Source organism: Nocardiopsis sp. L17-MgMaSL7 (genome assembly GCF_003182025.1).
GTDB classification, from domain to species: Bacteria; Actinomycetota; Actinomycetes; order Streptosporangiales; family Streptosporangiaceae; genus Nocardiopsis; species Nocardiopsis prasina.
In genome coordinates this window covers 1-53,454 of sequence record NZ_QGTF01000024.1, presented here as the reverse complement: position 1 = coordinate 53,454, position 53,454 = coordinate 1, and the positions used below count along the sequence as shown (strand labels likewise).

The 53,454-nt window shown below is 71.5% G+C and carries 43 protein-coding genes and 1 pseudogene; 21 read left to right on the top strand and 23 right to left on the bottom strand.

Annotated features, from left to right (window positions below; translation table 11 throughout):
* Window positions 1-229: 229 nt before the first annotated feature.
* Entirely contained in the window at window positions 230-961 is a 732-nt protein-coding gene (locus tag BDW27_RS26225) for a class I SAM-dependent methyltransferase (RefSeq protein ID WP_199560774.1), read from the bottom strand.
* Window positions 962-1,163: 202 nt separating this feature from the next.
* Here BDW27_RS26225 and BDW27_RS26220 point away from each other — a divergent pair, with 202 nt between their 5' ends.
* The 3 genes from BDW27_RS26220 (at window position 1,164) to BDW27_RS26210 (ending at window position 3,977) form a co-directional block, all read left to right on the top strand.
* Window positions 1,164-1,751 carry a histidine phosphatase family protein gene (locus BDW27_RS26220; protein ID WP_110052354.1) on the top strand — a complete coding sequence of 196 codons (588 nt, stop codon included), beginning with the start codon at window positions 1,164-1,166 and terminating at the stop codon, window positions 1,749-1,751.
* A 572-nt stretch (window positions 1,752-2,323) separates the two neighbouring features.
* On the top strand, window positions 2,324-2,734 hold the full coding sequence (locus BDW27_RS26215; RefSeq protein ID WP_110052352.1) for a YchJ family protein: 411 nt from the start codon (window positions 2,324-2,326) through the stop codon (window positions 2,732-2,734).
* 187 nt (window positions 2,735-2,921) lie between these two features.
* Entirely contained in the window at window positions 2,922-3,977 is a 1,056-nt protein-coding gene (locus tag BDW27_RS26210; protein ID WP_199560773.1) for a hypothetical protein, read from the top strand.
* A 16-nt stretch (window positions 3,978-3,993) separates the two neighbouring features.
* Here BDW27_RS26210 and BDW27_RS26205 read toward each other — a convergent pair whose 3' ends face one another.
* A complete protein-coding gene (locus BDW27_RS26205) occupies window positions 3,994-5,328 on the bottom strand; it encodes a hypothetical protein (protein WP_017544878.1) in 1,335 nt (444 codons plus the stop codon).
* Window positions 5,329-5,587: 259 nt separating this feature from the next.
* On the opposite strand from BDW27_RS26205, the gene BDW27_RS26200 reads away from it, so the two are divergent.
* Together BDW27_RS26200 and BDW27_RS26195 are read left to right on the top strand one after the other, a co-directional pair.
* Complete coding sequence (locus tag BDW27_RS26200; RefSeq protein ID WP_233515942.1) at window positions 5,588-7,681, top strand: hypothetical protein; 2,094 nt, start codon at window positions 5,588-5,590, stop codon at window positions 7,679-7,681.
* 402 nt (window positions 7,682-8,083) lie between these two features.
* Window positions 8,084-9,568 (top strand): sodium/glutamate symporter, encoded by a 1,485-nt coding sequence (locus tag BDW27_RS26195; RefSeq protein ID WP_110052348.1) that lies wholly within the window; start codon window positions 8,084-8,086, stop codon window positions 9,566-9,568.
* Window positions 9,569-9,574: 6 nt separating this feature from the next.
* Here the strand turns inward: BDW27_RS26195 and BDW27_RS28100 are convergent, their stop codons facing one another.
* The 4 genes from BDW27_RS28100 to BDW27_RS26175 form a co-directional block, all read right to left on the bottom strand.
* Window positions 9,575-10,909 carry a hypothetical protein gene (locus tag BDW27_RS28100; protein ID WP_304592624.1) on the bottom strand — a complete coding sequence of 445 codons (1,335 nt, stop codon included), beginning with the start codon at window positions 10,907-10,909 and terminating at the stop codon, window positions 9,575-9,577.
* 282 nt (window positions 10,910-11,191) lie between these two features.
* Entirely contained in the window at window positions 11,192-11,929 is a 738-nt protein-coding gene (locus BDW27_RS26185; RefSeq protein WP_110052346.1) for an SDR family NAD(P)-dependent oxidoreductase, read from the bottom strand.
* A 179-nt stretch (window positions 11,930-12,108) separates the two neighbouring features.
* Window positions 12,109-13,704 (bottom strand): hypothetical protein, encoded by a 1,596-nt coding sequence (locus tag BDW27_RS26180; RefSeq protein ID WP_110052344.1) that lies wholly within the window; start codon window positions 13,702-13,704, stop codon window positions 12,109-12,111.
* A gap of 592 nt (window positions 13,705-14,296) precedes the next feature.
* Window positions 14,297-15,595 (bottom strand): hypothetical protein, encoded by a 1,299-nt coding sequence (locus BDW27_RS26175; protein WP_017544884.1) that lies wholly within the window; start codon window positions 15,593-15,595, stop codon window positions 14,297-14,299.
* A gap of 555 nt (window positions 15,596-16,150) precedes the next feature.
* Here BDW27_RS26175 and BDW27_RS26170 point away from each other — a divergent pair.
* Together BDW27_RS26170 and BDW27_RS26165 are read left to right on the top strand one after the other, a co-directional pair.
* Window positions 16,151-17,320 (top strand): FxsB family cyclophane-forming radical SAM/SPASM peptide maturase, encoded by a 1,170-nt coding sequence (locus BDW27_RS26170; protein WP_110052343.1) that lies wholly within the window; start codon window positions 16,151-16,153, stop codon window positions 17,318-17,320.
* On the top strand, window positions 17,321-18,643 hold the full coding sequence (locus tag BDW27_RS26165; RefSeq protein ID WP_110052341.1) for an HEXXH motif domain-containing protein: 1,323 nt from the start codon (window positions 17,321-17,323) through the stop codon (window positions 18,641-18,643).
* Window positions 18,644-18,678: 35 nt separating this feature from the next.
* Here BDW27_RS26165 and fxsT read toward each other — a convergent pair whose 3' ends face one another.
* Window positions 18,679-21,273: an FxSxx-COOH system tetratricopeptide repeat protein gene (gene fxsT, locus BDW27_RS26160; protein WP_110052339.1), complete on the bottom strand. Its 2,595-nt coding sequence runs from the start codon at window positions 21,271-21,273 to the stop codon at window positions 18,679-18,681.
* 266 nt (window positions 21,274-21,539) lie between these two features.
* Between fxsT and fxsA the strand changes: the two genes are divergently transcribed.
* Window positions 21,540-21,713 (top strand): FxSxx-COOH cyclophane-containing RiPP peptide, encoded by a 174-nt coding sequence (gene fxsA / locus BDW27_RS26155; RefSeq protein ID WP_017544888.1) that lies wholly within the window; start codon window positions 21,540-21,542, stop codon window positions 21,711-21,713.
* Window positions 21,714-21,859: 146 nt separating this feature from the next.
* On the top strand, window positions 21,860-23,545 hold the full coding sequence (locus BDW27_RS26150) for an AAA family ATPase (protein ID WP_110052337.1): 1,686 nt from the start codon (window positions 21,860-21,862) through the stop codon (window positions 23,543-23,545).
* Window positions 23,546-23,971: 426 nt separating this feature from the next.
* Here BDW27_RS26150 and BDW27_RS26140 read toward each other — a convergent pair whose 3' ends face one another.
* The gene (locus tag BDW27_RS26140; RefSeq protein ID WP_233515941.1) at window positions 23,972-25,321 is read right to left on the bottom strand and encodes an MFS transporter; all 1,350 of its coding nucleotides are present in this window, start codon (window positions 25,319-25,321) and stop codon (window positions 23,972-23,974) included.
* A 395-nt stretch (window positions 25,322-25,716) separates the two neighbouring features.
* Between BDW27_RS26140 and BDW27_RS26135 the strand changes: the two genes are divergently transcribed.
* Complete coding sequence (locus BDW27_RS26135; protein WP_110052335.1) at window positions 25,717-26,178, top strand: pyridoxamine 5'-phosphate oxidase family protein; 462 nt, start codon at window positions 25,717-25,719, stop codon at window positions 26,176-26,178.
* A gap of 177 nt (window positions 26,179-26,355) precedes the next feature.
* Here the strand turns inward: BDW27_RS26135 and BDW27_RS26130 are convergent, their stop codons facing one another.
* From BDW27_RS26130 to BDW27_RS26115, 4 genes are all read right to left on the bottom strand, one after another.
* Window positions 26,356-27,513 (bottom strand): AAA family ATPase, encoded by a 1,158-nt coding sequence (locus tag BDW27_RS26130; protein WP_110052334.1) that lies wholly within the window; start codon window positions 27,511-27,513, stop codon window positions 26,356-26,358.
* Window positions 27,497-28,285: an RNA ligase family protein gene (locus BDW27_RS26125; RefSeq protein ID WP_110052359.1), complete on the bottom strand. Its 789-nt coding sequence runs from the start codon at window positions 28,283-28,285 to the stop codon at window positions 27,497-27,499. Before BDW27_RS26125 ends, BDW27_RS26130 begins: the two co-directional genes overlap by 17 nt.
* A 57-nt stretch (window positions 28,286-28,342) precedes the next feature.
* The gene (locus BDW27_RS26120) at window positions 28,343-29,620 is read right to left on the bottom strand and encodes a DUF2786 domain-containing protein (protein WP_110052332.1); all 1,278 of its coding nucleotides are present in this window, start codon (window positions 29,618-29,620) and stop codon (window positions 28,343-28,345) included.
* A 396-nt stretch (window positions 29,621-30,016) separates the two neighbouring features.
* Window positions 30,017-30,814, bottom strand: a complete 798-nt coding sequence (locus BDW27_RS26115; protein WP_017544896.1) for an SAM-dependent methyltransferase — start codon at window positions 30,812-30,814, stop codon at window positions 30,017-30,019.
* 274 nt (window positions 30,815-31,088) lie between these two features.
* Between BDW27_RS26115 and BDW27_RS26110 the strand changes: the two genes are divergently transcribed.
* On the top strand, window positions 31,089-32,519 hold the full coding sequence (locus BDW27_RS26110) for a cytochrome P450 (RefSeq protein WP_110052330.1): 1,431 nt from the start codon (window positions 31,089-31,091) through the stop codon (window positions 32,517-32,519).
* Window positions 32,520-32,546: 27 nt separating this feature from the next.
* On the opposite strand, the gene BDW27_RS26105 is transcribed toward BDW27_RS26110, so the two are convergent.
* Genes BDW27_RS26105 through BDW27_RS26090 form a run of 4 tightly spaced genes read right to left on the bottom strand, consistent with a single transcriptional unit; the run spans window position 32,547 to window position 35,593 of the window.
* Entirely contained in the window at window positions 32,547-32,735 is a 189-nt protein-coding gene (locus BDW27_RS26105; protein ID WP_193374238.1) for a hypothetical protein, read from the bottom strand.
* A 16-nt stretch (window positions 32,736-32,751) separates the two neighbouring features.
* On the bottom strand, window positions 32,752-33,432 hold the full coding sequence (locus BDW27_RS26100; RefSeq protein WP_233515940.1) for a lactate utilization protein C: 681 nt from the start codon (window positions 33,430-33,432) through the stop codon (window positions 32,752-32,754).
* On the bottom strand, window positions 33,429-34,856 hold the full coding sequence (locus BDW27_RS26095) for a lactate utilization protein B (protein ID WP_110052329.1): 1,428 nt from the start codon (window positions 34,854-34,856) through the stop codon (window positions 33,429-33,431). Before BDW27_RS26095 ends, BDW27_RS26100 begins: the two co-directional genes overlap by 4 nt.
* Window positions 34,853-35,593 carry a (Fe-S)-binding protein gene (locus BDW27_RS26090; protein WP_110052327.1) on the bottom strand — a complete coding sequence of 247 codons (741 nt, stop codon included), beginning with the start codon at window positions 35,591-35,593 and terminating at the stop codon, window positions 34,853-34,855. Before BDW27_RS26090 ends, BDW27_RS26095 begins: the two co-directional genes overlap by 4 nt.
* 389 nt (window positions 35,594-35,982) lie before the next feature.
* On the opposite strand from BDW27_RS26090, the gene BDW27_RS26085 reads away from it, so the two are divergent.
* Window positions 35,983-36,627, top strand: a complete 645-nt coding sequence (locus tag BDW27_RS26085) for an FCD domain-containing protein (protein WP_233515944.1) — start codon at window positions 35,983-35,985, stop codon at window positions 36,625-36,627.
* Here the strand turns inward: BDW27_RS26085 and BDW27_RS26080 are convergent.
* Entirely contained in the window at window positions 36,605-36,916 is a 312-nt protein-coding gene (locus tag BDW27_RS26080) for a hypothetical protein (RefSeq protein WP_017544902.1), read from the bottom strand. The two genes, BDW27_RS26085 and BDW27_RS26080, sit on opposite strands and share 23 nt — an antisense overlap.
* A 166-nt stretch (window positions 36,917-37,082) precedes the next feature.
* Between BDW27_RS26080 and BDW27_RS26075 the strand changes: the two genes are divergently transcribed.
* Window positions 37,083-37,982 carry an ion transporter gene (locus BDW27_RS26075; RefSeq protein WP_017544903.1) on the top strand — a complete coding sequence of 300 codons (900 nt, stop codon included), beginning with the start codon at window positions 37,083-37,085 and terminating at the stop codon, window positions 37,980-37,982.
* Window positions 37,983-38,198: 216 nt separating this feature from the next.
* Here BDW27_RS26075 and BDW27_RS26070 read toward each other — a convergent pair whose 3' ends face one another.
* Complete coding sequence (locus tag BDW27_RS26070; RefSeq protein WP_110052324.1) at window positions 38,199-39,071, bottom strand: ketopantoate reductase family protein; 873 nt, start codon at window positions 39,069-39,071, stop codon at window positions 38,199-38,201.
* A 70-nt stretch (window positions 39,072-39,141) separates the two neighbouring features.
* Between BDW27_RS26070 and BDW27_RS26065 the strand changes: the two genes are divergently transcribed.
* Entirely contained in the window at window positions 39,142-39,768 is a 627-nt protein-coding gene (locus BDW27_RS26065; protein ID WP_110052323.1) for a TetR/AcrR family transcriptional regulator, read from the top strand.
* Window positions 39,769-40,217: 449 nt separating this feature from the next.
* The gene (gene pgi / locus BDW27_RS26060; RefSeq protein ID WP_110052321.1) at window positions 40,218-41,912 is read left to right on the top strand and encodes a glucose-6-phosphate isomerase; all 1,695 of its coding nucleotides are present in this window, start codon (window positions 40,218-40,220) and stop codon (window positions 41,910-41,912) included.
* A 38-nt stretch (window positions 41,913-41,950) separates the two neighbouring features.
* On the opposite strand, the gene BDW27_RS26055 is transcribed toward pgi, so the two are convergent.
* Window positions 41,951-42,613 carry a GntR family transcriptional regulator gene (locus tag BDW27_RS26055; RefSeq protein WP_017544907.1) on the bottom strand — a complete coding sequence of 221 codons (663 nt, stop codon included), beginning with the start codon at window positions 42,611-42,613 and terminating at the stop codon, window positions 41,951-41,953.
* A 29-nt stretch (window positions 42,614-42,642) separates the two neighbouring features.
* Window positions 42,643-44,133, bottom strand: coding sequence for a chlorohydrolase family protein (locus BDW27_RS26050; RefSeq protein WP_110052319.1), 1,491 nt, complete (start codon window positions 44,131-44,133; stop codon window positions 42,643-42,645).
* 145 nt (window positions 44,134-44,278) lie between these two features.
* Between BDW27_RS26050 and BDW27_RS26045 the strand changes: the two genes are divergently transcribed.
* From BDW27_RS26045 to BDW27_RS26030, 4 genes are all read left to right on the top strand, one after another.
* On the top strand, window positions 44,279-45,679 hold the full coding sequence (locus BDW27_RS26045; protein WP_233515939.1) for a DUF3100 domain-containing protein: 1,401 nt from the start codon (window positions 44,279-44,281) through the stop codon (window positions 45,677-45,679).
* A 38-nt stretch (window positions 45,680-45,717) separates the two neighbouring features.
* Window positions 45,718-46,926, top strand: coding sequence for an amidohydrolase (locus tag BDW27_RS26040; protein WP_110052316.1), 1,209 nt, complete (start codon window positions 45,718-45,720; stop codon window positions 46,924-46,926).
* Window positions 46,927-47,006: 80 nt separating this feature from the next.
* Window positions 47,007-48,032 (top strand): ABC transporter permease, encoded by a 1,026-nt coding sequence (locus tag BDW27_RS26035; RefSeq protein WP_110052314.1) that lies wholly within the window; start codon window positions 47,007-47,009, stop codon window positions 48,030-48,032.
* Window positions 48,033-48,134: 102 nt separating this feature from the next.
* Window positions 48,135-49,943 (top strand): ABC transporter substrate-binding protein, encoded by a 1,809-nt coding sequence (locus BDW27_RS26030; RefSeq protein WP_110052312.1) that lies wholly within the window; start codon window positions 48,135-48,137, stop codon window positions 49,941-49,943.
* A gap of 69 nt (window positions 49,944-50,012) precedes the next feature.
* Here the strand turns inward: BDW27_RS26030 and BDW27_RS27940 are convergent, their stop codons facing one another.
* The 3 genes and pseudogenes from BDW27_RS27940 to BDW27_RS26020 all read right to left on the bottom strand — a co-directional run bounded on the left by BDW27_RS27940 (window position 50,013) and on the right by BDW27_RS26020 (window position 50,874).
* Window positions 50,013-50,249, bottom strand: coding sequence for a LuxR family transcriptional regulator (locus BDW27_RS27940; RefSeq protein WP_370446553.1), 237 nt, complete (start codon window positions 50,247-50,249; stop codon window positions 50,013-50,015).
* Window positions 50,250-50,255: 6 nt separating this feature from the next.
* A pseudogene (locus tag BDW27_RS28050) lies at window positions 50,256-50,477 on the bottom strand (helix-turn-helix transcriptional regulator); the annotation flags it as partial.
* 25 nt (window positions 50,478-50,502) lie between these two features.
* The gene (locus tag BDW27_RS26020) at window positions 50,503-50,874 is read right to left on the bottom strand and encodes a hypothetical protein (protein ID WP_110052309.1); all 372 of its coding nucleotides are present in this window, start codon (window positions 50,872-50,874) and stop codon (window positions 50,503-50,505) included.
* A 324-nt stretch (window positions 50,875-51,198) separates the two neighbouring features.
* Between BDW27_RS26020 and BDW27_RS26015 the strand changes: the two genes are divergently transcribed.
* Window positions 51,199-52,212, top strand: coding sequence for an ABC transporter permease (locus BDW27_RS26015; protein ID WP_017544913.1), 1,014 nt, complete (start codon window positions 51,199-51,201; stop codon window positions 52,210-52,212).
* Between the two features lie 13 nt (window positions 52,213-52,225).
* A partial coding sequence (locus tag BDW27_RS26010; protein WP_110052307.1) for an ABC transporter ATP-binding protein occupies window positions 52,226-53,454 on the top strand: 1,229 nt, incomplete at its 3' end.

Here is a 53,454-nt window from a genome sequence, read left to right as displayed (position 1 = left end):
GAGATGGGTGACAGCGACTCGGTCTACGAGAACCCGCAGAGCGACTACACCAGGCAGCTGCTCACCGCCGCCCCGGTCCTGGACCCGGACGAGGCCCGTGACCTGCGCGCTGAGCGCGTCGCCAAGCGCGCCGCCGACGCCGCCTAGTCCCTGGGACGACTGTGACGGGGCCCCGGCCACTGGAGGACAGTGGCCGGGGCCCCGTGTTCGTTCCCCGGGGCGGGTGCGCCTACACGGGCTTGCGGAGTTCGGTGACGCAGTCGCGGTACTTGTCGACGGTGTACTGGCCCTCGGGGCCCCAGGAGGTTCGCTGCCCGGTGACCTCCAGTCCCGCCTCCCGGACCCAGCCCGCGAAGGCCTCGGGGGAGACGTCGGAGCGGTTGCCGTCATCGCGCCACCGGCGCTGGCTCAGCCACCGCTGGGCGATCCTCCCGGGGCGGCCCGCGCGCCGGTTCACCGGTGCCAGGCGCAGCGACCAGTCGGGCTTGCCCGCGTGGTGGATCACCGCGGTCGCCCCCGGTTCCAGCACGCGCGCGACCTCGCCGAGGTATCCGGAGATCACGTCCGGGTCCAGGTGGACGAAGACGTCGAAGGACCAGACGAACGAGATCGACGCGTCGGGGACCGGGTCCATCGAGTACCCGGGGGTGTGGTGGACGTCGAGGCCGTGGCGGCCCTCGAACCGCTCACGGCAGCGGTCCAGACAGCTCTCGTTGACGTCCACGATCCAGACCCGGGGGGAGAGCTCCAGAAGGTGCTCGGTCCAACGGCCGTGTCCCGGACCGATCTCCAGGGAGGTGCCCCGGGCAGCTCCTGGGGCGAGCAGCTCCTCGACCAGCCCGGCCTTCCACTCCTCGTAGGGCTGACCGCAGTAGGCGGCCATATGGGCCCATTCGTCACCGCTCCGCTCCCAGGTGTGCGTACCTCCCCAGGTCCGGCGATTCCAATCAACGGTGGGCATTTCTCTTCTTCCTCCCGGGGGTGGGTTCCGCGTTCGTGCTGGTGAATCGCCTCGAATCCTATCTCCGTGCCGGGTGGAGGTCCTTTTCGGAGAGGGCAGTCGTTTTTTGTGCGGATTCGCATTGCTTTTTCGGAGATGATCCTTTCGGAGGCTTTTCGAACGCGGGAGAATGGGCTGACCGTGTCCCGGGAAGGAAGCCGGGATGGGCGAACTGGTGTTGGTCAGGCACGGGCAGACCGAGTGGAGCAGGGTGGGTCGGCACACCGGCCGCACCGATCTTCCCCTGACCGAGGAGGGCGAGCGACAGGCGGGGGCGGTGCGCCCGATGCTGGAGGACCGGGAGTTCGCGCTCGTGCTCACCAGCCCGCTGGACCGGGCGGTGCGCACCGCCGAATTCGCCGGTCTCGAAGGCGCCGACACCCATCCCGATCTCGTGGAGTGGGACTACGGCGCCTACGAGGGGATCACCACCGCCGAGATCCACCGGAGCACGCCCGACTGGAACCTGTGGACGGACGGGGTGCCGCCGGGCGCGAAGGGGTTCCCCGGTGAGGGCCCGGAACAGGTGGGCGCGAGAGCCGACCGGGTGCTCGACCACCTCGCCCCGGCGCTGGAAACGGGCGACGTCGTCCTGGTGGCCCACAGCCACCTCCTGCGCGTCCTGACCGCCAGAAGGCTCGGGCTGCCGCCTTCGGGAGGGGCTCTGTTCCGTCTCGACACGGGTTCGGTCAGTACTCTCGGAACGGAACACGGGCGTCCCGTCCTGACCTCCTGGAACCGTTCCTGGTAGTCCTGGGGAATGAGTCATCGAAAAAGGCGTGGTCGCGAGGAAAAGGCGATTTCGTGTTTTATGCCCGCCGGTGTTCTGGGTACGGTCCCCGTGGATGGACATCGAAGCGCGAACAGGAAACGTACTCCCGATCCCTCGTCCACGCCCCGCTCCCGATGACGGGCCACCTCCCCGCTCGCTCCCGCCCCCTGACCCACGCCACCCCAACCGCCCCGGCCAGTAGACCGGTCGGCCGTCCGTGTCGGGCCCCTCTCCCGGCACGGACGTCCACTCCACCCGCAGACGCCCGGCCTCCACGGCCATACGCGCCCTGTCCTCCGGGAACGAGCCCTCCCAGGGACAGCCCAGTGGGAACCAGGCCGCAGGCTGACCGGTCTCCTCGCCCAGGGGCAGGGCCCGGTCCAGGACCGTCGCCTCTTCGGGCACGACCGGTGTCGCGTAGGACCGCGTCCAGGGACCGCTGTTCAAGGGGATCTCGTCGCATCCCCGTGACCGTGGTGTCGCGGTACGGCACAACGGGTCCACGCACCGGACGGGACCCACCGGTGGTGGGCGGCCGTCACAATGGAGGGATGTCGAAGCGCCCACGCCTCCAGCCGCCCCAGTCCGCAGACCAGCCCTGTCCCTGCGGCAGGACCCGGGCGTACGGCCAGTGCTGTGGGAGGCTGCACGACGGCTCCGCGAAGGCCGCCACCGCGGAGGACCTCATGCGCTCGCGGTACAGCGCCTTCGCCGTCGGCGACGAGGCCTACCTCCTCCGCTCATGGCACCCGGACACACGCCCGGCCGGGGTCGGGCTGGACCCGGCCACCGAATGGGTCGAACTGGAGATCCTCGGTACCGGTCAGGGGACCCCCTTCCACAACGAGGGCACCGTCGAGTTTCGTGCCCACTACCGGGAGGACGGCCAGGCGGGGCGGGTGCACGAGCACAGCCGATTCCTGCGCCACGACGGCGCCTGGGTCTACCTCGACGCCCTGTAGGGCCAGACACCGGACCGTCACGAACAGCGGGGACACGCTCCCGCAGTGGTGGGCCGGTCAGCTGGAGCGCACCCGGCCGGAGGAGCTCGACCGGCTGTACGCGGACTTCGGCGCGGACCTGGTCGCCGCCTGCCGGAAGGCCGGCCTGAGCGCGGAGTACGCACCTCCCACCAGTACGAGCCTGAACGTGCCCGGGATCGGCGCCCTCCGGGACAGCGACCTGCGGGAGACCTTCGAACGAGCGGCCGTCAGCTCAGCCGGGGCCAGGTCCGAGATCGCCGCGAGCGTGGCGAACCACCTGGTGGACAGCGCGCGCGAACAGGGCATCCTGTCCGCCCTGACCTCCGACGGCGCCGTGGTGGTGTCCGCGCTCCGCGACGCCTTCCACGAGGTCGGCGCGCAGGCCTCCTTCCAGGGAGTCAACACCCTGGTCGTCCAGCTCCCCGACGGCCCGAGCATCAGCACGGACATCGGCTCCTTCCGCTCCGGGGTGGAGGGCGCCACCCCCGAGCAGGTCAACCAGCACGCCTCCGCGTTCGCCCACGCGGCCCTCGAACAGTTCGCCCAGGCCACCAGGAACAACCAGGCGGTCAGCACTCCCGCCTCCGGGCGGTTGCGGGTCCGGCTCTACCCCGCCAGCGCCTTCCCCGAGGGCGTAGTGGAACAACTCCTGGCGCGGGAGATCGCCCCCGGCCTGTGGCAGACGGTGGTCATCGACAGACCCGAGTCACTCCAGCCGGTGTCGCGGGTGACCCACGAGCAGTCCGGACGCCCCGACGCCGAGGTCTTCACCGAGGCCGTCGCCAGCGCGCTGGAGGAGCCGGTGGAGGCGAGCGAACACGAGCTCAGCGGGGCGAGGATCGTTCACCTCGGCGCCCAGCACCCGTACGTCGGGGCCCACGCGCACGCGCTGGACCGGTTCGTGGGGGAGGCCCCGCACGGCGTCCTCGTGGCCTTCCCCGTACCGCAGGTGATCCTCGCCCACCCGCTCGGCCAGGGACACCCGATCGCGGGGATGGACCACCTGGGCCAGCTTGCCCAGCGGTTCGCCGACGACGCCGAGAAGCCGATCAGCCCCCAGCTGTACTGGTGGCACCCGGGGTCACGGGGCCGCGCGCAGGGGGAGCCGCTCGACCTGCGACCGGTCGGGATGACCCTCGACCACGAGACCAGGTCGGTCACCCTGCACACCTCGGACGACGAGTTCGCCTCCCTCGTCGACTCCCTGGCGCGTCAGGGCTGAGGTGCGGGCCCGGTGGTCAGCGCCGTTCGCGCAGCCGCCGGGCCAGCTCGCCCGCTCGGGAGGCGGTGTCCGGATCGGGGTGGTGGCGGGACAGGGCGTCCAGGACGGGGAGGGTGTCCGGGTGCGCTCGCAAACGGACCGGATCGGGGTCCTCCAACACGGTCCGCTCGACGTCCGGGGTGCCCTCGGCGGACAGGAACTCCGGCAGGTCCGCGTTGTCGGGGGTCATCGCCGCTGCGATCATGTCGATCACCACCCACGGTCCGTGCTCACCCAGGACCCGGTCGATGCCCCGCTGGGTGAGCATCCCCGAGGAGAGCAGGACGACCGCCGCCATGCTGGCCACGGCGGGGCGCGGTGAGTGCAGCAGGGAGCGCAGTTCGGGCTCCAGTTCGGAACTCGTGGTGTTGAGTACCTGGGTGCCCACCCAGCGGCGCAGGGCCACACCGGGCCCGTGGACGACCGCGCTGATCTGCCGCAGTGCCTCGGCGGGGCCGCGCCGGTCCAACCAGGGACCGGCCTCGGCGAGGCGTTCCTCGACGGGCAGCACCGACAGCGCGTCCAGGAAGCGCGCGGCGCGGGCCTCGGCGAGGGTGTCCACCAGCGGAGCGTGGATGCCCACCTCCAGCAGGAGCTGGCGGACCCCGTAACGGCCCAGAGCGGTGAGTTCGACGGTGCAGTGGCCGTGACCGTCCGGCCCCGTGGCGTGGGTGGGGCGGTGGTCCAGGGCGACCGCCCCGGTGTCGGAGAGCTGCCACAGGACGTGCAGGAGCAGGTCGGTGGCGCTGGTCACGGGAGGCGTCGGGGAGAGCAGCGCCTCACGCGCCAGGGTGTCCAGGTCCGGGCGGGAACCGTCAGGGGCCTCGTACAGGTGGCGCAGTACCCCGGGGAGCAGGTCGGGGCCGGTGGTACCGGGGGTGGGCGGGTCCGAGCGGGTGAGTTCGCCCCGGGCGTGCTCGATGGTGTGCTCGAACTCCCGGAACCACCAGCCCAGGACCTGTGCGGGGTCGCGCACCCGGTGTTCGAGTCCCGGTGCGGGGCGGGCGTGGGCGTCGTCGATCTCCACCAGGCCCAGGCGCAGGGCCGCGGACCAGGGGACGACGAAGTGGGCGACATCGGCCACCGAGTGGAGCCCGCCCAGCCAGGTGGCGCGCTCCGTGACGAGACAGGGGAGGTCGGGCGGCCAGAGCGCGAACCGGGTGATGGCGGTCCGGGCGTCGTCGATGCCGGGCACCCCGTGCCGAGTGACCGGGGTGGCCGGGGCGCTCCAGCGGGCCAGGCTGAGGGCGTCGCACAGCAGTGGGGAGTCCAGCGCCATCCGGGCGAGGGCGTCGGCGGGGAGCAGTGACACGGGCCTTGCGGCGAGGGGTGGGTGCTCCGGGTTCGACGGGTCATGAGAGGGCATGTCCGCTCCCGGTTTCTCTTCGGGTGTTCGTCTGCGGACTCGGTACGGGGGGAGTGCTCCGCAGGTCTTCGTGAACCCCTCTTGTACCGCCCCCGCACCGGGTGGCGGGCCGGTTCGCGCAGATCGGTACGAACCCGGGAGGTGGTTGTCCACAGAACGCGGTTCGGGTCCGATGCCGGGGACGGGTCGTGTCTAGGCTGGTGGAATGGACCGTCGCACCGCGCTGGAGTCACATGTCCGATCGATGACCGCAGAACGGGTCGCCGTCCTCCTCACCACCCTGACGGAGGGGGTGGTCCGGTACGCGCGGGCCACACCCCCGACCCTCCTGCACCTGTTGCCGATCCTGGCCTACCGCCCGGGGGCCTTCGAACGGCTGACCCTCGCCCACCACCAGGTGCTCTACGCGGCGGTCGGCGCGGTGGAGGACCGCGAACGCCTCCGTGAGGCGAGGGCTGACCAGGGGGATCCGTGGGAGAGGGTGCCCGGGCCGGTGGAGCACGAGACGCTGCTGGCGAGACTGGACGCCGACCGTCCCGGGCTGGCGCGGGTCCGGGCGGAGGCCACCGTCGCGGACCTCGTGGACCTGGCGCTGATGTGGCCGGACGGGCGGAACGGCTACCACCTTCCTGACGACGCCATCGAGCAGTTCGGCCTGCCTCACGTCCCGCCCACGGTCCGGGAGGGTCTGGGCCGGCTCGACCTGGCCGGGGTGCGCAGGGTCGCCCTGACCCTGGGACTGGACCCCACCCGGGAACGCGCCACCCTGACGGACGGGATCGAGGAGGTTCTGGGCGCACCCGAACGCGTCGTGGAGCTGTGCCACGCCGCGCGGCACGATGTCGCCCACCTGCTGCTGGGCCACGCGTTCCTCGGGACCGAGGCGCGGACCTTCCTCACCAGGGGAGCCGGAGAGCCGTTCAGCGTTCCGGCGGACGGCACCGGGGACTCCGACCTGGACTGGATGTTCGAACACGGTCTGCTGCTGCCCCCGGAACACCCCGGTGACGGACTCGTCATGCCGAGGGAGGTGGCGTTGGCGGTTCGCGGTGCCCACCCCTGGCCGTTCGACCCCGCGCCGCAGGCGGTGGTGGGGGTCCCGTTGGACCGGATGACGCCGGGCGGGGGCGCCGACGTGGCCGAGGGCTCGCGCGCGGCGCTGACCGCCCTGGCGGGGGCGGACGTCCGGCTCCTGGAGGCGGTCGCCGAGCGCCCCCCGAGGCTGCGCGTGGACGGCCTGCTCATGAAGCAGGAGCGGCGGCGGCTCGCCCGGGTGGCCGACGGCGACGAGGACCTGGCCAGGGTCTGGCTGGAGGCCGGTGCGGTCCTGGGGCTCCTCACCGTCCGCCTCGGCCGGGTGGTGCCGTCCGAGCAGGCCGCGGCGTGGAGAGACCTCGACACGGAGACCAGGCTCGCTGCGCTGGCCGAGGCCTGGGCGGGAACGGAGGACGCCGCGCTCTGGTGGCCGGCACCGGAGGGCGGGTCCCTCTCCAGAGTGCGGTCCGGCCGGGCCCGGACGCGCTGGGCCCTGGCCTGCGCGCTCAACGACCTGCCCTGGGGGACCAGCACCGGGGTGGTGGGTCAGCGGTTGCTGGCCGAACGAGCTGAGGGGCGAGAGCCGCGCACGGGGGCGCGGTGGCTGGTCTCGGCGGTCACCTGGTACCAGCCGTCGGTGGAGGCCGAACCCGACACCGTGGGCCGTGTGCTGCGGGCGCTGAGGGAGGCGGAACTGCTGGGGGCGGTCTTCGGCGGTGCGACCACCGAGGTCGGCCGGGCGCTGTCCCGGCACTGCCGGTGCCGGTGGGAGGCCTGGCCGCACGGGAGCCCGGGGACGGTGGCGGCGGTCCGTTGTGGGCTGGGCCCGGCTCCACCGGACGACGAGCGCTCAGGCGGTTCGCGGCGGTCGCCGGAGGGTGGTGCCGATGGGGGGATGGCGGCCGGGAGAGGCCTCGCGGAGGAGCGGACGGAGGACGGGCGCGGGGAGACCGGACGGACGCGGTGGGGCGGGGGTTCCGAGGGGCGGCAGCCCCGGCGGGCGGGTGACCCTGGTCCGGAGCCCGGGATCGGGAGCCGTGTGAAGGAGGCCGGGACCGAAGGCGGGCGATCCCGTCGGCGGGATGGGGGAGCCAGGGACGGTGGTGGGTCCGGGGGGACGCGAACGGGGAGCGGCCGTGCGGAGGCCGGGTGTGGTCTGGTCGGGCCTGGGGAGGCCCGTCACCGGGAGTTGCGCGAGGCGGCCCGGGAACTCTTCGCCCCGGGGTGGGTCGGAGGGGGCGCGGACGGCACGGAGGGAGCATGATCATCCTCACCGAGATCGCTGATGGTCACGGTGTGTGGACCTGGGTGTATCGGGTAGTGCCGGGGCGGCCTCGCGGGGGTGGACGAGGTGTTGACTGTGCGTGAACGCGCCAACCACGGCGTTTCTCGCCTTTCCCCTCTTTCCTGTCGGGAATGGAGTGTTTCGCGAGCTCGGTCTACTCGTGGGTAACCGTGATGTTCCGGCCGGTCCGAGGGCGTGCCGGAGCTTTCGTGACCCTGTGTAGGATTCCCTGTGCGTTCGCGTAACTCGGGTCACTTTCGTTCGCGTTCCACCACCCAGCCGCAGCCTCCGTGCGTCCGTGCGCCCTCTTACGGGTTCCGTGCGCTCTGGGGCACGTCTGTTGTGCCCCGCACGCCCACGGGACCGTACTGAGAGGTAGACATGTCCCCTAACACCGTTGGTCTGGCGCTCCTCCTTCTGGGGGTGCTGCTTCTGATCTCCAAGCTCGTCCGCGTCCGGTGGAAGCTGACACAGAAGTTGTACCTGCCGAGCTCGATCATCGGCGGCGGTATCGCGCTGCTCCTCGGCCCCGACCTCTTCGGTCGGGCCATGGGACTGCTGGCCGACCGGGGCATCGCGGAGGGGTTCGCCGAGCGCGCCGCGGAGGGCGGGCTCTTCGGTGTGGACATCATGTCCGTGTGGGCCTCGCTGCCCGGGCTCCTCATCTCGGTGGTCTTCGCCAGCCTCTTCCTGGGCAAACGCATGCCGAAGATGCGTGAGGCGATCGACCTGGCCGGGCCCAACCTGTCCTTCGGCATCACCGTGGCCAGCGGCCAGTACGTCATCGGTCTGCTGCTCGCCCTGCTGGTGCTGGCGCCGTTCTTCGGCGTCCCCGTGATCTCGGGCGCGCTCATCGAGATCGGCTTCCTCGGCGGGCACGGCACCGCAGCCGGCCTGGGGGACACCTTCGAGCAGGTGGGCTGGGCCGAGGGCCAGGACCTGGCACTGGGCATGGCCACCATCGGTCTGCTCTCCGGGGTCGTCATCGGCATCATCCTGATCAACTGGGGCGCCCGCCGGGGCAAGACGAGCGTGATCAGCTCCGACAACAAGGGCTCCGACCGCGAGCAGGCCGGTCTGGTCGAGCGCGAGAAGCGCACCCCCGGTTCCATGATGACGATCCACCCGTCGTCCATGGACCCGCTGACCCTGCACTTCGGCCTGGTGGCCCTCGCGGTGATCATCGGTCAGCTCGTCCTGTCCGCCCTCCAGTGGGTCGAGCAGGTCGTGTGGGCCGACACCATCGAGATCATGGCCTACGTGCCGCTGTTCCCGCTGGCGATGATCGGCGGCATCATCGTGCAGCTGTTCATCGACCGCTTCGACCGCAACGACATCGTCGACGAGCAGTCGGTGGAGCGCATCCAGGGCCTGTCGCTGGACGTGCTGGTCATCGCCGCGATGGCGACCCTGTCGCTCCAGGCCATCGCCGACAACATCGCCGCGTTCGCGGTGCTGTCCATCGCGGGCATCCTCTGGTGCCTGTTCGCCTTCCTGTTCCTCGCGCCGAGGATCATGCCGAACTACTGGTTCGAGCGCGGCATCGGGGAGTTCGGCCAGTCCCTGGGGGTCACCGCCACCGGCATGGTGCTCATGCGCGTGGTCGACCCCGAGGTGAGGACTCCCGCCTACCCGGCGTTCGGGTACAAGCAGCTGGTGTTCGAGCCGTTCTTCGGCGGTGGTCTGGTCACCGCCGCCGCGATCCCGCTGATCGTCAGCCCGCTGGTCGGACCGTGGGGCTTCCTGGCCATCATGGCCGCGACGATGGTCGCCTCGCTCTTCTTCGGCCTGGTGGTGCTCCGGCGCAGGCGTCGCAAGGAGGAGCAGCGGGCGGAGCAGGGCCAGGAACAGGTTCCGGTCGCGTAGGACCGTTCAGGCGCCCTCGACGCGGGCTGGGGCGTGGGCCGAGGCTGCCCGCGCCCGGGCCGCGATCGACGGGTCGGGGTGGTGTTGTCCGAGCATGCGCAGGACGGAGCGCGTGTCCGGGTGCTCGAGCCGCCAGAGCCGGGCGACATCGTCCAGCAGGACCCGGTCGATGCCCTCGGCCGCCTCGGAGACCAGGAACGACTTCAGCCCCGTCTCACCGAGGCAGGTGGCGGCGGCGAACATGTCGATGGCGGTCCAGTGACCGAACTCGGCGGTCAGCCTGGCCCGCTCGTGCTCCGAGAGCATGCGCGAGGCCAACAGGACCACCGACGCCAGACTCGCCAGAGTCGGGTCCCCACTGCGGAGCAGGGCGTACAGCTGCGGTTCCACCCGGGAACTGATGGTGCCGAGCGCCATGGTGGCGTTCCACCGGCGCAGGGCCAGCCCGGGGCCGGAGGAGACGGTGACGATCTCCCGCAGCGCCTGTTCGGGGGTGCGCGCGTCCAGCCACGCCGTGAGGGCGACGAGCTGGCCGTCGAAGGAGAAGTCGGCCAGGGCGTCCAGGAACTCGTCCGCGTCGAGCCGGATGAACTCCTCGGTCAGGGGCGCGGGCCGTTCCTCGGCCAGGATGATCTGCCGGATGCCGAACCGGCCGAGGTCGGTGAGTTCCACCCAGGTCGGGGCCGCGCGGGGGGTGTGGGCGTCCTCGGAGCGGGGGCCGTGCCAGCCGAGGGAGATCGCTCCGGTGTCGCTGAGCTGCCACAGCGCCTGGGTCAGCAGGACGGTGTTCCAGGCGGGGCAGCGGGCCGGAAGGTAGTGGGCCTCGCGGGCGGGCAGGATCTCCTGGGTGACCAGGCGCAGGGGCACGTGCGCCCCGTTGGGCGACTCGTACAGGCGCGCCAGAGTGGTGTGGGGTTCGAGCTTGGCGATACCGCGCAGGGACTGCTCGACGCACGAGTGGAAGGCGAGGGTCCACCACCGCAGCACCCTGCCGGGGGAGCCGAGCCAACGCTCCAGCTCCGGCGCGGGGCGGGCCTGACCGGTCTCGCACTCGATCATGCCCAGGTGCTGGGCGGTGCGCCAGGCGACTGTGAACTCCTCGGCCTGGGACACGCAGGTGATCCCCTCGGCCCAGGCCTCGCGTCGTTCCCGGTCTCGACCGAGGCCGCTCGGCCACAGCCCGAACCTCTCGATGGCCGCGCGCACGTCGTGCGGGTCCGGCATGCCGTCCACGTCCACGGGGGTGACCGGGCCGCACCAGCGAGCGAGGTCGACGGCGGCGCGCAGGAGACGGCTGGACAGGGCCCTGCGGGCGAGTGCCTCGGTGGGGAGGAGGGACACCGGACGGGCCGCGAATCTGCGGTGGGACGGCGCTTCCGGATGGTGGGATGACATCTGTGCCCCCGGCTTCTCCTCGCTCTGAGTTTCTCTCACTTTTACAGCGGGAGCGGGGGCCGTGGACCGTTTTCGAGGACATCGTGGGGAGAACGCAGTCGAAAGGGGCTTTCGGGTGGGGGACAAACCGGGAAGGTCGGCGGAAAAACCCGGCTTGGGGTTCCGTTAACGATCTGTCCGGGATTGCCTGCCCTGGAATCCTGGAAGCAGCAGTGTGGATTCGCGGGCTCAGCGCAGGTGGGAGGCGCCGTTGACGTCCAGAACCGCGCCCGAGGACCAGGCCGCCTCAGGGGAGGCGAGGTAGCGCACGGCCGAGGCGATCTCCTCCGGCGCGGCCACCCGGCCGAAGGGACTCTGCGCCCGGACCCCGTCCGTGAGCCGGGCGGAGACGCGCTCGGTCTCCACGAACCCGGGCGCCACCGACGCCACCGTGATGCCGTGCGGGGCCAGGGCCACCGCCAGCGACTGGCCGAGCGCGTGCAGCGCGGCCTTGCTGGCGCCGTAGGCGGGGTGGTCCGGCTCGCCCTTGAAGGCACCACGCGAGCCGACGTTGACGATGTGCCCGCCGTGGCCCCGGCCGATCATGTGCCGTGCGACCAGGTAGGAGAGGTCCGCCGCCCCGAAGACGTTGACGTCGACGGTCGTTCGCCAGGCCCGCCGCCACTCCTCGTACGAGGAGTCGGCGACCGGGTGCGCGACGTTCACCGCGGCGTTGTTGACCAGCACGTCCACACCGCCCAGGAGTGCGACCACTTCCTCGACCAACGCCGCCGCGGCCTCGGGATCACGCAGGTCGGCCCCGACCAGCACGTGACCCTCCCCGGGCAACCCCGCGAGGGTGGCCTCCGCCTCCTCGCGCCGCGAGCCGTAGTGCACGGCGACCCTGTCACCGCCCTCCGCGAAGGCGGTCGCCACCGCCCTTCCGATTCCCCTGGCAGCACCGGTGACCAGGACGTTGCGACTCATGGAGCGACCCTTCGACGGTGGTACGGCGACCCGAGGCTACCGTCCCGGGGCGGGAGACCACCGCCCCGCCCCAGAAGGGGCAGTGCTCCGTGCCCTCAAGGACCGGCCAGCGGCCGACGGCCGCTCAGTATCGGCGGGCAGGGGAACGCACGTCGAGGAGGCGCCGCGTACCGAGGAGTTCAGCGGCCCACCCCCACGGTGCCGAACCGGGCGCGGCGGGCGGCCCTCGCCGCGTCCGGGCCCAGCGCCCCCAGGGCGATCGCGGTCAGCACGCCGTCCGCTGCCGGGTGACCGGAGCCCCACATCAGCCTCGTGACGGTCTCCGGGTCGCGCCAGACCTGGGCGTCGGCGGGCAGCGGCGCGCCCAGCTCCACCCGCAGCGCGTAGGTGTCCAACATGACCACCACGAGCTGCTCCAGCCGCACGCGGCCGGGGTCGTTGCGGGCGTGCGCGATCCAACCGCCCAGCACGGGGTGGTCGCGGTAGTCCTCGAACACCCCGCACAACCCGTCGTCCGTGCCGTCGAGGAGCCGGAAGACGTCCAGCCGCTGGCGCCAGGCGGCGAGTTCCGCGCAGACCTCCAGCAGCTCGCGGGCACCGGTTCGGACGCCCCGCTCGGTCAGCCAGGTGCGTCCCAGAACCCGCGCGTCCACCGGACGCCCCTCCCAGAGCTGGAGCAGCAGTTCCCGAGCGGTCATGACCGCGGTCGGCGGGTAACCGGGCAGGGAGATCCCCCAACGCCGCCACCGGTGAGCCATGCCCTGGTCACCCAGGGGTGTGATCCGCAGTCCGGCGTCGGGGAGGGGCTCCACCGCGCCCACGTGGACCAGTGTCGCCACCGCGGCCGCGACCCGGTCCTCCGGAGCCGGGAGCGGCTCGTCCCGGGACGACGCCGATCCCCTCGGCGCCGGGACCGAGGGCGCCGGAGCCGCCTGGGCGGGCCACGGGTGGAGGGCCTCCACCAGATCGGGGATGGTCCACACGCCGCCCGAGGTGAACAGCTCCCCGAGCACACGCAGCCCGAGCGTGCCGTGCTCCGCCACCATCGCGGGCAGAGCACGGACCCAGGAGAGGACGATCCCGGCGTCGTCGTCCCGGTCCCGTGCCGCCGCGCCCGGACGGACCTCGGTGTAGGTGGTCCGCAGGAACCCGGCGCGCAGGGCGACCTCGAACAGCCGCGCCACCCGCTCGCGGGGGAGCCCCAGATGCGCCGAGGCCTCGTCCACGGTGTGGTCCGTGAGGGTCTCCTCCTCGACCCCCTCAGCCAGGGGCAGGCCCGCCCCCGCCCACGCGGTCAGACGCAGTGCCCCCTTCAGGACGGGGCAGGCGCGAGCCGCGGGGGCCGAGCTCTCGGCGGGAGCCAGGTGCACTCGGGGGAGGTCCTCCGGCTCCCACAGGCGCCCCCACCACGGGGCGCCGTCCGCGGTCCCCGACCAGGGGACCTGATCACGGGGGAGGGGGAGGGCCTCCTCCACCGCCGCGCGCAGGGCCCGGGGACTCTCCTCGGGGCCGAGCAGCTCCCTGGCCACGAGGTGGTCGCACCAGGTCAGCCAGGTCGCGCGGAAGTCCTCGGGGAGCGGGCCCCCGGCGGACAGGGTGAGCACGACCCGGGTGACGTCGTCGCGGTCCCAGTCGGTCGGATCGGATCGGACGTGGCCGTGGACGGTGAGGAGCCGGGTGAGGAATCGCGGGTCGACACGACGGGCCGGGCGGGTCTCGCGGGCCCAGTCGAGGCAGGAACGGACAGCGTCGGTGACGGAGGGGGAAACGGTCATGGCGTCCTCGCTTGTCTCCCGGGGGCGGGGGCGGCCGCGTCCCTCGCACCACCGAAGGTGACGCGGCCACGTGTCCATCATCGGAGAATTCGCGTTCTTCTGCTGAGGGCCTGTGGACAACCCACGTTCGCCGGGTTCGGAGAGGACCGGATGAACCTCCGGGGGGCGCCGGGCAAACCCGTCGGAAAGCCCGCATCGCTGAAGGGCGGAACGCCCCGTCTCTTCGCGTTGAACCCCTCCCGAACGGACACCGTCGGCGACCGCGTACCGGTCCTGGAGCGTTATGGGTCGTTGGACGTGCATCCCTTGTACGCGCCCTCTTCGGGTGCTCGGATGCCCGGGTGGCAGATCCGGAGCGGGGTCCCGGTGACCGGGGCGGAGCGGCTTCTCGTCCGGTGCTGCGCACTCGGACGGTGATGATCCGGGCGCGGCGCCCTTGACCTGCCCCTCCATGGTTGGCCTGCCCGAAAGCGACCGTCTCCGCCCCCGTGGTCGACCTGCCGGCCCGTGCCCACCCCACAGGGGCTGACATTGCGAGCCCGCGCGGTCAGAGGGCCCCTGGAGCCGGCGCGGTTGACGGTCGGAGAGGCGCCTACCGGGCCTGGGCCGCTGTGTCCCTCAGCGGGCAGGCCCTGATGCGGGCCAACACGCTGTCGGCCCAGGGGTGGGCGGACACGGTGCGGACGAACGACTCGGGGTCGTCGTCGACCGGCGGCAGCCCGGCGTCCACCAGTGCCCGCGCGGCCTCCTTCGGCGCACGGCCCGCGAGCCAGCGGTCCAACAGCACCTCCACGTCCACCGGGCGGACCCCCTCCACCAGGTCAAGGAACCCCTGCGCGTCGAGATCGGCCACGGGCGCGACGACCGGAACCTCGACGCCGGACTCGCCCAGGTGCCGGGCGGCGCAGTGGTCGCCCAGGTCGGAGGTCCGGTACCGCTCCGGTCCGACCCTCTCCACGGCGTCGAGGTCGGCCAGGACCTTGAGCGCCCGTAGGACGTGCTGTTCGGGCTCCTCGGAACCGGGGAGGGCGCCGGGGCCGCAGGAGTCGACCAGCTCGGCCGGGGTGCGCGCCCGACCGGACAGGAAGAGTTCGGCCAGCAGCAGGAACGGCGCGGGTCCGGGAAGTGCGGCCATGGTGGTCAGGGCGTCCGCCCAGGCGTTGGCGGCGGCCCCGGGACGGTCCTCGGCCCAGGCGCCCGCCGCCGGGCCGGGCAGGACGTGGAGGTAGGTGGTGCGCACCAGCGCCGCCGAGCGGGCCACGGAGAACAGGAAGCGGATCTCGGCCGGGGTGGTGTCCAGGTCGCTGGCGGCCCGGGCGGTCTCCTCCACGCCGAGTTCGTCGTGGTCGGTGCCGGGGCGCAGCAGTCTCCTGGGCGCCACCCAGGCGGCCAGCAGGGCGGCCCGGTGCAGGGTCGGGCAGGCGGCGGCCCGGGCGTCCAGCTCGGCCAGCGGAGCGGGCACGTAGGGCAGCAGCGGAGTGGGGTCCTCGTCCTCCACGCAGCCCAGTCGCGCCAGCAGCGGTGAGGCGGCGTCGTCCATCGGGTCGCGAACGGTGCGCGGGGTGAGGCCGGGCGTCAGTCCGATCCGCTCGATGGTGGCGCGCAGACGGCGCGGGCTCTCCACCGACAGCAGCCCCCCGGAGGAGACCAGATGGTCACACCAGGACAGCCAGCTGTCCCGGAGGCTCTCGGGCAGGGTTTCCCTGTGCCGCAGGATGGTGGCGACGTCGTGGACGTCGTCCACGGTCCAGTCGCCGGGTTCGTGCGCCCCGGTGTCGCGGTGGGCGCTGAGGAGGAGGGCCAGGTCGTCCTCCTCGAGGACGGGCGGGGGGTCGGTTTCGTCGGCCCAGTCGAGGCAGGCGGAGATGGCGGGCAGGATTCGCTCAGTCATGATGTGGTCACCGAACGTTAGGCGGATGGCCGAACCGCACTAGGTTAACCCCGGCAGGTGCTCTCGTATGGGAAAACGTCGAAAACCGGCCCCCTTGGCCTCCGTGTCCGGCCGGTGAATGGGGGCGTTTTTCCCTGGGGTTCATGGGGGAGCGGTGAAGTGGGGGAGAAATGCGGAGTAAAAGCGACGGAATCGTGATCAGTGAGTGTATCGACTGGTTTCGCCGTGCTCTCTCAGGTAATGGCTAATCAGCGTTTCGATGGCCGGAATCGGTCATTTTCTCAGAGGCTGTGATGTTTGGGGGCCGTGAGTCGGGAAGAATCGCCGGAGGCGGATGGCGGTGACCGACCTCGGGTGAGGGGCCCCGGGTCAGGGTGTCCGCACCGCGGGGTGGGGGTGGGCTGTCCGCGCACGAGGTTTGTGGATACCTGTGGGGAGTACATAGAAAGACAAATGCGATAATCCAACTGGATTTCGCACTTTACGTCATCCCAGGAGGTCGCCCGCGTGGCACGGAGTACCGACCCGGAAAGACGCCCCGAATGGCCCGACGGCATGGATGTCGAAGAGCTCCTCGGACGGGGGTGGCGGCCCACGCCCTTTCGCGAGTTCATCCTCAAGATCCACAGCCGCTGCAATCTGGCCTGCGACTACTGCTACATGTACGAGATGGCCGACCAGAGCTGGCGGTCACAACCCCGCCGCATGGCCCGGCCCACCGTGGACCGGGTCGCCGAACGCATCGCCGAACACGCGCGGGCCCACGGCCGCGAGCGGGTGGACGTCGTCCTCCACGGCGGGGAACCGCTCCTGGTCGGACTCGACCACCTGCGACACACCGTCCAGTCCCTGCGCAAGGCCTGCGAGCCCGACGTGCACGTCGCGCTGCGGATGCAGACCAACGGTGTCCTGATCGACTCCCACTTCCTCGACCTGTTCGAGGAACTCGGCATCCGCGTGGGCGTGAGCATCGACGGGGCCGAGGCCGACCACGACCGCCACCGCACCCGCGCCAACGGTCGGGGCACCCACGCCGAGGTGCGCGCGGGCATCGAACGGCTCAACGAGCGCGACGGCCGCCTGCTGGCGGGCCTGCTCTCCACCGTCGACCTCGAGTCGGACCCGGTCTCCACCTTCGAGCACCTGCTGGAGTACGACCCGCCCAGCGTCGACTTCCTCCTGCCGCACGGCAACTGGGACGAGCCGCCGCCCGGCTGGTCGTCCACCGAGCCGCGCTACGGCGCGTGGCTGGTCTCCGTGTTCGACCGCTGGTACCACTCCGCCGAGCGCGAGACCAACATCCGCATGTTCAACGAGATCATCCGCCTCGTCCTGGGCAGCCCCTCACGCACGGAGAGCGTGGGACTCTCCCCGGCAGCCCTCGTGGTGGTGGAGACCGACGGAGGGATCGAACAGGTCGACAGCCTCAAGTCGGCCTTCGAGGGGGCGGCGAGCACGCCCCTGCACACCTTCACCCACACCTTCGACGAAGCCCTCTACCTGCCCGCCGTGGCCGCCCGCCAGATCGGCGCCCGCGCCCTCAGCGCCACCTGCGCCGACTGCCCGCTCTCCCGGGTCTGCGGCGGCGGCCTCTACCCGCACCGCTACCGAGAGGGAAGCGGCTTCCTCAACCCCTCCGTGTACTGCGCGGACCTGTTCCACCTCATCACCCACATCCACCAGACCGTGGCCGCGGACGTGGCCCGCATCAGGAAAGGGCTCTGAATGTCAGATCCGGTTCCGGAACCGGTGTTCGAGGCGCTGTCCCGTGGCGGCGGCGGAGCCGGGGCCACCGCCCACTTGCGCGCCGCCCAGTTCGGCAAGCACCTCCTGCTGCTGCGGCGCGTCGTGGACGCTGCCCGGGGAGCCGGACACGCTGACGCCGACCGTGCCCGGGACGCCTACGACCTGCTTGCCGAAGCCCAGGAACACGCTCCCGACCGGGTCGCGACCGTACTGCGCCACCCCACCGTCGGAGTGTGGGCCCGACGGACCGCGCTCGCGCTGGCCGGGCACCGCCCCGAACGGCCCCGGGTGTCCGGACTGGCGGCGATCGCGGCCGTCGCCGCCCTGCGCGGTGGGATGGACGCACGCCTGGAGGTTCCGCTGGACGGCCCCACGGCGCCGTTGCCGTCGCTGGGCCGGGCCCTCGTCGGGGTGGAGAGCCGGAGGGTCGGTACGGGACGCGCCCTGTTCGAGACCACCGCGGGCCGGGCCGTGCTGCGTACCGGGAACGGACCGGAGGTCACCGTCCCCGAGGACCCCCACGAGGACGCGCCCGGCTGGCACGCCCTGCGCCGATTGGTCGCCGAACACCGGGGAGAGCGGCTCACGCTCCTTCTCGACGACCAGGACCCCGACCGCATGCCCGGTGCCGACCTGGTCGCCCATCGCCTCGGCGCCGCCGAACTCGCCCGCTGGCGCCGCGACCTGGCGGAGTCCTGGCGGCTGCTGGTGGACCACCACTGGACCGTGGCCGCCGAGACCGCCGACACCGTGGTCACGCTGACCCCCATCACCGCGCCGGGCGGACGCGCCCACACCAGCGCCACCGCCCGGCACGCCTTCGGCAACCTGGGGCTGTCCACCCCGCCGGGACCGACCCTGCTGGCCCTCACCTTCGCCCACGAGGTACAGCACGCCAAACTCACCGCCCTGCTCGACCTGGTGGAACTCACCCTGCCCGAGGACGGCAGCCGCTTCTACGCGCCCTGGCGTCCGGACCCTCGTCCCGCCTCGGGGTTGTTCCAGGGGGTCTACGCCCACCTGGGGGTCGCCGGGTTCTGGCGCAGGCACCGGCACACCGTCACCGGGGACGAGGCTGCCCGAGCCCACGCCGACTTCGCGCACTGGCGGCGCTCCACGGTGGACGCGGCCGAGGCCCTGGCCGACTCGGGCCGGCTCACCGCCGAGGGTAAACGGTTCCTGGCCGCCACCGACCGGACTCTGAGGGCATGGCTGGCCGAACCGGTCCCCGCCCCGGCGGAGGAGGCCGCCGAGGCCGCCGCCCGCTCCCACCGGGAGCGCTGGCACGCACGCCACGGCTGACCCGGATCAGGGGGCCGGCCCGAAGCGTGGGGCCCTCAGAGCAGGGGCGGATCGAAGTCGGCGACCAGTCGGCGGCCTTCACCCGCCGCGCCGGTGAAGGAGTGCTCGCGGCCCAGGGCGCGCAGGAACCCGGTGAAGGTGTGTTCGGCCATCGCGTCGGCGTCGTCCGTCTCCTGCTCGGCGCGCAGGTCCAGCACCAGGTTGGAGGCGCAGGCCAGTGAGCTGGGGTGCTCCTCGCCCAGCAGGGACCGGTAGCGGCGCAGGGTGCCCCGGCCCAACCGTGTGGCGTTCTTCGCCTCACCCAGGGCGGCCAGGTCGCTGGCCAGGTTGGTGGCGGCCGCCAGGGTGTAGTGGTGGTTGCGGCCGAGCCTGGCCTCCAGTGCGGTCAGCGCGGACTCGTTCATCGAGCGGGAACGCGCCGGATCGCCCATCAACCGGTACAGCAGCGCCACGTTGCTCGTGCAGCCGTGCTTGTACGGGTGGTCGGCGCCGTAGGCCTGCGCGTAGCGCATGTCGGTGTCCTCGGCCAGCTCCAGTGCCCCGGCCAGCTCGCCGGTCATGCGCCACAGGTTCGCCAGGCACATCGCCGCGGCCAGGGTGCTCGGGTGGTTGATGCCGTGCAGGCGCAGGTAGCGCGAGTGCGCGTCCTGGCCGAGTTCGAGGGCCTCGTCCAGCTCCCCCGAGAGCCTGCGGGCGATCGCCAGGTCCACCTGGGTGCGCAGCGTGCGGGGGTCGTCCACACCGAGGTGTTCACGACCGTAGGCGAGGGCGTCCTCGCCCAGGTCGCAGGCCTCGGTGTAGTCACCCGCCAGCCGCACCACCTGGGCCAGACCGGACCAGAACGCCAGCAGCGTGGGCGAGGCCCCGGTCGGCCCGCTGCGCTTGAACAGCATGTAGGCGCGCTCGTGCTTGCTCTGCGCGCCCGCGAAGTCGCTGGTGAGCGCATGGTCCAGGGCCAGACTGTTCATGGCGCGCAGGGTCGCTGTGTCGTTCGGGCCGAAGGCCTCCTGGTACTGGCGCAGCACCTCCTCGTCGTGCTCGCGGGCCTGCCAGAAGTCCCCGCGCGCCCGGTAGTCCGCGCCCAGCCCGGAGAGCACGGAGAGGGTCTCCGGGTGCGCGTGGCCCAGCGTGCGGCGCATCCTGGGGAGGATCGCCAGGTTGAGGTCGTGTGAGGCGATGTAGCTTCCCAGGTCCCGGAGCCGGTTGGCGTACTTGGCCTGCGCCTCCAGGACGAACGAGTCCTCCTCGCCGGAGTCGGCGGTCCACTTCTCGATGAAGTTCTCCGCGTACCGTCCGGCGGTCTCGAAGTTGCCGGACACGTACAGGAAGTTCAGCATGTTCAGCGCGAAGCGCCGCACCTCGGGCCGTTCCGATTCGGCGACTCCGGCCGGGCGCATGTGGGAGAGCAGTTCGAAGTAGCGCGCCTGGGACGCGGCGTCGGTGAAGGAGTTCGGGGCCGCCGCGCTGAGCAGGGACCACACCTCGACCCGGATCGACTCCTGGGTGGCCTCGTCCAGCTCCTCGCGCAGCAGCGCCTGGATCAGCCGGTGCACCTGGATGGTCCGGTTGGCCTGGTCGAGGCGGACCAGCGCGTACCGGCCCAGTTGGCCGATGGCCTTGCTCAGCCGGATGGGGTCGTCCATCAGGGCGGCCATCTCGGGGCGGATCGGACCGTCGTCCACGGGGAAGAACAGGTCCCGGGGGATGGGCTCGGGGCCGAAGAAGGCGCAGCAGCGCAGCAGCTCCATGGCCTCGGGCAGATTCTCCTTGAGTTTCTCCACGGACAGCTGCCAGGCCGCGGTCATGGGCTTGGGGTACTCAGGGGGCTTGCCCTCGCGCAGCAGCGGGCCGGTGCGCTCGGAGAGCAGGCGCAGGTACTCCTGGGTGGACATGCCGGTCTCGGACTGGAGGGCCCCGGCCTGTTCCAGCGCCAGGGGGAGGTACCCCAGCGCCTCGGACAGCTCGACGGCCTCCGCGGTGGTGATGCCGCGCGGGATGCGCTTCTTGAGGAACTCCACGCTCTCGTGTTCGCTGAACACGTTGACCGGCACGGTCTCGGCCACACCCTCCCACCGGTGGTTGCGGGTGGTGATCAGCACGTGCCCGGGACCCTGGGGGATGACCTCGGTGAGTTCCTCGGGCTCGTCGGCGTTGTCGAAGATGAGCAGCCAGCGCGAGTACGGCTCACCCTTGCGCAGGGCCTCCAGGACAGCGTCGGCGGCGTCCTCGACCCCGGTCACCGCCGGGCCGGGGAGTCCCAGGTGCGGCGCCAGGTGGGCCAGCGCGGAGTCCACGAGGCCGGGCTGGTCGGCCATGATCCACCAGACGAGGTCGTACTCGGCCCGGTAGCGGTGGGCGTACTCCACGGCCATGAGGGTCTTGCCGACACCCCCGTACCCGTGGAGCGTGTGCGGGACCACCGGGTCCGAGGGGGAGTGGGGGACCACCGCGGTGACCTGGTTGAGCAACCCGCCGCGAAGTGCGCTGATCTGCTCGTCGCGGCCGGTGAAGTTCTTGTGGCGCGGCGGAACACGGCCCCAGACCTCGGGAAATCTGTTTCCGCCGTGTCCGGCTCCTTCCGGGAAACGGTTCCTGCTCTGGCCCTGGGGGTTCCCTTTGGAAGCGGTCACGCGTTGTCCTCCGGTTTCACATAGGCCCCACCAGGAATTTCTTTTCCCCTTGAACGGAAGAAATCCCGGTGTTGTGTTGTGTCACTACTTGTTGCGTGAGGGATTGGTCAACGTCATCAGCGTAGGCGAAGAGGTTAGGGAAGGACAGGTGTGTGGTAGGAACTTCTGTACGGCGAATCGAAGAACGCCGTGGCGAAAGGGCGGACCCCACCGTCAGTTCGCGGCTGGCCGCACGACGGCGGCCATTATCACGCGGAGGCGAGCACATGGGAGAACACGGGTCCACCGGGGGAACGGCACTGGTGGACGTGGGTGAACTGTCGTTGCGCGACCTGGAGGCGATGGGCGGATCGGCGATCGCCGAGGCGCTGCGCACGGTGCTCGACCCCGGGGAGGCCGGCGCCGAGGTGGTGGCCGGGTTCGTCAACGACCCCGAGTAGCACCGTTCGGTGACGCGACGTCGTCCGTGCGGCGAAAAGGACACAGGAATTTCGCAGGGGCTCGAACCACGCCCTGACCCGTGACACCATGGACAGCGCTCCTCACAGAGGTGCTGTCTCCATTCTCGCTGGCCGGGAGCTGCTTCATGACACGAGCCGCCATCGTCCACGCGCACGGACCGTTCGTCGGGGCGCGGCCCTTCCGCGCCCAGGACCGGCGACACTTTCTCGGCCGCCGTTCCGAAACCGAGGAACTGGTGCGTTCCTGGAGCCGCCACCGGCTCACCGTCCTCCACGGTGACAACGGGGTGGGAAAGACATCCCTGGTCAGAGCGGGGGCCGTGCCCGCGCTCACCGACCGCGGCAGCACCGTACTGCCCCAGGGCGAACTCCGCTTCGACCCGGTGTTCCCCGCCGCGATACTCCCCGGGCAGAACCCCTACAGCCGCGCTCTGCTGGCCCTGTGGAGCCCCTCGGAGTTCCCCACCCACGGCCCCGGCACCTCGATCAGCGACTACCTGCGCACCCACGAGAGCACCGACCGGCAGGGCCTGCCCCGGCCGGTCTTCGCCGTCCTGGACCAGACCGAACTCCTCCTGCGGCGTTCCGCCGCGCCCGAACCGGTGCGCAGGGACTTCCTGGACGAACTGTTCACCGCCGTGGAGCACCGCACCGACCTCCACCTGCTGCTCACCGTGCGCACGCAGCACCTCGACGAACTCCGGCGCCTGGTGGAGAAACGCGAGGTCGACCACGCCGAGGTGCGACTCACGCCGTTCGCCCCGGGAACCGCCACCGACGCGGCGGCGCGTGCCCTGGCGCTGGCGGGTTCACGTACCGCCGCGCGGGACGCCGACCGGCTGGTGCACCAGGCCCGCACCGCTCGCGACGCGGGGGCACAACCGTGTCCCCCGAAGGACACCGTGGAGCCCGCCCTCCTCCAGTTCCTGGGGCAGGCGCTCTGGGAGCAGGCCAGCGCGTCCGGCACGGCCCTGGTCCCGGACGCCGAGTCCGAGGTCGACCGCCTTCTCACCGAGCGTCTGTCAGGAGTCCTCTCGGAGGTGGCGGACGAACACCTGGTGCCCCCGGAGGTGCCGTACGCCTGGCTGCGCGCGGTGGCGGAGGCCGGTCCACGGGGCGTGGGCCGTCCGGCCTGCGAGGATCCGGACAGCGAACTGACACCCGGGGTGGTCCACGCCCTGGAGGACCGCCACCTGGTCACCGCCAACCGGGACGGCTCCGCCTACCTGCTGCGCCACCCCAGGCTGGCAGGCCCTCTGGCGGCCCTCTCCCCGTTCGCGCGCGGGCCCTCCTCCGCGAGCGGCCCCGATCCCCTGGAGGCTGCCCGGGCCGCGCACACCCGGGGGGAGACGGCGCTGGCTGCCGAGCACGCCCGTCGCGGCCTGGGCCGAGCCGCGGCGAACCCGAGGGAGCGGGCGCTGCTCACCGCGCTCCTGGGCGACCTCGCGTTCGAGCGCGGCGACCACCTGGCGGCGGCCGGACACTATGCGGACGCCGCCAGGCAGCGCGAGGCGGTCGGCGACGGCGCGGCGGTCTCGCGTCTGCTGGTCGCCGAGGCGCGCAACCGCCTGATGGCGGGCGAGAGGTCGGCGGGGCTCACGGGGGTGGCGGCGGCCGAGAGCCGGGTGCACGCCGACCCCAGCCTGCGGGCCGGGATCGGACAGGTGCTCTGGCTCGCGGGGCAGGGGAGCTCGGCCCTGGACGTTCTGGAGGGCGCCATGGTGGGTGGCGGTGGGATCACCGAGGCGCGGCGCACCCGTGGGGAGATCCGCGCGGAGCAGCGGGGAACGTCCGGCCAGGGGAGGAACTGAGCGTGGACTCCACCGTCCTGGTCGCCCTGATCACCGGTGTCATCACCGCGATCAGCACCCTGGGGGCCACGGCGCTGTCCGGCTACCGGACCGCGAAGGTCGAACGCTGGAGAGCCGATCACACCCTCAAGCGGGAGCGGGAGCAGCGCGAGTACGAGCGGGGACGGGCCCGGCAACGGGAGGTGCGCACACGGTTGGAGGAGGTGCGCGGCAGCGTGTTGCGGCTCGACATCGGCATGCGCAACATCGCCCAGATCCGGATGCACGGTCCTCCCCGCCAGGGCGGCGACGACCTGTCCGACCTCGTGCGGCAGGCCCGGACCGACATCTACGACGCGGTGATCGCGGTCGAGCGCATGCGCGACGTCCTGCCGCCGGACGGCCAGGACCACGTCGACGAGCTGCGTGACGCGGTGGACGAGGTGGTCAACCACGTTCAGGCGCGAACCGACCGGAGCGCCGACCAGGTGCACCGGGATTTGGCGTCGGGTCTTCGGGCGCTGGCCGGGGCGGTTCCGGCGGAGTGGGTGCTGGAGGCGGGAGCGCCCGTGGGGCGGTCCGGGGGCGGGGCCGGTTCCGTGGCGGAGCCGGCTGGGGAGGACGCGGGCGCAGAGCCAGGAGCAGAGTGAAGACGAGGGTCAGCGCGCCGGTGGCCCCGCACACGAGCAGAACCGTGCCGTGTACTCCCAGGGCCTCCAGTGCGTAGCCCCCGCCCAGCATCCCCGCGGGCAGAGCGCCGCCGCTGAGGAAGCGGACGGTGCCGGTGAGGCGCCCCAGGAGCTCCGGGGGGACGTGGGTGGTGTGGTAGGTCGCCACGGTGACGTTCATGTGTGCCCCGACGAACCCGATGCCGCCCCAGACCACGGGCAGCGCCGCCAGGAGCCAGGTGGACCCGGCCCGCTCGGCGACGACGAGCAGGAGGGTCAGGGCCAGCCACGACCACAGGCACAGCACCACCATCCGGGTGGGGGTCAGCCTGCGCACCAGGACCGGGGCGAGGAGGGCGCCGAGCAGCCCTCCGGCGCCGGTGGCCGCCAGCACCACGCCGAGCAGGAAGGCGGACAGGTCCTCGTCGGTGGCGGTCAGCATGATGATCAGCCACACCGACTGGAACAGCGCGTTGGTGATGGTGCACACGACCAGCGACCGCAGCAGGAAGCGGTCGGTGCGCAGCAACAGGAAACCCCCGGCCAGTTCCCGGAGGACGCCGTGCCGGGGGTCGGACCGCTGGGGCCTCGGCCGTGACCGGGGCAGCAGCCAGGCCGCCCACAGCCCCAGGGCGGAGACCACGGTGTCGAAGAGCGCGGGCAGTCCGTGCGCCAGGCCGTACAGGGCGCCACCGAGGGGGCGTCCGATCATCTGGGTGGCGTCGGTGCGGGCCTCGTTCTTGGCGGCCGCCCCGGCCAGCTCGTCCCTGGGGACGAGACGCGGGACGGCGGCCGCTCCGGCGGTGGCGTGCATGGTGCCGCACACGCCGTGCAGGGCCGAGGCCACGGCGAGCAGGACCACCGGCGCGTCGAACACCAGGACCGGGGCGACGAACAGGACGACACAGGCGATGCGGGCGGCCAGGCCGACGACCATGACGGTGCGCGGGTCGTGGCGGTCCACCATGAGGCCGACGGGGATGTGCAGGACGGTGCGCGGCACCATGCCGGCCGCGGAGATCCAGCCCGCCAGCACCGGGGAGCCGGTGTGGAACAGGGCCAGGAGGGGGACGGCCAGACCGAAGGTCATGGTCCCGAGACCGGCCAGCGCCACACTGCTCCACAGCAACGCGAAATGGCGTCGCCAACGTCCGGTGTCTCGGTTCGGAAAGGTTTCCCCAACACAGGGTTCCGTTGTTGACATCGTTCTCAATGCAGATGGAAAACGTGAGTGCCGAAAACCACGCAAGGGGTACTGGGGTGACAAATCCGAATGCCACAAGCCCTGTGGTGGAGGGCTTGTGCTGACCCGATCGGCGTGGTCCACGCGGTTCTGAAGGTCCCGGTTCATGCTATCCGGAAAAGCGTGCCACCTCGGCCTGTTGGTGTTCAAGATGAGCGTTTGAGTCGCAAGTGTCAACAGTGGAAAGGGTGATTGGCCGTTTTATGCCGTTTTCTCCGCTTGACCTCAACCACGGTCGAGGTCGCACACTGCTGGAGAACCGATCCGACCCTGGGAGCACCGTGCCCGACCCCACCTTCCTACCCGCTCCCGAGCACCTGCGCCGACGCCTTGCCGACGACCGTAGCGTCTGGCTGTGCACTCTACGTTCCGACGGCTCGCCGCACGTGGTGCCGGTGTGGTTCGTCCACCTGAGGGAGCGATGGTGGATCGGCGTGTCCACCACCTCCGTCAAGGCCCGCAACGCGTCGCGCGACCCCAGGGTGTCCCTGGCCCTGGAGGACGGCGACGCGCCCGTGGTCGCGCAGGGGACGGCCACGGTCCACGACCGCTTTCCGGACGACGTCCTGGCCGCCTTCCGTGACCGGTACGGCTGGGACCCGCGCACTCCCTACGGCAGGGACCCCCGCCGCTCCCTGCTGGAAGTCGGTGTCACCCGCTGGCTGATGTCCGGCGCCGCCCCCGAGACCACCCCGACCCCCGGGGGCGCTCCCGACACCTCCTCGAACCCCGGAGCCTGTTGACCCCTCGGGGCGTCGGTGGAGACGAGCCTTCCCCGGAGCCTCACCGGTCCCTGGGGCCGCACCGAAGCCCGGATCGTCGGACCCCTGGTGCGCGGTCGTTCGCCCCCTGCTCCCCACTCGCCCCACACCGTCCCTCCGGGAGGTTCCAAGGGAGTGGGACGCCGCTCCGAGGCCGCGTCACACCCGGCGCGTACGGTCCTGACCCGAGGCCTCACCGGTCGCCAGCCGTGTCACCCGGTGGGCCTCGGTGGGATCGGGACACTCCCAGCGTCGGACCAGCCGTTCCACGGCCGCCCGCGGTACCGGCGCGGACCTGCGGTCCATGCGTTCGCCCAGCACCCGGGGCGGTGCCTCCAACGCCACGATCTCCACCCTGGCCCGGTAGTCGGCCGCCAGGGACACCGACCGCCCGCGCAGGTCGCGCGACACGTGGGTGGCGTTCCACACGAACGACCTGCCCGCCCGCAGGTGCTCGCGTGCGCGCTCGGCGGCGGCCGCGGCCACCGGGCGCTGGTCCGCGGTAGGCCGAACCCCCAGTTCGGTGCGGAGCGCGTCCAGGCTCACCACCGGCACGTCCGGCCGGTTCGCCCCGATCCAGTGGTCCTTGCCAGCACCGGGCAGACCGGACATCACCGTCACGGTCAGCCGGGTGTCATCGTGCGCCGCGTAGTCCGGGTCGCGGTCGGGCCTGCGGAAGAACCAGAACCGCGCGTGATCGGAGGGGAAGGCGCGCGGTGTGTCCAGGCAGCGCTGCTCGGCGCAGTACTCGGCGTACAGCCCGATGTTGTCCAGCACCTCCGAGGTGTCTCCGCAGTGGCGCCCGAGGATGTCGGCGGTGGCCAGCACGACCAGGTCGTCGTTGCGGGCCAGCAGGCTGGCGCGGAAGGCGATCTGGCGCAGATCCGGGCGTTCCAGGGCCCAGAACGGCACCTGGTGGTGGCGGACCAGCGCGGCCACGTGCTCACGCCACTCGATCGGGGCCCCGGACTCCCAGAGGATCCGGCGGGCCAGCAGGTCACCGCCTCGGGAGTGCCCGTGGGCGGTCACCCGGCCATCCTCGTCGCGCCGGGTGCACAGGGGTTTGGCCACGTCGTGCAGGAGCACGGCCGCGAAGATCCGGACCCGCTCGTCGGCGGGTCGGGCACGCCACTCGGGCAGTTCGGAGAGCGCCTCACACGCCATGCGGGTGTGCACCTCCACGTCCCCCTCGGCGTGGTGGACAGGGTCCTGCTCCACCCCGGCCAGGTCCCGCACCCACGCGAAGGCCTCCCGCACCCGTCCCCAGTCCAGGCCCCAGTACGGCGGAGCGGGGCAGAGCTCATCGAACAGTCGCATACAGCACCTCCGGATCGGCCAGGGCGTTGGCGATCAGGGGCCGGTCCAGCCAGTGCGTACCCGCGTCCAGGATCGCGGAGGTGAACTCCGCCCTCACCCACTTGTACCGGTCGACCGTGTGGTCGCCCTCCTCGACCTTGACGTACAGCCCCTCCATGAGGTCGGAGCCGTCCGTCTCGGCCAGCGCACGTTCGGGGTCGGCGCCACCGGCTCTGGCGGCCTCGGTCAGCGCCGCCCTCCACCCGGGGGTCCGGCACGCGGAGGCCCCGACCAGCGCGGTCAGCTCCGCGAGCGAGGCCAGCGGCCCCTCGTGCAGCACGGGCACCGACACCACGGGGGTTCCGGACAGGAGCGCCCTCCTGCGCGACGTGGACAGGAACGTCCCGTCGCGGGTGTCCAGCACGTCGAACTCGCAGAAGTAGTGCGGCAGCGCGTCGTAGAACACGGTGTGCCGCGCGTACAGCCACTCGCCGTAGAGCACGTACCGGTCCTCCAGCCGGGGCCACAGCGCGGGCGCGACCGCCGCAGCCCAGGCCTTGAACGGGGCGAACTGGCGCTCCCGGGGGCCGCCGGTCAGGTAGTGCCCCCGGCTCTGGAGCCGCAGTACGCCGTCGGGACCGAAGCTGATCCCGGAGTTGGCGCCGTCCAGCTTCTCCTCCACCACCAGGTGCCGCCCGGCCAGGTGAGCGAACGGCTCGGCCGACAGGTCGTGGTCACCGTGCTGGAGCCGCGACCCACGGATGTGCCGGGTGCGGGGGTACTTGCGAAGCATGTGACGGTTGTACACACCCGACGACCCACGGAGCCAGCGGTTTTCCGGCCCGAGCCCTCAGGTCAGTCTGGAGCGGGTGCCCAGCGACGCGGCGTCCGCGGCGGCGCGGCCCTCGTACCAGCCCTCGGAGCTGGAGGGCCCCCGGACCCGGGACGAGGTCAGCGCTCCGAAGGCCTCGTCCACGGCGGCCTCCACCGCCTTCTCCCTGGCGGCGAACACCGGGACGAGGTCGGTACCGGTCTCGGCGGTGACCGCCTCCTCGGCGGCGCGCGCCGACTCGGTGAGGCGTTCGCCCACCCGCACCGCGAACGCGGACATGAACGACGCCCGGAAGTCCTTGCGCGCCCCGCGCCCGGAACGGTCCCGTTTCGAACCGCTCACCCGCATCGCGGCCTCGGCCTGCACCAGCAGGGACGTGTACAGCAGGTCCACCGCCTCCACGTCGCCGGGGAACCCCATCACGGTGCTCAGCCCCAGTTCCCGGTGCCAGACGGCACGGCAGTGGTTGGCCTCGGCGACCTCGGTCAGGAGTACGGCCCGGTGCTCGTCGTAGGGCGAGTCCACCGGCAATCTGCGGGCGGAGGCGGCCTCCGGCTCCTCGGGGTCCTGCGCCACCAGGGCGAGGTCGATGCTGTGCCGAGCCATCATCTCCTGGGCCCGGGCGGTCAGCGCCTCGGCCTCCGACGGGAACTCGGTGGACTCGGCCTTGGCCAGCAGCGCCCGAACGCGCTGGAGCCGACCCCGGTCCACCGGAGCGGAGGTGTGCACACCGGGCCGGAAGGTGCCCGGGGGCGGTCCCAGACGGCGCATCGGCGGCAGCACACGCAACACGGCCAGGAGGCGCAGGACCACCTCGACCGCCTCGAACCTCAGCAGGCCGTGCTCGGTGCCCAACCGGGTCAGGTGCTGATCACCCGAGCCGGGGGCGGTCGCGCCCAGGGCACGCACCTGCTCGGTCCAGCGCGGGTCCACCGTGGCGGCCGAGTGGCGTTCGAGGTCGGCGGTCACGGCCTCGGCGCACACGGTGGCGGCGAGCGCGCCGGACTCACGGGACACGTGCCGGACCGTCTCCGTGGGCTGCCAGCCGCGCGCCCAGGCGTCGGCGATCGCGAAGAGCAGGGTGTCGAAGAGCGCGCGGCCCGCCGCCCCGGCCCAGGCGGGGTCCTCGGCGTCGGCCAGCCGGGCCGCCGCGAGATCCACGCCGCCGCCCTCCTGCCCGCGCACGAGCGCCTCCACGGCGCCGGTGACCACCTCCACGGGTGTGTCCGAGGGGCCTGGTCCGGCCCACTCGGCCTCGGCCCGCGCGTCGCCGCGTCTGCGGCCCTTCCTGCCCACGGTGGTACTCCCGGTTCGAGAAACGGTCGGGCCCTGCGGCCGTGCGGCCCCCTCCGGGCCGACTGGCCATCCTACCGGCCAGCGGTGGCCTGCGGATTCGGTGGTGGGGGTGGGGGAGCACACCCCCGCCGGCCCCGCGGGCCGCCCTGGCCGGTCGTGGAGTGGCCGCACGGCGGGACGCGGCCCAACCCGAGCGTCCCGGTGGCGGAGCGCCCCGCGGGGTTGGCCAGCGGGCGGTCGTTCGCCGACCGGGCTCGACGAACGGGTCCCGGTCCCGCTCGGCATGATCGTCGGTACCCGGATCGCCGTTCCGGAGGGGCGCGGCCCGCCCGTGCCCGGGTCCTGAGCCTGGACACCGGGCGGCCCCGAGCGCGGGCGGGCGGGCCGTGGGACGCGTCAGGGTTTGCGGGCCACTCCGCCGTAGTGCGCCACCTCGCTGATCCGGCCGACCTCGGCGGGGTTCGGCCGCCAGAAGGGGACGGAGACCACCCCGGGCTCCAGGAGCTCCAGCCCGTCGAAGAACCGGCCGATCTCCTCCGGGGTGCGCAGGTGGATGGGGAGCGCCGCGTTCTCGTTCCAGACCGCGGCGGAGTCGACGATCTGTTGGCTGGTGTCGGTGCTGTCGCACAGGGCCAGGAAGCTGCCCGAGGGCAGGGCGTCCACGTAGGCGCGGGCCAGCGCGTAGGTCCGCTCGTCGGCGGGGAAGTGCCCGAGCGTGCCCATGATGTTCAGCCCGATCGGCTGGCTGAAGTCCAGGTGCTCGCGGGCCTCGGCCAGCAGCGACTCCGGGTCGAGCAGGTCGGCGTCGATGTAGTGGGTGGCGCCCTCGGGGGTGCTGGTCAGGAGTGCGCGCGCGTGGGAGAGCACCATCGGATCGTTGTCGACGTAGACGATCCTGGAGTCGGGCGCGACCCTCTGTGCCACCTCGTGTGTGTTGTCGGCGGTGGGCAGTCCGGTACCGATGTCCAGGAACTGTCTGACGCCCTCCTCACGGGCCAGGTGGGTGACGGTGCGGATGATGAACTGCCGGTCGGCGCGGGTGAGCTCGACGATCTCGGGGAAGGAGCTCGCTACCTGTTCTCCCAGTTCGCGGTCGACCGGGTAGTGGTCCTTGCCGCCCAGCCAGTAGTTGAACACGCGGGCGGAGTGGGCGACGGTCGTGTCCAGGGGGGCGGTGCTCGGGGTGTCCGTCATGGGGGCCTTCCGGTGGGGGCGGGGCTGTCACGAATCAGGCGCAGTATCCTGCCCCGCCGTCCCTCCGGGCAACCCACATCCCTTTGCTCCCAAGGGTTCTCGGGCGCGCGGCGATGCTCTGCTCCGCCGCTGCGGTAGCCGGTCCGATTCCTCCCGACCCGTCCTGCGGAGGGGGCCGGTGCCCGACGCCGAAAGGCGCCCCTTTCCTCACGGAAGCGACCCGGAAACATTCGGCGCCTACCGTCGTCCCCACCGCAGCCACCGAGGAGTCTCCATGCGTCACGGAACAGGGTCCACGGGCGATGACGCGGCGGGGGCGGCGGGAGCCGCGCGCTGTCCGTACACCGCGCAGACCGCCCTCTCCCCCCAGCAGGACGGCGACCCGGGGCTGGCGCGCGGAGAGGAACCGCCCTGGGACCAGCTGCGCTCCCGACACGGAGGTCTGGTCTCCGTGGAGGTCTCGCCCGGCGTCCCCGGCTGGCTTCTGCTCGGCTACAAGGAGAACCTCCAGGTCCTGCGCGACCAGACCCACTTCTCAGCCGACCCGCGCCCCTGGGACGCCAGTGGTGCGGCGCCCGTGCGCGGGGCGGCCCTCAACCGCGACGGCGACGACCACCAGCGCCTGCGCCAGCCCATCGTGGACGCGCTGGCCTCCGTCGGCACCCAACAGCTCGTCCCGGTGGTCCAGCGCGCCGCCGTACACCTGATCGGACGGGTCGAGTCGGCGGGCGCCGCCGACCTCATCGGGCAGTACGCGGCACCCCTGCCCGCTCTGGCCCTCAACGAACTCCTCGGGTTGCCCGACTCCTACGGGCACCTGCTCGCGGACCTCAGCGCCCGCCTGTGGAGCGGCGACCAGAAAGGAGCCGCCACCGCCGCGCCGGCAGTGCGCGCCTACTTCCGGGGGCTGGTGGCCCGCAAACGCGCCGAGCCGGGCCGGGACCTCACCTCCTCGATCCTGGAGCACCCGCACGGGCTGACTGACGAGGAGGCCGTCGAGGCGCTGCACCTGCTGTGGGCGGCGGGCCACGAACCCACCACCCACCTCATCGGCAACGCCCTGCTCAGGTTGATCGAGGACCCCGGAGTGTGGACCGCGTATCTCGGCGGCACGCTCACACCGGAGGACTTCGTCGACTACGTCATGTGGACCGAACCGCCGGTCAGCGTGCTCGCCGGGCGCTACGCGACCACGGACATGAGGTTCGCGGGGGCCCGGATCAGGCGGGGTGAGCCGCTGCTCTTCGGGTTCGGCTCCGCGCACACCGACCCCTCCGTCTCCGGTGACACCGCTGACTCCGTGGCCCTGCTGGCGGGGAACCGCGCTCACCTGTCCTGGGGCGCCGGCGCCCACCGCTGCCCGGCCACCGCCTTCACCCGGGAACTGGTCCGCACCGCCATCGACACGGCGCTGGATCGGATGCGGGGCATGGTCATGGCGGTCGAGCCGGCCGAACTGCGGTGGCGCCCCGCACCCGGAGTACACGGGCTGGTGGAGCTGCCCGTCTGGTTCACCCCGACCGGGGAGCGCGAGCAGTCCGGAGCCCGGCCCGAGCCGCGTGAACCGGTCGTCAGACGCAGAAGCCGCCGCAGGACGCGGCTGCCCGCCGCTCAGGGAGCCCGCTACCAGGCGCCCTTCGCCGAGAAACCGCATGTCCCGGATCCCCTCGAACAGCTCCTGGAGACCTGGAACCCCCGGGCCTGAGACCGGGGGGCCGTCCCGGACCGGACCTCAGCCGCCCTCGGGGTCCACCACGGCCAGTTCGGGGTGGACGCTCCCCGGATCGTCCGGAGTCGGCTGGTCGCCGCCGCGCCGGTGGTGGTCGAAGTAGGCGCAGGCGTGGCTCCGCACCGGGTCCACCCCGTACTCCACCGGGAGGTCGCCGAACTGCCTCCGCCACCGCTCCGGGGGCACGGCCACGACCGGCCCCGACACCTCAGTCGGAGGGCTCCACCAGCAGCACCTCCAGAGTGCGGGGACCGTGCACGCCCTCCACCCGGTCGAGTTCGATGTCGCTGGTCGCCGAGGGACCGCTGATCCACGTGAGCGGCCGTGCCGGATCCAGGAGCCGGACGGCCCCCGGCACCCCGTCCACCACCTGGTCCGCCCGCACCACGCACAGGTGGTAGTCGGGGACCAGCGTGAGGGCCCGGCGGCCCTGGTCCGGTCCGGCGTCCAGCACGATCGTCCCGGTCTCCGCGACCGCCAGCGCGCACCCGGTCACCACGCCGTCGCAGGCGTCCAGATCGGCCACCGACAACGGGGCCTCCGGCGCGTCGGTGAGCTGGCGCGCGGTCACCCGCGAGAGCCATTCCCGTGGAACACCCGAGGCGACCGCCACCCGGGCGGCACCGCGTCGCTCCAGTGAGGCGGCGATCCGCTCGGGCAGAGCGGCCTCCGGTACCCGTTCCACCAGCGCCCGGTAGTCCAGCAGCCGGTCCACCAACACCTCCAGGGCTTCCCCCTCGAAGTGGCTCTCGGCGTACCCCTCCCCAGGTGGGGGCTTCACCGGGTCGTCTGCGGGCACGTCCGCGAGCGCCGCCCGCACCCGGGCCAGGACCCGTCCCCGGGAACCCATGGCCCCGCCGCTCCCGCCACGCACGTCCGCGCCGTTCATCGCTGCCCCTTCCCCCGTTGCTTCCACCACTGGCGGAAGGACTCCGCGGGTACGTCCGGCACGTCCCGGGTGTCGGTCCACTTCCCCGCCTGCCCCGGCAGGTGCCGGGGCAGGTCCCCACCGACCAGCCCCGCCGCGCGCTGCACCGCGTCCAACGCCCCGGCCGAACCGAACACCGCCTCCGCCCCGGCCATGACGGCCTTCTCACCGAGGTGCCCGGGGCCCTCCGCGACCCGTTCACGCAGGTGCACCAGGACCTCCGGGATGTCGATGGCCACCGGGCAGACGTCGTAGCACGCCCCGCACAGCGACGACGCGTACGGCAGCGCCCGGTCCACCTCCGAGGACATCCCCCGCAGCTGCGGTGTGAGGATCGCGCCGATCGGCCCCGGATAGACCGACCCGTAGGCGTGACCACCGGTGCGTTCGTAGACGGGACAGATGTTCAGGCAGGCCGAACACCGGATGCAGCGCAACGCCTGGCGTCCCACGGTGTCGGCGAGCACGTCGGTGCGGCCGTTGTCGAGCAGCACCAGGTGGAAGTCGCGCGGACCGTCTCCCGGGGTCACCCCGGACCAGGTGGAGGTGTAGGGGTTCATCCGCTCCCCTGTGGAGGAGCGGGGCAGCAGCTGCATGAACACCTCCAGATCGGACCACGTGGGCACGACCTTCTCGATCCCCACCACGGAGATCAGCGTCTCCGGCAGGGTCAGGCACATGCGTCCGTTGCCCTCCGACTCCAACACCACGAGCGTCCCGGAGTCGGCCACGGCGAAGTTGGCCCCCGACACCGCCACCTTGGCGCGCAGGAACAGTTCGCGCAGGTGGACACGGGCGGCCTCGGCCAGCGCGCGGGGGTCGTCGGTGAGCCCGGGCGGGGCGGGCACCCCCCACTCCGACATCCGGTCCAGGAAGATCTCCCGGATCTGGGAGCGGGCCAGGTGGATGGCGGGCACCAGGATGTGGGAGGGCAGGTCCTCGCCGAGCTGCACGATCAGCTCGGCCAGGTCGGTCTCGTAGGCCGTGATCCCGGCCGCCTCCAGCGCACCGTTGAGTTCGATCTCCTGGGTGGCCATGGACTTGACCTTGACCACCTCGGTCTCACCGGTCCGGCGCACCAGCTCGGTGACGATCTCGTTGGCCTCAGCGGCGTCGGCGGCCCAGTGGACCGTGCCGCCCGCGCGGTGGACCGACTCCTCCAACCGTTCCAGGTGGTGGTCCAGGTGGCGCAGGGTGTGGGTCTTGATCCGCTCGCCCTCGGCGCGCAGCCGCCGCCAGTCGTCCCCCAGCTCACCGACGACCGCGTCGCGTTTGCCCCGGATGGTGTGGGTGGCCTTGTGCAGGTTGTGGCGGGTGCGGGAGTCGCCGACCGCCGAACGGGCGGCCTCGGGAAAGGGCGGAAGGCCCAGGAACGTGGCGCTCATGCGTGCGCGTACTCCTTCTCGGTACTGGCCAGGATCTCGGCGATGTGGGTGACCCGGACCCCGGAGCGCTGGCGGGACAGGGTGCCGCCGATGTGCATCAGGCAGGAGTTGTCCACCGCGCACAGGACCTCGGCGCCGGTCTCGGCCACGTGGCGGGCCTTGTCGAACCCCATGGCGGCCGAGACGTCGCCGTTCTTGACCGAGAACGTGCCGCCGAACCCGCAGCACTCGGCGGCGCCGGGGAGTTCGAGCAGTTCCAGGCCGCGCACGGCGCGCAGCAGCTGGTAGGGCCGCTCACCCAGGCCGAGGAGGCGCAGCCCGTGGCAGGTCGGGTGGTAGACGACCCTGCGCGGGAAGTAGGCGCCCACGTCGGTGACCCCCAGGACGTCCACGAGGAACTCGGTGAGGTCGTACACACGGGGGCCGAGGTCGGCCATCTTGCGGGAGAGCCTGCTGCCCGCCGCGCCGAGCCGGGGGTAGTTGTCGCGCACCATCGCCGCGCACGAGGCGGAGGGGACCACCACCGCGTCAGCGCCGTCGAAGGTCCGGGCGAAGCGCACCGCGAGCCTCGCGGCGGGGCGCCGGTACCCGGTGTTGTAGTGCATCTGACCGCAGCAGGTCTGGTCCTCGGGGAAGACCACCTCGTGGCCCAACCGCTCCAGGAGGCGGACCACCGCGCGCCCGGTGTCGGGGAAGAGGGTGTCGTTGACACACGTGACGAACAGGGCGATCCGCATGGGCCTCCTTCACGCCCCGGCCCGGCGGGAGGAGCGTCCGGTCCGACGGACGGCAACCGGGGCACGTGGTCCGACCACTTTCGCACAGCGTCGCGAGGGGGAGCAAGAACCCCGTAGCGGTCTCGACACGCGTGCGTCGGGCGTTCAGGTGCCATATACACGACGCAGTGCAGCCTTCCCCCACCCCGGGTGAGGTGTCCGTTCGGTGGGCGGGGCAGTCCGGGGAGCGATCCATCGCACGGGTGGTCCGACCAATCGGCGAGGTCAGGCGGGCGCGAGCACGGGCATGGCGAGTAGAATCGCCGTGTTCGTGACGGAGACGGGGGAGTGGCGTGGTCGAGGACGTGCGGACCCCGGTGGCCCAACGGGCCGTCGAGCAGATCAAGGCCATGATCGCCGACGGGGAGGTGGGGCCTGGGGAGCGGCTGCCCACGGAACGGGAGCTCTCCGTCCGGCTGGGCGTCTCCCGGGGATCGGTACGCGAGGCGATCCGCTCCCTCACCACGCTGGGGGTGCTGTCGGTCCGCCACGGGGCGGGCGTCTACGCCACCGCGCTGCGCCCCGCCGACCTCCTGGAGGCCTTCTCCGTCCTGGCCGAGGTCTCGCGCGACGAGACCTTGCTGGAGGTCCTCCAGGTCCGCCGAATGATCGAACCCGCCGCCACGGCCCTCGCCGCCGCCCGCGCCACCCCCGAGGACCTGGCCCTGGTCGGCCGCCTCCTCGACCGGATGGAGGACGCCGCCGAACGCGCGCCCGCCGACCACGCCGCGGACGATCTCGGCTTCCACCAGGCCGTCGTGGCCTGCGCGGGCAACGCCACGCTCTCCGCGGTCCACGCCGGGCTGTCCTCGCGCACCTTCAACGAACGGGTCTGGGCCGGGCTCGGAGCGGAGGGGCTCACCGACACCCTCTTCCAGGACCACCGGCGCATCCACGAGGCGCTCTTGGCGCGCGACCCCGAGGCGGCCCGGGCGGCCGCCGCGGCGCACGTGCTGCGGGTGGAGCGCTGGCTCAGCCTTCGAGCCGACGGTTGACCCGGTCCGCGTACTGCTCGGCCCTGAGGACCCGCGACAGGTCCTCGCGCCGGGGCTCCGTGGAGCCGTCCTCCTCGAGGGAGGACTCCCCGTCCGGAACCTCCTGGCCGACTTCCGCGTCTACACCGAGTACCCCGTGGTCCTCGATCTCGTCGATCCGATGGTTCTCGGAGTGGTCCTCCAGGTACTCCGCCACGGCGGAGTCCTGGTCCGGGGCGCCCACGTCCATCTCGGCGTCCACGTCGTCGACGTCCGTGGCGTCCCTGTCGAATTCGGCGGATTCCGTCATCGGCGGCCCCCTCGCCTCGGTTTCCCTGTATTCGATCATGCCTGGTCGCGGCGGGAGACGCCAGTGGTCAGCCGCGCAGAGGGCGAAGAGGACGAAACGGGGCGCCCGTTGCCGACGGTAGGCTTTTGCGCCGTCGTCCGAAGACAGAGACGGAGTTCTCCTCCCAGTGATCACGCGCGAACGGGTCCGTGCCCTCGTCGAGGCCCCCTGGTTCCAGGCCAGCGTCATTACCCTCATCCTGATCAACGCCGTGATCCTCGGTTTCGAGACGTCGACGCGGATGATGGACAACCACGGTGATCTCCTGAAGAGCGTCGACCGGGTCATCCTGGCCCTGTTCGTCTTCGAGATGGGCCTGCGGATGTTCGCCCATCGCCGGGAGTTCTTCCGGGACCCCTGGAGCTGGTTCGACATGGTGATCATCGGGATCGCCCTGCTCCCGGCCTCCGGTCCGTTCGCGGTGCTGCGGATCCTGCGGGTGCTCAGGGTCCTTCGACTGTTGTCGGTGATCCCGTCGCTGCGCCACGTGGTGGCCGGGCTGTTCCGCGCGATGCCCGGCATGGCCTCGATCATGGTCCTCGTGGTGCTGCTGCTGTACGTCTCCGCGGTGATGGCCACCCGGCTCTTCGCCACGGACGCCCCGCAGTACTTCGGTGATCTGGGGACCTCGCTGTTCACCCTGTTCCAGATCTTCACCGCCGACGGCTGGAGCAACATCGCGGCCGAGGTCATGAAGCACCAGCCGTACGCGTGGGTGTTCTTCGTGGTCTTCGTCATGGTGTCCACGCTGATCGCCCTCAACCTGTTCATCGCGGTGGCGGTCGAGGCGTTGGACAAAGCCGGACACGAGGAGCAGTACGGCAGACCCGGGCAGGGCGGCGCCCCGGGCGCCGAGGAGGGCAGCGCCCCCGACGGAGACCCCGGGGACACCCCGGACGGTGGTGCCAGCCGGACCCCGGACGAGGGCCAGCGGCAGATCCTCGCCGAGCTGCGGGCGCTGCGCGCCGAGGTGGCCTCGCTCCGCGACGAGCGCGAGCTGCTCCGTGGCGAGCACGAGCGCATCTAGTCGCCGCACCAACCAGCAACCGCCCCGTGGTGCCGCGCCATCCGCAGGACGTGTCCGCAAGGGGGAAGGCCACGCCAACTGCGAGGGCCGAAGCCTCCACCGCCACCGCAACGGTCCGAGGTCAGCGGTCGCCGGCGTGGAGCTCACTGAGCCGGGTTCGAGGACTGTGGGACCGGCGGTGGTACGCGTGGCGGGGGCCTCGGCGTCCTGGGCCGCTTAGCGGGCTCCCGTACGGGCGCGGAGCTGTTCGGCCAGGCACTCGAGTTCGGCCGCCGTGGAGGGTGAGGCGTTGTTGAGTCCGCTGTGCACGGCCGTGGGGCTCCTCAGGAAGCGCCGGAGCACGGCCACGAGGGGCCCTTGCGGCAGAGCCCGCAACGCGGCGAACGCGTGAGGCACCGGCGGCGTCTCCATCGAGGCGAGGTTGTGCCGCATGACCTGCAGCATGCCGCGGACCGCGTCCGGATCGTCGGCCAACGCTTCCGGGCCGCCCGCCGCGTAGGCCGCCTGCTCCAAGGGAACCGCGGACGCGGCGTGCGTCCTGAGCCAGGCGTCCATCCGCGGCTCGGCCCTGGCGTTGATCCCGGCGGTGCGGAACGTTTCCACGATCCGCTCCAGACGCGGGGTGGTACGTCCGTCCGGCTCGCCGATCGGTGTCGCGACCCGGCGGGTGAGGACATTGCTCTTGCGATAGCGGACCACGTCGCCGTCCATCGTGCCGCCGGTCGTGGGGAATCCCAGGAGCAACCGCTCGTGGCCGATCCCCGCGCTCAGCGCCTCCGGTCCGCCCGCCCAGTTGAGCATGGAGAGCACGTCCTCCGGGACACCCGCGAGTGATTCCAGCACCGCGTCCGCCTGATGGGCGCGGACGAAGACGGTGATCAGGTCGTACCCGCCCTCCGGGCGCTCGACCACCGGTACCGGCACCTGCCTGACCGCCGGGCTGTCCTCCTCGGCGAGCCGCACGCCGTGTCGGCGCAGAGCTGCCAGGCGCTCGCCCCTGGCGAGGAGCGAGACGTCGTGGCCGGCCTCGTGCATGTGTGCCGCGAACAGGCTGCCGCACACCCCGGCGCCGTAAACGAGCAGCTTCATGATGATCCTCTTTCACACGTTCGTTTGAATCATACGTTCGTTTGATTCAAACATATGTATAGTCGCTCGTGTGGCAAGCCCAGACACCCGAACCCAGATCCTCGACGCGGCCGAGCACCTCTTCGCTGAGCACGGATACCGCGGCACCTCGGTTCGCGCGATCACCACACTCGCGGGAGCCAACCTTGCGGCCGTCGGCTACCACTTCGGCTCGAAGTCGGAGCTGATGGCCGCGGTCGCCCGCCGCGTGATCGAGCCCATCAACGCGGCCCAGTGCGCCGGGCTCGACCGACTGCTCTCCCGGACCCCCGAACCACCGGTCGCCGAACTGGTGGAGGCGTTCGCGGGGCCGATGTTCGACGGGATGCGGGCCGGCGGCGCGGGTGCCCGGACATCCAGGCTGATCATGACGATCCTCAGCGACCCCGCCGAGGAGGTACGCAGCTGGACCGGCCCGGCCGAGGACTCGGTCCGCGAGCGCTACCTCGCCGCCTTCGCGCGCGCACTTCCCCGCCTGTCCCCGGAGGAACTGGGGTTCCGGATGCGGGGGATCCTCGCCGTGACGGCCGTCGACCGCCTGGAGGTGCACCAGGAGCCCACACCGGGCTGCGGTTCCCCGGGGCCGGGCGAAGCGGCCCGGGAGTGGGCGATCACGTTCCTCGCGGCGGCGTTGAGCGCGCCTCCCACCCGGACCTGACGAGCCCGGACGGACGCTGGCGGCGCGGGTCGGGCGGCGTTCGCCCCGCGGCTCGCCGCGTTCGGGCCGTTGGTGTCCCGGAGGGGCTGGAGACGGGTTGGGCCGAACCCGTCCAGGCGGAGAATGACGGCGGAATCACCTGGTTGCGGTGTCTCCTCGCCCTCAGCGATGACACGAGGGGTTCCTTCGAGCGGCGCGGCACCACGGGTCGAACGCTGGTTGATGCGGCACCGGCCCGTGGAGGCCCGCGCCCCGGTCCGACGGTGGCGAAGGCGGAACGACGCGGAGCGGCCCCAGCCCCCGGTCCGGCGGTGTGAATCGCGTCCGTTGGTGCTCTGACGTGCGCGGAAGAGCCCGTGGTTGGCGGCTTTCATGGGAGGGTAGGGGGACAGCCGCACGCGGTGTCCGGTAGGGCCCGCAGCCGATCATGGACGACGAGGAGCGACCGGATGTCTGCGAGTACACCCCTTCCTCGGACCGAGGACGTCGGGAACAGGTCCGGTGGGGCCGTCCCCCTGGACCGCCGGAAGGAGTGGGCCGCCCTGGCCGAGCACCGCGAGCGGTTCGGCGACACCCACCTGCGGGACCTGTTCGCCGAGGACCCCGCGCGGGCCGACCGGTTCTCGCTCGACGTCGGCAACCTGCACGCGGACCTGTCCAAGAACCTCCTGACCGAGCGGACCAGGGGACTGCTCACCGACCTGGCGGAGGCCACCGGTGTCGCCTCCCTGCGCGACGCCATGCTGAACGGCGAACACGTCAACCTGACGGAGGACCGCGCCGTCCTGCACACCGCCCTACGGGCCCCACGCGGTGTGGTGATCCGTGAGGGCGGGCACGACGTGGTGCCCGAGGTGCACGCGGTCCTGGACCGGATGGCGGCCTTCGCCGACCGGGTGCGCGCACGGCGGTGGCTGGGTCACACCGGCCAGGCGGTCACCAGGGTGGTCAACATCGGCATCGGGGGTTCCGACCTGGGCCCGGCCATGGCCTACGAGGCGCTGCGCCCGTACACCGACCGCGGGCTGGAGTTCCGCTTCGTCTCCAACGTCGACGGCACCGACCTGCACGAGGCGCTGATCGACGCCGACCCCGAGCGGACCCTGTTCGTGGTCGCCTCCAAGACCTTCACCACCCTGGAGACCGTCACCAACGCCACGGCGGCCCGGGACTGGCTCCTGGCCGGGCTGGGGGCGGACTCCGACGCGATCGCCCGGCACTTCGTGGCGGTCTCCACGAACGAGGAGGAGGTCTCCCGCTTCGGGATCGACACCGCCAACATGTTCGAGTTCTGGGACTGGGTGGGCGGCCGCTACTCCTACGACTCGGCGATCGGCCTGTCCCTCATGGTGGCCCTGGGCCCCGAGGGGTTCCGCGAGATGCTCGCGGGCTTCCACCTGATGGACACCCACTTCGCCACCGCTCCCGCGGAGCGCAACCTGCCGTTCCTGCTGGGCCTGCTCGGTGTCTGGTACGGCGGGTTCTTCGACGCCCAGTCACACGCGGTCCTGCCCTACAGCCACCACATGTCGAAGTTCACCGCCTACCTCCAGCAGCTGGACATGGAGTCCAACGGCAAGTCGGTCCAGCGTGACGGCCGCCCCGTCACCTGGCAGACCGGCCCGGTGGTGTGGGGGACACCCGGGACCAACGGCCAGCACGCCTACTTCCAGCTGCTGCACCAGGGAACCCGGTTCGTCCCCGCCGACCTGATCGGGTTCGCGCGCCCGGCTCCGGACCTGCCCGAGGGGCTGGTGCCCCAGCACGACCTGCTCATGGCCAACCTGTTCGCTCAGGGGCAGGCGCTGGCGTTCGGCCGCACCGCCGACGAGGTCGCCTCCGAGGGGGTGCCCGCGGACCTGGTTCCGCACCGGACCTTCCCCGGCAACCGCCCCACCAGCACGATCCTGGCCGACCGGCTCGACCCGTCGGTGCTCGGCCAGCTGGTCGCCCTCTACGAGCACAAGGTGTTCGTCCAGGGCGCGGTGTGGAACGTCAACTCCTTCGACCAGTGGGGCGTGCAGCTGGGCAAGGTCCTGGCGAAGCGGGTGCAGCCCGCCCTGACCGAGGGCGCCGAGGTGCCCGACCTGGACGCCTCCACGGCCGCCCTGGTCCGGCGGTACCGGGACCTGCGCGGCCGCTGACCTGACGGGGAGCGCCTCCGGGGCTCCCCGCAGGACGGCTACCCCTCGCCGCCGCCGACGGCGGCGAGGGAGGGGGCGCGTCCGGCCTCGATGTGCGCGGCCATGGTCAGCCTCGCGAGCCGGGCGTTCCCGGTGCTGACCGCGGCGTAGATCTCGTGGTGCGCCTGGAACTCCAGGTGGGGGTCGCGGAAGGCCGTCAGGGCGAACAGCCAGCGGGAGCGGGAGAGGATCGGCGCCATGAGCTCGGACAGCAGCTCGTGACCGGCGGCTTCGACCACCTGCGCGTGAAAGTCCGCGTTCGCGGTCATGATGTGGTCCGGGGAGCCCGTCTCCGTGGCCTCCGCGGTCGCCTCCATGGCCGCCGCCAGACCGGCGTGCACGTGCCCCTCGGCGTGCTGGTGGGCCGCCCGCTCGGCGGCGAAGGGTTCGAGCCTGATCCTCAGGTCGAAGAGCTCGTCGACCCCCGAGGGGGACATCGTCCGCACGGTCGCGCCCCTGTGGGCGCTGGTCATGATGAACCCGTCGTGCCTGAGGTTGCGCAGCGCCTCGCGCACCGGGAGCCGGGACACGCCCAGCTCCTCCGAGAGCTCGCGTTCGCGCAGCCGCGCCCCCGGTGCGTACCGGCCGGAGATGATCCCCTCACGGATGGCGACCTCGGCCGCCTGCGTGAGGGGGGCCGACCCACCCGATGTCCGTGTCATGAGACCCGTTCCCGCCGTGTGCGCTTGGTTCACCCCCGGCCGGTGCGGGCGTCCTTGGACTCGGCCCCGAGAACCGGGAACGACGGGGGGAAGAGGGCCTCGACCGGGCGGTGGAGGCCGTCCCGCTCACTGTAGCCGCGCTGGAGTTCCTCGAACACCTCCTGCGCCTGGTTCCTGAGCGCGACCAGGTCCACACCGGGCAGTCGCCCGTCGGTCACGACCGGACGACCGGCGACGAAGGTGTGGGTGGCGTTGCGGGCGGTGCCGTTGAGCACCAGAGTGCGCAGGGGGTCCTCCACGACGCCGTCGCGGAAGTCGTCCAGGGAGAACGCGGTCAGGTCCGCACTCGCTCCGGCCTCCAGGCGTCCGAGGTCGGGGCGCTTGAGCGCGGCCGCGCCGCCCAGGGTCGCGGCGCTCATGTAGCCGCTCAGGCTGGCGGCGCCGTGCCCGTGGAGCAGGCGCGAGGCGTGCAGGCCCACGTCCATGCCGCGCACGAGGTCGGGTGGGAAGGAGTCGGTACCCAGCGCCATCGTCACTCCGGCGGCCAGGAAGTCGTTGAAGGTCTCCAGGATGTCGCCGTACCGGAAGGTGGTCAGGGGGCAGTGGATCACGCTCACGCCCGCCCTGGCCAGGCGGGTGAGGTCGACGCCGTTCGGGCCGGTCAGCTCCGGGTTGCGGTCGGTCCACAGGGCGTGGGGGATGAGCAGCCGGTCGTTGAGCAGTCCGCTGCGCTCGATCAGGTCCAGCGGGGTGAGGCCGTGGCGCTCGATGATCACCTTGCGCTCCCACGGCTGTTGGAGGGAGTGCAGGCGCACGAGGAGGCCGCGCTTCGCGGCCTCCTTCGCTGTGCGCTCCAACAGTTCGGGCGTGAGCGTCTCGATACGGCAGGGGAGGAGGACCGGCCGGACCAGGTCGTCGTCGCGCTCGGAGAGCTCGTCCGCGAAGCGCAGGGCCTCGTCCAGGCCGGACTCACCGCGCGCGGGGTCCTCGACGAAGGTGCGCTCGCCGTCGGCGACGGCGCCCACAGCGGAGCGGTACGAGGGGCCGAGGTAGCCGCGCAGGCCCCAGTCGCGGGTGAGGTCCGCCAGGTGGCGCAGTTCCTCGGCGGACTCGTTCCACTCCAGGTGGATCTCCGAGGCGATCGGCATGTAGGTGGTGACACCGTGCAGGGCGAGCTGTGCCAGCCCGAACCTGCGCAGGGTGTCGCGCTGCTCGGGGGTCAGGACGTCGCGCGGACGGTCGCGCCAGTGCTCGACGGAGCCGACCAGGGAACGAGCGTGTGCCGGGTCGTGGTGCGCGTCGAGGATGAGGTGGTCGATGTCCACCAGGGCGTCCAGGTCGATCAGCCCGGGGGTGAGGATCGAGTCGCCCAGGTCCAGGACGGGCGCGGTCGACGTCGGGGTGCCGGTGCCCACCTCGGTGACGACGCCGTCGGAGTGGGCGACATAGCCGTCCCTCAACCAGACGTGGGAACCCTCGGAATGCGCCAGCACGTACCGTGCTCTGATGACCTGATCCATGAAACTTGTATACCACGAGCCCTTAAGTTGGGGATGGGTGTGGCCGTAAGGGAAGCTGAAGTTGGGGCCATATCGCTCTTGACAGCGGTTTTGCCCCAACCATAAGCTCCTCGAAAATTAAGCGGCTCACTGATTGGTATCCCAGATGAGGGCAAGAAAGCAGCAGGCGGAGTCGCACGGGGACGTGTCGAACCGCGGTTCGGTCGGTCGCGGTGACTGGGTGACCGCCATCGGCGTGAGCCTGCTGATCAGTGTCGTGTCCGTGTTGGTCGGTGAACACAAGTTCCGGGTCGGACCCGCCGCCATCGTGCTGTTCCCGCTGGTCTGGGTGGTCCTGCTGGGGGCCGTCGTCGGCCTCCAGCGGTGGCTCCCGCTGGGCGGAGGCGCCCGTTCGGCGGGCGAGGCCCTGATCCCGGTCGGCATGGTCCTCTTCCTCGCGATGCTCGGCACCGGCATCGGCCCGTCGATCGGCATGGTCGAACAGGTCGGACCGGCCCTGCTCATGCAGGAGGTGGGCCAGCTCTTCGGGACGATCATCCTCGCGCTGCCCATCGCCGTCCTGCTCGGCATGGGGCGCGCCGCCATCGGTGCCACCTGGGCGATCGACCGGGAGTCCTACCTGGCCTACGCCATCGACCGGTTCGGGACCTCCTCGCCCGAGTACCGGGGCGTGTTCGGCGTCTGGATCATCGGTTCGATGTTCGGTGCCGTCTTCATCTCCCTGATCACCGGCGTCCTTGGCGGCACGGGCCTGTACAACCCGCTGTCGCTGGCCCTGGCACTCGGTGTCGGCTCCACCTCGATGATGCTCGGCGGCGTGGGCGCCCTGGCCCTGCTCTACCCCGACCAGGCCGCCGAGATCGCCGCCCTGGCAGCCCTGTCCAACCTCGTCACCAACATCGTCGGCTTCTACGCGGGTGTGTTCATCGGCCTGCCCGTGGCCCGTCGCCTCTACGGCTTCTGGTGCCGTGTGTTCCGCCGCCCCGCCCCGGAGATCGAGGAGGCGGGGCTGGTCGCCCGGGGGCAGGTTCCCGAGGGTGACGCCTCGGTACGCCCCAAGGAGGACGGCGACGCCGCGGTCGAGGCCGAACGACCGCGCGACCCCGACGTCCCCCGGGGATGGCGGCCGGGTGTCGCCGCCTACGCCTTCGCCGGTGTGGCGGGGCTGCTGCTCAACTGGCTGGGCACCGGCGGCTTCCACCCGCGCGACGTCGCGGGTATGGCCGTGCTGCTGCTGATGACGGGGATCGCGATCCTCCTGGCCCGCAAGGTGAGGGCCATCCCGGCCACGGTCTGGGTCCTGGCCATCGCCACGATCGTGACGACGCCGATCTCCCCGGTCGCCGGGGTGATCGCCGACCTCGTCCAGAACCTGAACGTCCTCCTGATCGGGCTGCCCCAGCTCGCGCTGGTCGGGATGACCATGGGCCGCGATCGCGAGGCGTTCTCACAGCTGAGCTGGAAGATCGTGGTGGCGGCCGTGCTGACCTTCACGACCACCATCGTCGCCTCCGCCACGCTCGCCGAGCTGTTCATCCACCTGTAGCCCCAGGCCGAACCGAGCCCCCCCCGAAGGGAACCCGCATGCTGCGCGTCACCAACGCCGTCCTGCCCGGCCGGACCGCGCCGGTCACCGTCGTCGCGGAGGACGGGCGCATCACCGCGATCCAGGAGGGGGACGTCGCCGGGGCCCCGGGCGACCGGGTCATCGACGCCGAGGGCCGGACCGTCCTGCCTGGTCTGGTCAACGCCCACGCCCACATTGACAAGACCCTGTACGGCGGTCCGTGGGTCTCCGCGCCACAGGTGGAGACCGTGGCCGAACGCGTCGCCCACGAGCGGCGCCACAGGGACGCCCACGGACTGCCCTCGCGCGAGTACGCGTCCGCGCTGGTGGAGGCGATGGTCGCGGCGGGCACCACGCACCTGCGTACGCACACGGACGTCGACCCGGGCGTGGGCCTGCGGGGGATCGAGGCCGTCGCGGAGGTCGCGCGCCGGTACCGGGGCGTGATCGACATCGAGCAGGTGGCCTTCCCTCAGGGCGGGCTCGTCACCAACCCGGGGACGCTCTCCCTCCTGCGCGACGCGGTGGGGGCCGGGGCCTCGGTGATCGGCGGACTCGACCCCGCAGGGTTCGACGACGCACCCAACGCCCACCTCGAAGCCGTCTTCGACCTCGCCGCGTCCACGGGCACCGGTATCGACATCCACCTGCACGACGGCGGGTCGCTCGGAGCCTGGGAGATGGGCCTCATCGCCCGCATGACGCGGGAGTACGACCTGGGCGGACGCGTGGCGGTCTCGCACGCTTTCGGGATCGCGCACCCGCCCACCCGGGTCCGCCTCCTCGAACAGTTCGCCGAAGCGGGCGTCGCCCTGGTGAACGCGGCGGTCTACGACGCCCCCGTGCCACCGCTCCGGGCCTGCGCGGAGCACGGGGTGCTCCTGGCCGGCGGTACGGACGGCATCAACGACCTGTGGGGACCCTTCGGCGACGGCGACATGCTGCGTCGGGCCATGCTCATCGCCTACCGCAACTCCAGCCGCTGCGACGACGAACTGCTGCTGGCGCTGGACACCGTGACGACCAACGCCGCCCGTGTGCTGGGGGTCGACGACCACGGTCTGAGGGTGGGCGGCCCCGCCGACCTGGTGGTCGTCGGCGCGCGGTCGGCGGCCGAGGCCGTGGCCAAGGTCCCCGCCCGCGACCTCGTGCTCAGGGCCGGGACGGTCGTCGCCCGTGACGGTGTCTTCGTCGGCGCGGAAGGTGGAAACGCCCTACTCCGCTAGTGCAAACTCTGCGTAGTCAAGTAGCAACACATTGACACCAATGGGTGGCTACACGCAGAGACAGCAGGAGGCAGGGGTACATGACCGCGCCGATGGACGTGCCTGATTCTTCCCAGCACGCCGAGCCAGAAGCGGTCGTCGCGGGATCCAGGAACGCCGCCAGCCGATCCCTGCGCCAGATCGCCTGGCAGCGGTTCCGCAAGGACAAGGTCGGCATGACCGGCGGGGTCGTGGTCGTCCTCCTCATCCTGGTCGCGCTCTTCGCACCCCTGCTCACCGCCTGGTTCGGCCACCCGCCCAACCAGTTCAACCAGGGCCTGGTCGACCCGCTCACCGGCGGAGTCCTGCGTGACCCGGACGACCCCGCCCGGGGCCTGGACCCCTGGGGCGGGATCAGCACCCAGTACCTCCTGGGCGTGGAGCCGGTCAACGGCCGCGACCTGTTCAGCCGCATCGTCTACGGCGCCCGCACCTCCCTGCTGGTCGCCACCGTCGCCACCGTGGTGTGCGTGGTCATCGGCACCGTGCTGGGCATCCTCGCCGGGTACTTCGGCGGCTGGGCCGACGTCGTCATCAGCCGCACCATGGACATCTTCCTCGCCTTCCCGCTGCTGCTCTTCGCGATCGCCCTGGTCGGCGTCATCCCCGACGGCGCCTTCGGTCTGTCCGGCAACAACCTGCGCATCGGCGTCCTGGTGTTCATCATCGGGTTCTTCAACTGGCCCTACATCGGCCGGATCGTGCGCGGACAGACCCTCACCCTCAAGGAACGCGAGTTCGTCGAGGCCGCCCGCAGCCTCGGAGCGGGGAGCACCCACATCGTCTTCCGCGAGATCCTGCCCAACCTGGTCACGCCGATCCTCGTCTACTCCACCCTGCTCATCCCCACCAACATCCTCTTCGAGGCGGCCCTGAGCTTCCTGGGCGTGGGCATCAACCCGCCCATGGCCACCTGGGGCGGCATGTTGGAGAACGCCCTGCGCTTCTACACGACCTCGCCGCACTTCGTGATCATCCCGGGTCTGGCCATCTTCGTCACCGTCCTCGCCTTCAACCTCTTCGGCGACGGTCTGCGCGACGCCTTCGACCCGCGCTCCTCCGACTGACACCCCGCACGGGCCACCCGGCCCCACAGCCCAGCCGAGACCTTCGGCCATCCGGGGCCGTGCGCCGCACGGCCCCACCAGCGAACCGACCAGGAGGCCCAGGTGACCACCCTTCACTTCACGCGCCAGCAGGCGCCCGGGCGGCGCGGCGTGTTCCGCCGAATCGCCGCACCCGCGGCAGCGGGTACCGCCATGGCGGTGCTCCTGGCCGCCTGCGGAGGCGGGGGCGGAGGCGGCGGAGGGCAGTCCGACGCCGAGTTCAACGAGGGCGAGACCACCATCGTCAACCCCTCCGACCAGTCCGGCGGGACCCTGCGCTACGCCATCTCCTCCGACTTCGACTCTCCCGACCCCGGCAACACCTACTACGCCTTCAGCTGGAACTTCTCCCGCTACTACGCTCGCACCCTGCTCACCTACACCGAGGCGCCCGGCGAACAGGGCATCGAGCTCCAGCCCGACCTGGCCGAGGCGATGCCCGAGGGCAACGACGACTCCACCGAGTGGACCGTGCGCATCAAGCCGGGCCTGAAGTTCCAGGACGGCTCGGAGATCACCGCCGAGGACATCAAGTACGCCATCGCACGCAGCAACTTCGGTGACCAGGCGCTGCCCAACGGCCCCAAGTACTTCCAGGGGCTGCTGGCCGACAGCGACGACTACGAGGGCCCCTACGCCGACGAGGGCGATCCGCTGGCCGGGTTCGACGGGATCGAGACCCCGGACGACCACACCCTGGTCTTCCACCTCAAGGACAGCTTCTCCGAGTTCCCGTACCTGCTCATCCAGCCGCAGACCGCGCCGGTGCCCGCCGACGCCGACCGGGGCGAGCAGTACCAGAGCAACGTGATCTCCTCGGGGCCCTACAAGTTCGAGGGGGAGTACCGCCCGGGTGTGTCCCTGAACCTGGAGCGCAACGACCAGTGGGACGCCTCCACCGACCCCACCCGCAAGGCGCTGCCCGACCGGATCGAGGTGGAGCTGGGCGTCGACCAGAACGAGATCGACCAGCGGCTGGTCAACGGCGAACTCGACGTGGACCTCGCCGGTGCCGGTGTCGGTCCGGCGATGAAGGGCACCGTCATCACCGACGAGGACCAGCGCCACAACGTCGACAACCCGCAGACCAACACCCTGCGCTACGTCAACATCAACACCGTCATGGAGCCGCTGGACGACCTGGCCTGCCGACAGGCGATCATGTACGCGGCCGACCGGGACGCCCTCCAGCGCGCCTGGGGCGGCGACACCGGCGGTGACATCGCCACCCAGATCATGCCCGGCGCCCTCCCCGGCTCCGATCCGAGCTTCGACCCCTACCCGTCCGACGACAACAAGGGAGACCTGGACAAGGCCCGGGAGAAGCTGGAGGAGTGCGGGCAGCCGGACGGCTTCTCCACGGCCATCGGCGCCCGCGCGGACCGGCCCTCGGACGTCAGCACCGCCGAGGCGCTCCAGCAGGCCCTGGCCCGGGTGGGCATCGACACGGAGATCAAGCAGTACCCGTCCGACACCTACACCAACACCCAGGCGGGTTCGCCGTCCTTCGTGGCCGACAACGACCTGGGGCTGACCGTGTACGGGTGGGCGCCGGACTGGGCGAGCGGCTACGGGTTCATGAGCAAGATCCTGGACGGCGACGCCATTCAGCAGGCCGGTAACTCGAACATCTCCGAGCTCGACGACCAGCAGATCGACGACTGGTTCGACGAGGTGGTCGCGGTGGCCGACCCGGACGAGCGCGCGGACATCTACACGAAGATCGACGAGCGGGCGATGGACCAGGCCGCGATCCTGCCGGCCGTGTTCGAGCGGACGGTGCTGTACCGACCCGCGAGCCTGACCAACGTGTACTACCACGCGGGTTACTCCATGTACGACTACATGGCCCTGGGCACCAGCAACAACTAGCCAGGGTCGGTACGGCGGCGGTTCCTCCGGGGGAGGGGCCGCCGCCTCCGTGCGTGGAGAGGCGACGCGTTAGATCAGCTGGCGCCGCGCGGCCCAGACGACGGCCTCGATGGGAGTGTTCACCTCGAGGACGTCGCAGATGTGGCGGATGCGGCGGCGCAGGGTCCTCGCGTCGGTCTCCAGGTGTCGCGCGGCCACTTCGCTGGTGACGCCGGTGGCGATCTCCGCGAGCAGTTCGAGGTCCTCGTTCGAGAGGCCGCCGTTGTCCGGTGCCGGTATCCTCCGCCGCTCGCGTTCGACCAGGATGACCGCTTCCAGGGGACTGTTCACGTTGAGTCGACGGCAGATGGAGTAGACCCTGCCGCGGAACGACCTCGTGCTCATGTCGAGGTTCCTCGCCGATTGCTCGGTGGTGAATCCCTTGCCCAGTTCATCGAGCACTCGCAGATCCGTGCTGCTCAGGGCCTTGATGGCCTCGCTGGCCTGTTCCTCAGCACCTGCTGGGAGGGGACTGTTTCCAAGTGCGTTCCACACCTGGGTGGCAAATGATTCCTTTTCCTTACTGGGCACGGTCTTCCTCCTCTCCGGGTGAGAGATCCCTGATGGAGTCGTCGTACTTCTGGGCTATTTCCTGGGCGGCGTGGCTCTGCTGGGCCGAGCGCTGGAGTTGTTCGATGATGTACGGCGAGGCGACGCCGATGGCGAGCGCCCCGAAGGGTCCCGAGACCTGGTCCGCCAATCCCGCCGCCGTCGCGAGACCGCCACCGATGGACAGCCTGATGAAGGCCGAAACACACCACGGGCCGAAGTCGGGCTCTTTGGAGGATTTCCAGGGCCAGTGCCGGTATTTTCGGATCCCCTGATTCAGTTGTAGTCCTTCGACCGCCGCCGCCCCGAACAGGCCCCACAGCGCGAAGCTCAAGGGAGTCATGTCCCGGATTCTTCCAGAACAAACGCCATTCAGGTAAGGGGAATCGAGTGATGAATGGTGTTGGTGATCTTTCCGATTCGCCGCCCCGTTCCCGCGCCAGGGGATCGCCGCCGAGGTCGGGGTCGACCCTCCCGCTGCTCATGGGGTTCGTCGGCCGGGTCCTCGTGGAGGGTGGCCGGGTCCGAGGTCCGGACCCCTTGTACACGCCGACTTCATCGCGTGATCGTCTGATTGCTATGGGTTACGGTTTGGCTTCGGGGTGGAACGTCTCCGCTCCGCCCCGGGCCCCGAGGCCCTGGCCCCCGACGAGAGAAGGCACGCGCCTTGCTGACCTACATCCTGCGCCGCCTGGGCGCGGGTCTGCTGCTCCTGGCCGTGGTCACCATGGTCACCTTCGCCATCTTCTACGTGGTGCCACGATGGGCGGGCCGGACCACCGAGCAGCTGGCCACGATGTACGTGGGCCGGGCTCCCACCCCCGAGGCGATCCAGGCCACCATCGAACGCCTGGGCCTGGACCAGCCGATCGTGGTCCAGTTCGGCGAGTTCGTCCGGGGGATCTTCTTCGGCGCCCAGTACCAGTTCGGCCGGGACACCATCGAGTGCTCGGCCCCCTGCTTCGGCTACTCCTTCCAGACCTACCAGGAGGTGTTCCCCGAGATCATCTCCCGCCTCCCGGTGACGGCCTCCCTGGCCATCGGCGCGGGCGTCATCTGGCTGGTGGGCGGCGTCGCCGTCGGCGTGGTCTCGGCCGTGTGGAAGGGCAGTCTCTTCGACCGCCTGGCGATGGGCATCGCACTGGCCGGTGTCTCCCTTCCGATCTTCTTCACCGGTCTGCTCGCCCTGGCCTTCCTCGTCCACTCCTGGGGCCTGTTCGCCACCCCGCGCTACGTCCCCTTCTCCCAGGACCCCCTCGCCTGGGCCCAGGGCATGCTGTTGCCGTGGCTGACCCTGGCGTTCCTGCACGCGGCGATGTACGCGCGGCAGACGCGGGCGGGCATGTTGGAGACCCTCAACGAGGACTACATCCGCACCGCGCGGGCCAAGGGCCTGAGTGAGCGCAAGGTCGTGCTCAAGCACGCACTGCGCCCCACCCTCACCCCCATCGTCACCATCTTCGGGCTGGACCTGGGACTGGTCCTGGGCGGCGCCGTCCTGACCGAGCAGGTCTTCTCCCTCAACGGGATCGGCCGGTACGCGGTCCAGGCCATCACCCAGAGCGACCTTCCGGTCATCCTCGGCGTGACCCTGTTCGGCGCGTTCTTCATCGTCATCTGCAACCTGCTGGTCGACCTGGTCTACCCGCTCATCGACCCGCGCGTGCGCATCCACAACTGAGAGAGGCCTTCCGATGACCGAATCCCCTTCAGGGTCCCCGGCCGCTGCCTCCGCCGCGCCCGTCGTGCGCGTGGACGACCTGCACGTCACCTTTCCGACACTGGACGGCGACGTGCACGCGGTCGACGGCCTGTCCTTCGAGGTGCCCGCCGGTGGTGCCCTCGGCATCGTGGGTGAGTCGGGTTCCGGCAAGAGCGTGACCTCGCTGGCCCTGATGGGTCTGCACCGGGGCAGCCGCGCGCGGATCACCGGTGGGATCGAGGTCGTGGGTACCGACGTGGTCGCGGCCACCGACAGGAAGCTGCGGTCCATGCGGGGCAACGACATCGCGATGGTCTTCCAGGACCCGATGCAGTCGCTGCACCCGCAGTACACGATCGGCAACCAGCTGGTGGAGGCGCTGAGGGTGCACCGGCCGCAGGTGTCCCGGGCCCAGGCGCGCACCAGGGCGATCGAGTCCCTGGAGAGGGTCGGTATCCCCGAGCCGGCGAAGCGGGTCAACTCCTACCCGCACGAGTTCTCCGGCGGCATGCGCCAGCGCGTCCTGATCGCCATGGGTCTGATGTGCGATCCCAAGGTGCTGCTGGCCGACGAGCCGACCACCGCCCTGGACGTCACCGTGCAGGCCCAGATCCTGGACCTGCTGGACGAACTGCGCCGCGACCTCGACATGGGCCTGATCCTCGTTTCCCACGACCTCGCCGTGGTCGCCGGTTCCGTGGACGAGGTCGTGGTCATGCGGGAGGGCAGGGCGGTGGAGCGCGGCGACGTGCGTGGGGTCCTCGCCGAACCGGAGCACCCCTACACGCAGGCGTTGCTGGCCGCCGTGCCGCGCGTGGAGGTGTCCCGGGCCGAGCGCCGCGCCCGGGACCGCGCCGAGCGGGCGGAGAGGGCGCGCCGGGAACAGCGCAGGTCCTCGGGAGCGACAGCGGAGTCCGTCGGCTCCGAGTCCGCCGAACCCGCGCCCTTCTCGGCCTTCGAGCCCGCCACCCCGGCCACGGGGGACCGGGGTGAGCCGCTGCTGCGCGTCCGCGACGTCGCGCAGAGCTTCAAGGTGCGGGGCGGGCTGTGGGGCCGGGCCACGGACTTCTGGGCGGTCAAGGGCGTGAGCTTCGACCTGTACAAGGGCGAGACCCTCGGGGTCGTCGGTGAGTCCGGATCGGGCAAGAGCACGCTCTCCCGGATGGTCATGCGGCTGCTGGAGCCCACCGAGGGCACGGTGGAGTTCGAGGGCCGCGACAT

Coding starts and splice junctions, on each gene's coding strand:
- BDW27_RS26225 (WP_199560774.1), bottom strand. CDS start 961: ATGCCCACCGTTGATTGGAATCGCCGGACCTGGGGAGGTACGCACACC.
- BDW27_RS26220 (WP_110052354.1), top strand. CDS start 1,164: ATGGGCGAACTGGTGTTGGTCAGGCACGGGCAGACCGAGTGGAGCAGG.
- BDW27_RS26215 (WP_110052352.1), top strand. CDS start 2,324: ATGTCGAAGCGCCCACGCCTCCAGCCGCCCCAGTCCGCAGACCAGCCC.
- BDW27_RS26200 (WP_233515942.1), top strand. CDS start 5,588: ATGGACCGTCGCACCGCGCTGGAGTCACATGTCCGATCGATGACCGCA.
- BDW27_RS26195 (WP_110052348.1), top strand. CDS start 8,084: ATGTCCCCTAACACCGTTGGTCTGGCGCTCCTCCTTCTGGGGGTGCTG.
- BDW27_RS26185 (WP_110052346.1), bottom strand. CDS start 11,929: ATGAGTCGCAACGTCCTGGTCACCGGTGCTGCCAGGGGAATCGGAAGG.
- BDW27_RS26180 (WP_110052344.1), bottom strand. CDS start 13,704: ATGACCGTTTCCCCCTCCGTCACCGACGCTGTCCGTTCCTGCCTCGAC.
- BDW27_RS26175 (WP_017544884.1), bottom strand. CDS start 15,595: ATGACTGAGCGAATCCTGCCCGCCATCTCCGCCTGCCTCGACTGGGCC.
- BDW27_RS26170 (WP_110052343.1), top strand. CDS start 16,151: ATGGATGTCGAAGAGCTCCTCGGACGGGGGTGGCGGCCCACGCCCTTT.
- BDW27_RS26165 (WP_110052341.1), top strand. CDS start 17,321: ATGTCAGATCCGGTTCCGGAACCGGTGTTCGAGGCGCTGTCCCGTGGC.
- fxsA (WP_017544888.1), top strand. CDS start 21,540: ATGGGAGAACACGGGTCCACCGGGGGAACGGCACTGGTGGACGTGGGT.
- BDW27_RS26150 (WP_110052337.1), top strand. CDS start 21,860: ATGACACGAGCCGCCATCGTCCACGCGCACGGACCGTTCGTCGGGGCG.
- BDW27_RS26130 (WP_110052334.1), bottom strand. CDS start 27,513: ATGCGACTGTTCGATGAGCTCTGCCCCGCTCCGCCGTACTGGGGCCTG.
- BDW27_RS26125 (WP_110052359.1), bottom strand. CDS start 28,285: ATGCTTCGCAAGTACCCCCGCACCCGGCACATCCGTGGGTCGCGGCTC.
- BDW27_RS26115 (WP_017544896.1), bottom strand. CDS start 30,814: ATGACGGACACCCCGAGCACCGCCCCCCTGGACACGACCGTCGCCCAC.
- BDW27_RS26110 (WP_110052330.1), top strand. CDS start 31,089: ATGCGTCACGGAACAGGGTCCACGGGCGATGACGCGGCGGGGGCGGCG.
- BDW27_RS26100 (WP_233515940.1), bottom strand. CDS start 33,432: ATGAACGGCGCGGACGTGCGTGGCGGGAGCGGCGGGGCCATGGGTTCC.
- BDW27_RS26095 (WP_110052329.1), bottom strand. CDS start 34,856: ATGAGCGCCACGTTCCTGGGCCTTCCGCCCTTTCCCGAGGCCGCCCGT.
- BDW27_RS26090 (WP_110052327.1), bottom strand. CDS start 35,593: ATGCGGATCGCCCTGTTCGTCACGTGTGTCAACGACACCCTCTTCCCC.
- BDW27_RS26085 (WP_233515944.1), top strand. CDS start 35,983: ATGATCGCCGACGGGGAGGTGGGGCCTGGGGAGCGGCTGCCCACGGAA.
- BDW27_RS26080 (WP_017544902.1), bottom strand. CDS start 36,916: ATGACGGAATCCGCCGAATTCGACAGGGACGCCACGGACGTCGACGAC.
- BDW27_RS26070 (WP_110052324.1), bottom strand. CDS start 39,071: ATGAAGCTGCTCGTTTACGGCGCCGGGGTGTGCGGCAGCCTGTTCGCG.
- pgi (WP_110052321.1), top strand. CDS start 40,218: ATGTCTGCGAGTACACCCCTTCCTCGGACCGAGGACGTCGGGAACAGG.
- BDW27_RS26055 (WP_017544907.1), bottom strand. CDS start 42,613: ATGACACGGACATCGGGTGGGTCGGCCCCCCTCACGCAGGCGGCCGAG.
- BDW27_RS26050 (WP_110052319.1), bottom strand. CDS start 44,133: ATGGATCAGGTCATCAGAGCACGGTACGTGCTGGCGCATTCCGAGGGT.
- BDW27_RS26045 (WP_233515939.1), top strand. CDS start 44,279: ATGAGGGCAAGAAAGCAGCAGGCGGAGTCGCACGGGGACGTGTCGAAC.
- BDW27_RS26040 (WP_110052316.1), top strand. CDS start 45,718: ATGCTGCGCGTCACCAACGCCGTCCTGCCCGGCCGGACCGCGCCGGTC.
- BDW27_RS26035 (WP_110052314.1), top strand. CDS start 47,007: ATGACCGCGCCGATGGACGTGCCTGATTCTTCCCAGCACGCCGAGCCA.
- BDW27_RS26020 (WP_110052309.1), bottom strand. CDS start 50,874: ATGACTCCCTTGAGCTTCGCGCTGTGGGGCCTGTTCGGGGCGGCGGCG.